Annotated in this window: 43 protein-coding genes, 2 tRNA genes and 16 pseudogenes (2 of these 61 running past the window's edge); 34 read left to right on the plus strand and 27 right to left on the minus strand. The window is 69.5% G+C overall.

Translation table 11 applies throughout. The features are described 5' to 3' along the window. The 10 genes and pseudogenes from C7T91_RS29480 to C7T91_RS29525 all read left to right on the plus strand — a co-directional run. Positions 1-243, plus strand: partial view of a RidA family protein gene (locus C7T91_RS29480; RefSeq protein ID WP_108263394.1) — the 3' portion only. Its footprint begins 90 nt before the window's first position; the window shows 243 of its 333 coding nt (coding positions 91-333); the start codon falls outside the window, past its left edge; it ends in the stop codon at positions 241-243. 112 nt (positions 244-355) lie between these two features. Next, positions 356-997 (plus strand): annotated as a pseudogene (locus tag C7T91_RS29485) (NAD(P)/FAD-dependent oxidoreductase); the annotation flags it as partial. A gap of 155 nt (positions 998-1,152) precedes the next feature. Then, positions 1,153-2,448 (plus strand): adenylosuccinate synthase, encoded by a 1,296-nt coding sequence (locus tag C7T91_RS29490; protein ID WP_108263395.1) that lies wholly within the window; start codon positions 1,153-1,155, stop codon positions 2,446-2,448. A 72-nt stretch (positions 2,449-2,520) separates the two neighbouring features. Then, a complete protein-coding gene (locus C7T91_RS29495; RefSeq protein WP_108263396.1) occupies positions 2,521-2,742 on the plus strand; it encodes a DUF2842 domain-containing protein in 222 nt (73 codons plus the stop codon). Beyond that, a complete protein-coding gene (locus tag C7T91_RS29500; protein WP_236638588.1) occupies positions 2,739-3,407 on the plus strand; it encodes a thiamine diphosphokinase in 669 nt (222 codons plus the stop codon). Before C7T91_RS29495 ends, C7T91_RS29500 begins: the two co-directional genes overlap by 4 nt. Positions 3,408-3,474: 67 nt before the next feature. After that, positions 3,475-4,251, plus strand: a complete 777-nt coding sequence (rpiA, locus tag C7T91_RS29505; RefSeq protein ID WP_108263397.1) for a ribose-5-phosphate isomerase RpiA — start codon at positions 3,475-3,477, stop codon at positions 4,249-4,251. Between the two features lie 16 nt (positions 4,252-4,267). Continuing rightward, positions 4,268-5,626 (plus strand): glutathione-disulfide reductase, encoded by a 1,359-nt coding sequence (gene gor, locus C7T91_RS29510; protein ID WP_108263398.1) that lies wholly within the window; start codon positions 4,268-4,270, stop codon positions 5,624-5,626. 61 nt (positions 5,627-5,687) lie between these two features. Next, complete coding sequence (gene hflK, locus C7T91_RS29515) at positions 5,688-6,842, plus strand: FtsH protease activity modulator HflK (protein WP_108263399.1); 1,155 nt, start codon at positions 5,688-5,690, stop codon at positions 6,840-6,842. A 13-nt stretch (positions 6,843-6,855) separates the two neighbouring features. Beyond that, entirely contained in the window at positions 6,856-7,731 is an 876-nt protein-coding gene (gene hflC / locus C7T91_RS29520) for a protease modulator HflC (protein ID WP_108263400.1), read from the plus strand. After that, on the plus strand, positions 7,731-7,922 hold the full coding sequence (locus C7T91_RS29525; RefSeq protein ID WP_108263401.1) for a DUF2065 domain-containing protein: 192 nt from the start codon (positions 7,731-7,733) through the stop codon (positions 7,920-7,922). Before hflC ends, C7T91_RS29525 begins: the two co-directional genes overlap by 1 nt. A gap of 77 nt (positions 7,923-7,999) precedes the next feature. On the opposite strand, the gene C7T91_RS29530 is transcribed toward C7T91_RS29525, so the two are convergent. Together C7T91_RS29530 and C7T91_RS40195 are read right to left on the minus strand one after the other, a co-directional pair. Continuing rightward, positions 8,000-8,377, minus strand: coding sequence for a c-type cytochrome (locus tag C7T91_RS29530; RefSeq protein ID WP_108263402.1), 378 nt, complete (start codon positions 8,375-8,377; stop codon positions 8,000-8,002). 273 nt (positions 8,378-8,650) lie between these two features. Continuing rightward, positions 8,651-8,855: pseudogene (locus C7T91_RS40195) on the minus strand (glyoxalase superfamily protein). A gap of 367 nt (positions 8,856-9,222) precedes the next feature. Here C7T91_RS40195 and rnr point away from each other — a divergent pair. Then, a complete protein-coding gene (rnr, locus tag C7T91_RS29540) occupies positions 9,223-11,718 on the plus strand; it encodes a ribonuclease R (protein ID WP_108263404.1) in 2,496 nt (831 codons plus the stop codon). After that, positions 11,643-13,301: an ABC transporter permease gene (locus C7T91_RS29545; protein WP_236638589.1), complete on the plus strand. Its 1,659-nt coding sequence runs from the start codon at positions 11,643-11,645 to the stop codon at positions 13,299-13,301. The genes rnr and C7T91_RS29545 overlap by 76 nt, the downstream gene beginning before the upstream one ends. Positions 13,302-13,357: 56 nt before the next feature. Here the strand turns inward: C7T91_RS29545 and trpB are convergent, their stop codons facing one another. Continuing rightward, a complete protein-coding gene (trpB, locus tag C7T91_RS29550) occupies positions 13,358-14,578 on the minus strand; it encodes a tryptophan synthase subunit beta (RefSeq protein ID WP_108263406.1) in 1,221 nt (406 codons plus the stop codon). A gap of 154 nt (positions 14,579-14,732) precedes the next feature. Between trpB and C7T91_RS29555 the strand changes: the two genes are divergently transcribed. Next, a complete protein-coding gene (locus C7T91_RS29555; RefSeq protein WP_108263407.1) occupies positions 14,733-15,341 on the plus strand; it encodes a hypothetical protein in 609 nt (202 codons plus the stop codon). Positions 15,342-16,237: 896 nt separating this feature from the next. On the opposite strand, the gene C7T91_RS29560 is transcribed toward C7T91_RS29555, so the two are convergent. From C7T91_RS29560 to C7T91_RS29570, 3 genes are all read right to left on the minus strand, one after another. Continuing rightward, positions 16,238-16,435 carry a hypothetical protein gene (locus C7T91_RS29560; protein ID WP_108263408.1) on the minus strand — a complete coding sequence of 66 codons (198 nt, stop codon included), beginning with the start codon at positions 16,433-16,435 and terminating at the stop codon, positions 16,238-16,240. Continuing rightward, on the minus strand, positions 16,432-17,076 hold the full coding sequence (locus C7T91_RS29565) for a hypothetical protein (protein WP_108263409.1): 645 nt from the start codon (positions 17,074-17,076) through the stop codon (positions 16,432-16,434). Before C7T91_RS29565 ends, C7T91_RS29560 begins: the two co-directional genes overlap by 4 nt. Positions 17,077-17,186: 110 nt before the next feature. Continuing rightward, the gene (locus C7T91_RS29570) at positions 17,187-17,462 is read right to left on the minus strand and encodes a DUF2312 domain-containing protein (RefSeq protein ID WP_236638609.1); all 276 of its coding nucleotides are present in this window, start codon (positions 17,460-17,462) and stop codon (positions 17,187-17,189) included. A gap of 392 nt (positions 17,463-17,854) precedes the next feature. Between C7T91_RS29570 and C7T91_RS29575 the strand changes: the two genes are divergently transcribed. The 3 genes from C7T91_RS29575 (at position 17,855) to C7T91_RS37445 (ending at position 20,259) form a co-directional block, all read left to right on the plus strand. Next, complete coding sequence (locus tag C7T91_RS29575) at positions 17,855-18,349, plus strand: class I adenylate-forming enzyme family protein (protein ID WP_330848908.1); 495 nt, start codon at positions 17,855-17,857, stop codon at positions 18,347-18,349. Next, complete coding sequence (locus C7T91_RS29580; protein WP_108263410.1) at positions 18,336-18,968, plus strand: DsbA family oxidoreductase; 633 nt, start codon at positions 18,336-18,338, stop codon at positions 18,966-18,968. Before C7T91_RS29575 ends, C7T91_RS29580 begins: the two co-directional genes overlap by 14 nt. Before the next feature lie 73 nt (positions 18,969-19,041). Next, a complete protein-coding gene (locus C7T91_RS37445) occupies positions 19,042-20,259 on the plus strand; it encodes a multidrug effflux MFS transporter (RefSeq protein ID WP_161556162.1) in 1,218 nt (405 codons plus the stop codon). A 99-nt stretch (positions 20,260-20,358) separates the two neighbouring features. On the opposite strand, the pseudogene C7T91_RS37450 reads toward C7T91_RS37445, so the two are convergent. The 3 pseudogenes from C7T91_RS37450 to hemB form a co-directional block, all read right to left on the minus strand. Continuing rightward, positions 20,359-20,855 (minus strand): annotated as a pseudogene (locus tag C7T91_RS37450) (penicillin acylase family protein); the annotation flags it as partial. 161 nt (positions 20,856-21,016) lie between these two features. Next, a pseudogene (locus C7T91_RS38815) lies at positions 21,017-21,370 on the minus strand (lipid-binding SYLF domain-containing protein); the annotation flags it as partial. Between the two features lie 264 nt (positions 21,371-21,634). Further along, positions 21,635-22,634 (minus strand): annotated as a pseudogene (hemB, locus tag C7T91_RS29600) (porphobilinogen synthase). 704 nt (positions 22,635-23,338) lie between these two features. On the opposite strand from hemB, the pseudogene mfd reads away from it, so the two are divergent. Beyond that, positions 23,339-26,762 (plus strand): annotated as a pseudogene (mfd, locus tag C7T91_RS29610) (transcription-repair coupling factor); the annotation flags it as partial. A gap of 197 nt (positions 26,763-26,959) precedes the next feature. Continuing rightward, on the plus strand, positions 26,960-27,355 hold the full coding sequence (locus C7T91_RS29615) for an NAD(P)/FAD-dependent oxidoreductase (RefSeq protein WP_145963066.1): 396 nt from the start codon (positions 26,960-26,962) through the stop codon (positions 27,353-27,355). Positions 27,356-27,907: 552 nt separating this feature from the next. Here the strand turns inward: C7T91_RS29615 and C7T91_RS29620 are convergent. Both C7T91_RS29620 and C7T91_RS29625 read right to left on the minus strand, forming a co-directional pair. Then, positions 27,908-28,336: a hypothetical protein gene (locus C7T91_RS29620; protein ID WP_108263414.1), complete on the minus strand. Its 429-nt coding sequence runs from the start codon at positions 28,334-28,336 to the stop codon at positions 27,908-27,910. A gap of 442 nt (positions 28,337-28,778) precedes the next feature. Next, positions 28,779-29,294 carry a hypothetical protein gene (locus tag C7T91_RS29625; protein WP_108263415.1) on the minus strand — a complete coding sequence of 172 codons (516 nt, stop codon included), beginning with the start codon at positions 29,292-29,294 and terminating at the stop codon, positions 28,779-28,781. Between the two features lie 606 nt (positions 29,295-29,900). Between C7T91_RS29625 and C7T91_RS29630 the strand changes: the two genes are divergently transcribed. Together C7T91_RS29630 and C7T91_RS29640 are read left to right on the plus strand one after the other, a co-directional pair. After that, positions 29,901-30,515 (plus strand): aldehyde dehydrogenase family protein, encoded by a 615-nt coding sequence (locus C7T91_RS29630; protein ID WP_108263416.1) that lies wholly within the window; start codon positions 29,901-29,903, stop codon positions 30,513-30,515. Between the two features lie 1,511 nt (positions 30,516-32,026). Further along, positions 32,027-32,305 (plus strand): hypothetical protein, encoded by a 279-nt coding sequence (locus C7T91_RS29640; RefSeq protein WP_108263418.1) that lies wholly within the window; start codon positions 32,027-32,029, stop codon positions 32,303-32,305. Between the two features lie 110 nt (positions 32,306-32,415). Here C7T91_RS29640 and C7T91_RS29645 read toward each other — a convergent pair whose 3' ends face one another. Together C7T91_RS29645 and C7T91_RS40200 are read right to left on the minus strand one after the other, a co-directional pair. Further along, on the minus strand, positions 32,416-33,069 hold the full coding sequence (locus tag C7T91_RS29645; protein WP_145963067.1) for a hypothetical protein: 654 nt from the start codon (positions 33,067-33,069) through the stop codon (positions 32,416-32,418). 1,267 nt (positions 33,070-34,336) lie between these two features. Further along, a complete protein-coding gene (locus tag C7T91_RS40200; RefSeq protein WP_145963068.1) occupies positions 34,337-35,527 on the minus strand; it encodes a D-alanyl-D-alanine carboxypeptidase in 1,191 nt (396 codons plus the stop codon). Between C7T91_RS40200 and C7T91_RS29665 the strand changes: the two are divergent. The 4 genes and pseudogenes from C7T91_RS29665 to C7T91_RS29680 all read left to right on the plus strand — a co-directional run. After that, a pseudogene (locus C7T91_RS29665) lies at positions 35,516-35,899 on the plus strand (FAD binding domain-containing protein); the annotation flags it as partial. The gene C7T91_RS40200 and the pseudogene C7T91_RS29665 overlap by 12 nt on opposite strands. 46 nt (positions 35,900-35,945) lie before the next feature. Further along, positions 35,946-36,116: a carbohydrate kinase family protein gene (locus C7T91_RS29670; RefSeq protein WP_236638610.1), complete on the plus strand. Its 171-nt coding sequence runs from the start codon at positions 35,946-35,948 to the stop codon at positions 36,114-36,116. Then, on the plus strand, positions 36,113-36,664 hold the full coding sequence (locus tag C7T91_RS29675; protein ID WP_108263479.1) for a thiamine phosphate synthase: 552 nt from the start codon (positions 36,113-36,115) through the stop codon (positions 36,662-36,664). Before C7T91_RS29670 ends, C7T91_RS29675 begins: the two co-directional genes overlap by 4 nt. Further along, on the plus strand, positions 36,582-37,004 hold the full coding sequence (locus C7T91_RS29680) for a molybdopterin cofactor-binding domain-containing protein (protein ID WP_108263422.1): 423 nt from the start codon (positions 36,582-36,584) through the stop codon (positions 37,002-37,004). The genes C7T91_RS29675 and C7T91_RS29680 overlap by 83 nt, the downstream gene beginning before the upstream one ends. A 143-nt stretch (positions 37,005-37,147) precedes the next feature. Here the strand turns inward: C7T91_RS29680 and C7T91_RS29685 are convergent, their stop codons facing one another. Next, positions 37,148-37,951, minus strand: coding sequence for a glycosyl transferase family 3 (locus C7T91_RS29685; protein WP_236638590.1), 804 nt, complete (start codon positions 37,949-37,951; stop codon positions 37,148-37,150). On the opposite strand from C7T91_RS29685, the gene C7T91_RS33060 reads away from it, so the two are divergent. After that, entirely contained in the window at positions 37,928-38,704 is a 777-nt protein-coding gene (locus C7T91_RS33060) for a hypothetical protein (RefSeq protein WP_161556164.1), read from the plus strand. The genes C7T91_RS29685 and C7T91_RS33060 overlap by 24 nt on opposite strands. Before the next feature lie 170 nt (positions 38,705-38,874). Next, positions 38,875-39,210 (plus strand): annotated as a pseudogene (locus C7T91_RS29695) (L-threonylcarbamoyladenylate synthase); the annotation flags it as partial. 295 nt (positions 39,211-39,505) lie between these two features. Here the strand turns inward: C7T91_RS29695 and C7T91_RS29700 are convergent. Both C7T91_RS29700 and C7T91_RS29705 read right to left on the minus strand, forming a co-directional pair. Next, positions 39,506-39,952, minus strand: coding sequence for a phosphoribosyltransferase (locus tag C7T91_RS29700; protein WP_108263424.1), 447 nt, complete (start codon positions 39,950-39,952; stop codon positions 39,506-39,508). Positions 39,953-40,013: 61 nt separating this feature from the next. Continuing rightward, complete coding sequence (locus tag C7T91_RS29705; RefSeq protein ID WP_145963069.1) at positions 40,014-40,538, minus strand: ATP-binding protein; 525 nt, start codon at positions 40,536-40,538, stop codon at positions 40,014-40,016. On the opposite strand from C7T91_RS29705, the pseudogene C7T91_RS29710 reads away from it, so the two are divergent. The 3 genes and pseudogenes from C7T91_RS29710 to C7T91_RS29720 form a co-directional block, all read left to right on the plus strand. Then, positions 40,500-41,294, plus strand: a pseudogene (locus tag C7T91_RS29710) (electron transfer flavoprotein subunit alpha/FixB family protein); the annotation flags it as partial. The gene C7T91_RS29705 and the pseudogene C7T91_RS29710 sit on opposite strands and share 39 nt — an antisense overlap. A 352-nt stretch (positions 41,295-41,646) precedes the next feature. Then, positions 41,647-42,267 carry a winged helix-turn-helix domain-containing protein gene (locus C7T91_RS29715; RefSeq protein ID WP_236638592.1) on the plus strand — a complete coding sequence of 207 codons (621 nt, stop codon included), beginning with the start codon at positions 41,647-41,649 and terminating at the stop codon, positions 42,265-42,267. Next, complete coding sequence (locus C7T91_RS29720) at positions 42,260-42,679, plus strand: sensor histidine kinase N-terminal domain-containing protein (RefSeq protein WP_108263426.1); 420 nt, start codon at positions 42,260-42,262, stop codon at positions 42,677-42,679. The genes C7T91_RS29715 and C7T91_RS29720 overlap by 8 nt, the downstream gene beginning before the upstream one ends. Here the strand turns inward: C7T91_RS29720 and C7T91_RS29725 are convergent. Further along, positions 42,676-42,807 (minus strand): annotated as a pseudogene (locus tag C7T91_RS29725) (formate dehydrogenase subunit delta); the annotation flags it as partial. The gene C7T91_RS29720 and the pseudogene C7T91_RS29725 overlap by 4 nt on opposite strands. Further along, the gene (locus C7T91_RS38820) at positions 42,797-43,111 is read right to left on the minus strand and encodes a formate dehydrogenase accessory sulfurtransferase FdhD (RefSeq protein WP_330848910.1); all 315 of its coding nucleotides are present in this window, start codon (positions 43,109-43,111) and stop codon (positions 42,797-42,799) included. The pseudogene C7T91_RS29725 and the gene C7T91_RS38820, both read right to left, overlap by 11 nt. Here C7T91_RS38820 and C7T91_RS29735 point away from each other — a divergent pair. After that, positions 43,030-43,281, plus strand: a pseudogene (locus C7T91_RS29735) (GTPase HflX); the annotation flags it as partial. The gene C7T91_RS38820 and the pseudogene C7T91_RS29735 sit on opposite strands and share 82 nt — an antisense overlap. Before the next feature lie 627 nt (positions 43,282-43,908). On the opposite strand, the pseudogene C7T91_RS37460 reads toward C7T91_RS29735, so the two are convergent. From C7T91_RS37460 to C7T91_RS34055, 4 genes and pseudogenes are all read right to left on the minus strand, one after another. Next, positions 43,909-44,280: pseudogene (locus C7T91_RS37460) on the minus strand (histidinol dehydrogenase); the annotation flags it as partial. 145 nt (positions 44,281-44,425) lie between these two features. Next, positions 44,426-44,902, minus strand: a complete 477-nt coding sequence (locus C7T91_RS29745) for a DUF2948 family protein (protein ID WP_108263429.1) — start codon at positions 44,900-44,902, stop codon at positions 44,426-44,428. Further along, the gene (gene murA / locus C7T91_RS29750) at positions 44,899-46,164 is read right to left on the minus strand and encodes a UDP-N-acetylglucosamine 1-carboxyvinyltransferase (RefSeq protein ID WP_108263430.1); all 1,266 of its coding nucleotides are present in this window, start codon (positions 46,162-46,164) and stop codon (positions 44,899-44,901) included. The genes C7T91_RS29745 and murA overlap by 4 nt, the downstream gene beginning before the upstream one ends. 3 nt (positions 46,165-46,167) lie before the next feature. Continuing rightward, positions 46,168-46,311 carry a hypothetical protein gene (locus C7T91_RS34055; protein ID WP_201742300.1) on the minus strand — a complete coding sequence of 48 codons (144 nt, stop codon included), beginning with the start codon at positions 46,309-46,311 and terminating at the stop codon, positions 46,168-46,170. A gap of 114 nt (positions 46,312-46,425) precedes the next feature. Between C7T91_RS34055 and C7T91_RS29755 the strand changes: the two genes are divergently transcribed. Next, positions 46,426-46,500: transfer RNA gene (locus C7T91_RS29755), tRNA-Thr, on the plus strand. Between the two features lie 627 nt (positions 46,501-47,127). Beyond that, a pseudogene (locus C7T91_RS29760) lies at positions 47,128-47,325 on the plus strand (NAD(P)H-dependent oxidoreductase subunit E); the annotation flags it as partial. On the opposite strand, the pseudogene fdhF reads toward C7T91_RS29760, so the two are convergent. The 3 genes and pseudogenes from fdhF to C7T91_RS40210 all read right to left on the minus strand — a co-directional run bounded on the left by fdhF (position 47,325) and on the right by C7T91_RS40210 (position 51,953). After that, positions 47,325-50,229 (minus strand): annotated as a pseudogene (fdhF, locus tag C7T91_RS29765) (formate dehydrogenase subunit alpha). The pseudogenes C7T91_RS29760 and fdhF overlap by 1 nt on opposite strands. Then, positions 50,226-51,750: pseudogene (locus C7T91_RS29770) on the minus strand (NADH-ubiquinone oxidoreductase-F iron-sulfur binding region domain-containing protein). The pseudogenes fdhF and C7T91_RS29770 overlap by 4 nt, the downstream one beginning before the upstream one ends. Then, positions 51,747-51,953, minus strand: coding sequence for an NAD(P)H-dependent oxidoreductase subunit E (locus C7T91_RS40210; protein WP_108263431.1), 207 nt, complete (start codon positions 51,951-51,953; stop codon positions 51,747-51,749). The pseudogene C7T91_RS29770 and the gene C7T91_RS40210 overlap by 4 nt, the downstream one beginning before the upstream one ends. 36 nt (positions 51,954-51,989) lie before the next feature. Between C7T91_RS40210 and C7T91_RS29780 the strand changes: the two are divergent. Next, positions 51,990-52,232, plus strand: a pseudogene (locus tag C7T91_RS29780) (SAM-dependent methyltransferase); the annotation flags it as partial. A 1,025-nt stretch (positions 52,233-53,257) separates the two neighbouring features. Here C7T91_RS29780 and C7T91_RS29785 read toward each other — a convergent pair. Beyond that, entirely contained in the window at positions 53,258-54,619 is a 1,362-nt protein-coding gene (locus C7T91_RS29785; protein WP_108263432.1) for a calcium-binding protein, read from the minus strand. A 202-nt stretch (positions 54,620-54,821) separates the two neighbouring features. On the opposite strand from C7T91_RS29785, the gene C7T91_RS29790 reads away from it, so the two are divergent. Continuing rightward, a complete protein-coding gene (locus C7T91_RS29790) occupies positions 54,822-55,607 on the plus strand; it encodes a DUF2189 domain-containing protein (RefSeq protein WP_236638593.1) in 786 nt (261 codons plus the stop codon). Positions 55,608-55,685: 78 nt separating this feature from the next. On the opposite strand, the gene C7T91_RS29795 is transcribed toward C7T91_RS29790, so the two are convergent. After that, positions 55,686-55,757: transfer RNA gene (locus tag C7T91_RS29795), tRNA-Ser, on the minus strand (it continues 20 nt past the right edge of the window).

The following is a 55,757-nucleotide window of genomic DNA, read 5'->3' on the forward strand; positions in this document are numbered from 1 at the left end:
GCGGGCATCGAGGCGCAAACGCGCAACATCTTCGAGCGCCTCAAGGCAACGCTGGCAACCGAGGGCCTGACGCTCGCCAACGTGGTCTCGGCAACCTGCTACCTGACCGACACCAGCGACTTTGCCGAATTCAACCGCGTCTATGCCGAGTACTTCGCCGACCCGCTGCCGGTGCGCACCACCGTGCAGAGCGGCCTGATGATCGACGCCAAGGTCGAGATCACCGTCATCGCCGAGGCGTGATCCCGGCAAGCGGCGCCCCGGCAAGGGGCGCCGCACCGCTCCGGTCGCCGGAGCCTCCGGCGTGGCCGCCCGCTGCGGCACCGCCGTTTCCCAGAAATTTGCGGAACCTCCCATGGCAGACTTTCTCGTTCTCGGTGCCGGCATGGTCGGCGTTTCCACCGCGCTTGCGCTGCAGGGGCAGGGCCATGCGGTCACCCTCGTCGACCGCAGCGCGCCGGGGCGCGAAACCTCCTTCGGCAATGCCGGCATCATCCAGGCCGAGGCGGCGGAGCCCTATGCCCTGCCGCGCGATCCGCTGGTGCTGCTGCGCTTCGCGCTCGGCCGGACCAATGACGTGACCTGGTCCCCCGGCGGGGTGGCCGAGATGCTGCCGGCGCTGTGGCGCTATTTCCGCAATTCCGCGCCCGCCCGCCATGCCGGGATCTCGCGGACCTATGTCAAGCTGACCGAACGCTCGACCCGCGACCATGCCCCGCTGATCGAAGCTGCGGGGCTCGAAAACCTGATCGTCCGCGACGGCATGGCCATCCTCTACCGCGACGGGGCCGGATACGAAGGCGCCCTGGCCGAGGCTGAGCGCATGGGCCGCAGCTACGGAACGCGCTTCCGCGCCGTTGACGGCGACACCTATGCCCGCGAGGATCCCGCGCTGCTCAAGGCGCCGGCCGGCGTCATCCACTGGCGCGACAGCTGGACCTGCGCGTCGCCCGGCACGCTGACGGCGGGCTATGCCGAGCTCTTCGCCCGTCGCGGCGGCCGGGTGCTGTCCCTCCCGGGCCGCATGCGGGCGGCCCGGCACGGCCGCCCCGGCGGCGCGGGTTGCGTGCCAAGCGGCGGATCTGTCCGATTTTGCGGTTTCACCCCGCGTTCGGTTTGGATATGCACGCCGCGGACTGAATGGAGAGAACCATGGCCAATGTCGTCGTCGTCGGCGCCCAGTGGGGCGATGAGGGTAAGGGAAAGCTCGTTGACTGGCTGTCCGAGCGGGCCGATGTCATCGCGCGCTTCCAGGGCGGCCACAATGCCGGCCACACGCTGGTCATCGGCGGCCAGGTCTACAAGCTGAACGCGCTGCCCTCGGGCGTGGTGCGCGGCGGCAAGCTGTCCGTCATCGGCAACGGCGTGGTGCTCGACCCGTGGCACCTGGTCAACGAGATCGCCAAGATCCGCGAGCAGGGCGTCGAGATCTCGCCCGAGACGCTGATGATCGCCGAGAACACGCCGCTGATCCTGCCGTTCCACGGCGAGCTGGACCGCGCCCGCGAGGAAGCGGCCTCGAAGGGCACCAAGATCGGCACCACCGGCCGCGGCATCGGCCCGGCCTACGAGGACAAGGTCGGCCGCCGCTGCGTGCGCGTCGCGGATCTGGCCGACGAGGCGACGCTGATCGCCCGCGTCGACCGGGCGCTGCAGCACCACGACCCGCTGCGCAAGGGCCTCGGCATCGAGCCGATCGACCGGACCGCGCTGATCGAGAAGCTGAAGGAAATCGCGCCGCAGATCCTGCCCTTCGCGGCGCCGGTCTGGAAGGTGCTGACCGAGAAGCGCAAGGCGGGCAAGCGCATCCTGTTCGAAGGCGCGCAGGGCGCCCTGCTGGACATCGATTTCGGCACCTATCCCTTCGTGACCTCCTCGAACGTGATCGCGGGCCAGGCGGCGACCGGCGTCGGCCTCGGCCCGAATGCGGTCGACTACGTGCTCGGCATCGTCAAGGCCTACACCACCCGCGTCGGCGAGGGCCCGTTCCCGACCGAGCTCGACGACGAGACCGGCAACCGGCTGGGCACGCGCGGCCATGAATTCGGCACCGTCACCGGGCGCAAGCGCCGCTGCGGCTGGTTCGATGCGGCGCTGGTGCGCCAGACCGCGGCGACCTCGGGCATGAAGGGCATCGCGCTGACCAAGCTCGACGTGCTCGACGGCTTCGAGACGCTGAAGATCTGCACCGGCTACGAGCTCGACGGCGAAGTGGTCGACTACCTGCCGACCGCCGCCGAGGCGCAGGCGCGCTGCACCCCCGTCTACGAAGAGCTGGAAGGCTGGAGCGAGAGCACCGAGGGCGCGCGCAGCTGGGCCGAGCTGCCCGCCGCCGCGATCAAGTACGTGCGCCGCATCGAAGAGCTGATCGACTGCCCGGTGGCGCTGCTGTCGACCTCGCCCGAGCGCGACGACACGATCCTGGTCACCGACCCCTTCGCCGACTGATCGGCGCTGGACTCTGCCGCGCGATGGCCTAGCCTTGCGCGGCAGGACAGTCCCGGACACGAGGAGGAACAGATGGCGCTTTCCTACAAGGCCCGGCGGCGCTGGTCGCTGGCGATCCTTCTCCTTGGGCTGCCGCTCTACATCGTTGCGGCCGTCACCATCGTGGCGCAGTTCGACCGGCCGCCGATCTGGCTGGAACTCGGCGTCTATGTCGGTCTCGGCATTGTCTGGGCGCTGCCCTTCCGCGCGGTGTTCCGCGGCATCGGCCAGGCCGAGCAGCGGGACGACGGGTGAACGCGCTGATCCGGACCGCCAGCGCCGTCACCCTGGTCGGCGGCGGGCCGGTGCAGAAATCCGAGATCGATGCCGCGCTGGCCCATGCGCCGGTTCTGGTCGCCGCCGATGGCGGGGCGGGACCGGCGGTCGAGGCCGGGCACATGCCGCTCGCCGTGATCGGCGATTTCGACTCGCTGGAGCCGGGCGTGCGCGCCGCCATCCCTGCCGACCGCCTGCACCGGGTGGAGGAGCAGGACAGCACCGATTTCCACAAATGCCTGGCGCGGATCGAGGCGCCGCTGATCCTCGCCGTAGGATTTGCCGCCGGGCGGATGGACCACCTGCTGGCCGTGTTCAACGTCATGGCGCGGCTGCCGAAGCGCCGCGCGCTGGTGATCGGCCCCGAGGATGTCTGCCTGCTCGCGCCGCCGCAGCTGGCGATCGACCTTGAGCCCGGCACCCCGGTCAGCCTGTTCCCGATGGGCGCGGTGACCGCCGAGAGCCGCGGGCTCGAATGGCCGCTCGACGGGCTGAGCTTCGCGCCCGACGGGCAGAGCGCGACCTCGAACCGCGCCGAGGGCCATGTCCTGCTGGCGCCGCATGCGCCGAAGCTCCTCCTGATGCTGCCGCACAGGGCTTTGCCGCGGCTCCTCGACGCGCTCGGCGACGCACCCGGCTGGTAACGGGCGATTGGGGGTCGCGGCAGCGCCCCTCATTCCCTATATCTCCTGTCAGGAAAGAGGATCGACGATGTCTGACACGCTGTCACCGGCAGAGGCCGGGAAATTCGCGGCCGCCATGGCCTCCGTTGCCGAGATCAGGGACGGGATGACCGTCGGGCTGGGAACCGGCTCCACCGCGGCCTGGATGGTCCGGGCGCTGGCCAAGCGGGCGAAGGACGAGGGGCTGGCCCTCACCTGCGTGCCCACCTCCGAGCGCACCGCCGGCCTAGCGCGCGCCCTCGGCCTGACGGTGGTCAGCCTCGACGATGTCGAGCGCATCGACGTCACCATCGACGGCGCGGACGAGTTCGACGGCCATCTGCGGCTGATCAAGGGCGGCGGCGCCGCCCATCTGCGCGAAAAGCTGGTCGCGGCGGCTTCGGACCGGATGATCGTGATCACCGACCCGTCGAAGGATGTCGAGACGCTGGGCGCCTTCCCGCTGCCGATCGAGGTGATCCCGTTCGGCTGGAAGGGCACAGAGGCGCGCATCAAGGACGTGCTGGCTGCCTCCGAGGTGGACGGGCGCGAGACCGCGCTGCGGCTGAAGGACGGCCAGCCGGTGCTGACCGACCAGGGCAACTATGTCATCGACGCGCATCTGGTGCGCATCGCCGATCCGGAATCGCTGTCCATGGCGCTGGCGGACATCCCCGGCGTGGTCGAGCACGGGCTCTTCATCGGGCTCTGCGACACGGTCATCATCGGCCATCCCGACGGCAAGCACGAAACCCGCATGCGTGACACGCCGACCGCCTGGGGCGATGTCATCATGGAACTGGCGGCGCTCCTGCCGACCGCCTGAGTAACGAGGAAATCCGATGAGTTTCGATTACGATCTGTTCGTCATTGGCGGCGGTTCCGGCGGCGTGCGCGCGGCGCGCGTGGCGGCGGCCGAAGGCGCGAAAGTGGGCCTCGCCGAGGAAAGCCGCATGGGCGGCACCTGCGTGATCCGCGGCTGCGTGCCGAAGAAGCTGATGGTCTTCGCCTCCTCCTATCCGGGCCACATGGCCGATGCGGCGGCCTATGGCTGGGACGTGACGGCGGGCGGCTTCGACTGGACCAAGTTCAAGGGCCAGCTGGAAACCGAGCTGGACCGTCTGGAAGGCGTCTATGAACGGCTCCTGAACAACTCGGGCGTCGAGTGGGTCAAGCACCGCGCCGTGGTCACCGGCCCGCATGAGGTGATGCTCGACAACGGCGAAGCGAAGACCGCCAAGACCATCTTGATCGCCACCGGCGGCTGGCCCTTCGTGCCGGAATTCCCGGGCCACGAACTGGCGGTGACCTCGAACGAGATGTTCCATCTCGACGCGCTGCCGAAGCGCCTGCTGATCGTCGGCGGCGGCTACATCGCCTGCGAATTCGCCGGCATCATGAACGGGCTCGGCGTCGAGGTGACCCAGTTCTTCCGCGGCGAGCAGATCCTGCGCGGCTTCGACCGCGAGACCGTCGACCTGGTGGCGGATCAGATGGGCAAGGCCGGGATCGAGCTCTGCGCCCATACCAACACCGTCTCGATGGAAAAGACCGATGACGGCATCCTGGTCCACGGCACCGACGGTTCGCAGCGCACCTTCGACCTGGTGATGTTCGCCACGGGGCGCAAGCCCAACACCGACAGCCTCGGGCTGGTGGAACTCGGCATCGAGATGGCGGCGAACGGCGCGATCAAGGTCGACGAGTTCTCCAAGACCAAGGTCGACTCGATCTACGCGATCGGCGACGCGACCGACCGGGTCAACCTGACCCCGGTGGCGATCCGCGAGGCGATGGCCTTCGTCGAGACCGTGTTCAAGGGCAATCCGACCTCGGTCGACCACGACCTGATCCCCTCGGCGATCTTCACCCAGCCGGAAATCGGCACCACCGGCATCTCGGAGGAAGAGGCGAAGGACCGGGGCATCGGCGTCGACATCTACACCACCTCGTTCAAGGCGATGCAGTCGGGCTTCGCCGGCCGCGAGGAGCGGGTCTTCATGAAGTTGATCGTGCGTCAGGACGACGATGTTGTCCTCGGCTGCCACATCGTGGCACCCTCGGCGGGCGAGATGATCCAGCTTGCGGGCATCGCCGTGAAGATGGGCGCCACCAAGGCCGATTTCGACCGGACCTGCGCGGTGCATCCCACCATGGCGGAGGAGCTGGTGACGATGAGGAACCCGACCCGAAGCGCTTGAAATCGCGGGCTGTGGTCCGCATCTTCTCAGAAACGTGATATCACACGGGGAAATAACACATATGGCTAATTCCGGAGGACCCTGGGGCGGCGGCGGCAACCGCGGCTCGGGCGGGGGGAACGACAACCGCGGCGGAGGCGGCAGGAAGCCGGGCGGCGAGGGGTCCCAGATCCCGGAGATCGACGAGATCATGAAGAAGGGCCAGGAGCAGCTGCGCGTCATCCTCGGCGGCGGCGGCGGCAAGGGCCCCGGCAAGAACGGCGGCGGCTTCGGCGGCGGCGGCGGGTTCAAGATGAACCGCGGCACGCTGGGGATCGCGGGCGTCGTGGTGCTGGGCATCTGGCTCTACAATTCGCTCTACACCGTGCGCCCCGAAGAGAACTCGGTCGAGCTCTTCCTCGGCGCCTACAGCCAGACCGGCACCGAGGGCCTGAACTTCGCGCCCTGGCCGCTGGTCACGCATGAGGTCATCCCGGTTTCCGTCGAACGCGTCGAGGAACTGGGCATCGGCCGCGGCAGCCGCTCCAGCGAGGATGCCGGGCTGATGCTGACCACCGACGAGGCGGTCGTGGACATCGACTACCAGGTGGTCTGGAACGTCACCGACGCGGCGGCCTTCCTGTTCAACCTGCGCGACCCGCAGATGACCGTGCGTGCCGTGTCTGAATCGGCCATGCGCGAAATCATCGCCCAGTCCGAGCTGGCGCCGATCCTGAACCGCGACCGCGGGCTGATCCAGGACATGGCGCACGAACTGATCCAGGGCACGCTCGACAGCTACGGCGCGGGCATCAACATCGTCCGCGTCAACCTCGACAAGGCCGACCCGCCGCAGGAGGTCATCGACAGCTTCCGCGAGGTCCAGGCGGCCGAGCAGGAACGCGACCGGCTGCAGCGCCAGGCCGATGCCTATGCAAACCGCGTCCTGGCAGGCGCGCGCGGCGAGTCCGCGCAGCTTCTCGAAGAGGCCGAGGGCTACCGTGCCCGGGTCATCAACGAGGCCGAGGGCGAGGCCAGCCGCTTCGTCGCGGTTCTCCAGGAATACCGCGCGGCGCCGGAAGTGACGCGCAAGCGCCTCTATCTGGAAACGATGGAGCGCGTGCTGGGCGATGTCGACAAGACGATCCTCGATCCGGCCCTGGCCGGCGGCGAGGGCGGTGGCGGGATCGTGCCCTATCTGCCGCTGAACGAGCTGCGCCGCAGCGAAGGCCAGTGAGGAGACGCGAGCCATGAAGAAACTGAACATCATCCTCATCGGCGGCGTCGTTGCCGTCGTGCTGCTGGCCTCCTCCGTCTTCATCGTCGACGAGCGCGAGAAGGCGCTGGTGCTGCGCTTCGGCCAGATCCAGTCGGTCAAGGAAACCCCCGGACTGGCCTTCAAATGGCCGTTCATCAACGAGGTCGTGCGCTATGACGACCGCATCCTGTCGCTCGACACCACCACGATCGAGGTGACGCCCTCGGATGACCGCCGCCTGGTGGTCGACGCCTTCGCGCGCTACCGGATCGCAGATCCGCGCCAGTTCCGCGAAGCAATCGGCACCGGCAGCCTGGCCACGGCCGAGAGCCGCCTGGAAGGCATCATCAACCCGCAGATCCGCGCCGTTCTCGGCCAGGACGGGGTGACCTCGAACACGATCCTCTCCGAGGACCGCTCGGGTCTGATGCAGCAGATCACCGATGCGTCGCGCGCCCGCGCGCAGTCGCTGGGGCTCGAAGTGCTCGACGTGCGGCTGAAGCAGACCAACCTGCCGGAGCAGAACCTCGAGGCGACCTTCGCGCGGATGCGCGCCGAGCGGGAACGCGAGGCGGCCGACGAGATCGCCCGCGGCGAGGAAGCCGCCCAGCGGGTCCGCGCCCAGGCCGACCGTACGGTGGTGGAGATCACCTCCGAGGCACAGCGCGAGGCGGAGATCACCCGAGGCGAGGCCGATGCCGAGCGCAACCGGGTGTTTGCCGAGGCCTACGGACAGGACGAGGGCTTCTTCGAGTTCTACCGTTCGCTGACCGCCTATGAGCGGGCGCTGAAATCGGGCAATTCGTCGCTGGTGATCACGCCGGACAGCGAGTTCTTCGACTATCTCGGCGGCTCGGCGGGCCGCTGATGGCGACCGTGCTGACGGCGCTCGGCTTCGTGCTGGTCTTCGAGGGGCTGGTCTTCGCGCTGCTGCCCTCGCGGCTGGAGGACCTGATCGAGACCCTGTCGCGCTTCTCGCTGGAAGCGCGGCGGATGATCGGCCTCGGCGCGGTGGCGGCCGGCGTTGCCGTCCTGTGGCTGGTGCGCGGCCTCTCCTGAGGGCGCCGGAAGCGGAGATGCGGGCCGGACGGCCGGGAACGGGCGCCCCTCGGGGCGCCCGTTCCACGTTCGGGGACTCACTCCGCCAGCGTGGCGAGATAGGCGAGGATGAAATCCTGCACGGTGCGGTCCTCGATGCCGACATGGCGCATCTTGGTGCCGGGCATGAAGCCGTCATTGTCCTCCATCCAGGCGCGCAGCGCGGCCGGGGTCCAGACGATGCCGGACCCGGCCAGCGCGTCGGAATACCCGTAGCCCTCGAAGCTGCCGGCGGGACGGCCGACGATGCCGGTCAGCAGCGGCCCGTAGCTGGCGCGGTCGGCCTCGACCGAGTGGCAGCGCTTGCAGGCGGTTTCGAAAAGCGCGGCCCCGGCATCGATCTTGACCTGCTCGAAGGTGTCGGCGGCCGCGGCGGTGGCGAGGAGCGCAAAGGCGGGGAGGAGGATGCGGATCATGGCCTGTCCTTTCGTGTTCAGACGGGGCCATGTTGCGCAGGGGAGGGACGGCGGGCTTGAGGCAGGTCAAGCCGGGCTGCCCGGGAGCTGCGACCTTGGTCGCAAATTGCGACCTTTGTCGGGGGCAGCCGGGGCCGGACTCTGCGGCCCTCCGCGCCCGGAAGGTCCGGCGCCGCGCTGTCCGGCCCGTTCGAACCGGCGCGGCAGGCGCCCGGCGGCACGATCCTCCCTGCCTGCCCCCGGTCGGCAGGGGGCACGCCCCCTGCCCCATGCTCAGGGGTCCAGCACCAGATGCGGCGTCCCGTCGGAGCGGCGCGCGGGCGAGAGGCCGTCGGCCCCGACAAGCGCCGAGACCTGGCGGCGGAAATCGCAGCGAGATCTTCCAGTGGCTGCCCTGCTTCTCGATCCCCAGCACCTCGCCCGCGAAGGGCTGGCCGAGGAACCGGCCGCGCACGCGCTGGCCGACCATTGCGGGCATCTCGGGGGCGTTGCGCCGCGCCAGCGCGGCCCTTCCGCGACATCCCGCGGGTCTGCGGCCTGCTGGAAAAGGCGGGCTTCGCCGATCCGCTGGGCCGCGAGGCGCAGACCGTGCTGACGCATCCCGGCGGGCTCGGCGCGGTGCGGGCGATGACGCCCTGGATCGGTCCGGTCGGCGGCCTCATGNAGGACCTCGAGATCATTCTCGACAGCGTCGCCGCCGCCTTCGCGCAATGGGACGGACCCGGCGGCCTGCGGGTGCCCGCGGTGGTGAACCTCTTTTCCGCCCGCGCCGCCTGAGCCCTTCGCGGCAGGGCGGCGCTGCGCTTCCCCGTGACGCCGCCCCGGGCGCGTGCTATGCGCGAATCATGACCCGTATTCCGACCAAGGAAGAGGTCCTTGCCTGGATCTCCGACAACCCCGCGCTCAGTTCCAAACGTGACATCGCCAAGGCCTTCGGCCTGAAGGGCGCTGAACGGATCGGGCTGAAATCGATACTGAAGGACCTCGAAGCCGAGGGCCATCTCGAGAAGCGCCGCAAGAGCTACCGCGACCCCGAGCGCCTGCCGCCGGTCTCCATCCTGCTGGTGGAAGAGCCCGACATCGACGGCGACCTGTTCGGCCGTCCGCTGGAATGGCAGGGCGAGGGCCCCGAGCCGCGCGTGCTGATCCGGCCGCGCCTCAACGATCCGGCGCTGGCGCCGGGCGAGCGCATCCTGGCGCGGGTCCAGAAGGTCGAGGGCGAGGAGGACTACGCCTATACCGCGCGTCTGGTGCGCCGGATCGGCCACAACCCGCACCGCATCCTCGGGCTCTACCGCAAGACCGCCGAGGGCGGCCGCATCGTGCCGGTCGACAAGAAATCCGACCGCGAATGGCGCGTGCCCCCGGGGGCCAGCCACGGCGCGAAGGATGGCGAGCTGGTCGAGGCGGAACAGTCCGGGCCGCGCGTCCGCATGGGCCTGCCGCAGGCACGGGTGATCACCCGTCTCGGCGATCCCTCGCAGCCCAAGGCGGTGTCGCTGATCGCCATCCACCAGCACGGCATCCCCGACGATTTCCCCGATGCGGTGATCGAGGAGGCCGACAAGACGAAGCCGGTCGGGATGTCGGGCCGCGAGGATCTGCGCGACCTGCCGCTGGTCACCATCGACCCGGCGGATGCGCGCGACCATGACGATGCGGTCTATGCCGAGCCCGACAGCGATCCCGGCAACAAGGGCGGCCACATCGTCTGGGTCGCCATCGCCGATGTCGCCGCCTATGTCCGCCCGGGCACCCAGCTCGACCGCGAGGCCCGCAAGCGCGGCAACTCCACCTATTTCCCCGACCGGGTGGTGCCGATGCTGCCCGACCGGCTGTCGGGCGACCTCTGCTCGCTGCACGAGGGCGTGGCGCGTCCGGTCATCGCGCTCCGGATGGTGTTCGATGCCGAGGGCAGCAAGCGCGGCCATTCCTTCCACCGGGCGCTGATGCGCTCGGCCGCCTCGCTGACCTATGAAGAAGCCCAGGCCGTCGCCAATGGCGAGCCGTCCTCGGAGCAGGCCGAGATGCTGGCCGACACGGTGCTCAAGCCGCTCTTCGAAGCCTATGCCGCCTGCGCGCGCGCGCGGGACCGGCGCCAGCCGCTGGAGCTGGAGCTGCCCGAGCGGCGCATCCAGCTGTCCGAAGAGGGCACGGTGACCTCGGTGGCCTTCCGCGACCGGCTGGACGCGCACCGGCTGATCGAGGAATTCATGGTCATGGCCAATGTCTGTGCGGCCGAGACCCTGATCGCCAAGCGGCGGCCGCTTCTGTTCCGCATCCACGAGGAACCTGATCCCGACAAGCTGGAGGCGCTGCGCGAGACCGCGACCGCCTCCGGCCTCGTGCTGGCCAAGGGGCAGGTGCTGAAGACCGCGCATCTCAACCGGCTGCTGAAGCAGGCGGCCGGGACCGACCAGGCCGAGCTGATCAACCTCACGACGCTGCGTTCGATGACCCAGGCCTATTACAGCCCGGTCAACCTGGGCCATTTCGGCCTGGCGCTGCGGGCCTATGCGCATTTCACCTCGCCGATCCGCCGTTATGCCGACCTGATCGTGCACCGCGCGCTGATCGCGGCGCATGGCTGGGGGGCGGACGGGCTGACGCCCGAGGAAGAGGAGCTGCTCGAGAAGACCGCGCAGCACATCTCGGATACCGAGCGCCGCTCGATGGCGGCCGAGCGCGACACCACCGACCGCTATCTCGCGGCCTTCCTGTCGGAGCGCCTGGGCGCCGAGATGACCGGGCGGATCGCCGGCGTGGCGAAGTTCGGGCTTTTCGTGAAGCTCGACGAGAGCGGGGCCGACGGTCTGGTGCCGGTGCGGACGCTGGGCCACGAGTTCTTCCATCACGACCCGGCGACGCAGTCGCTGATGGGCGCGGAGAGCGGCCGGGTCTTCACCACCGGCCAGCGCGCGCTGGTCAAGCTGCAGGAGACCGAGCCGGTCACCGGCGGCGTGCTGCTCGAGCTCCTTGAGGTCGAGGGCGAGGAGGTCACCCGCACCGGGGCCCGCCGCGCGCCGCCCTATGGCCGCAAGGCGCCGAAGGGCAAGGGGCCGAAGCGCAAGCCCGGTTTCCGCAAGGCCCGCCGGAACGACGCGGCGGAGAGCCCGGGAGGTACGGGCGCCCCGGAACCGGGCAGCCGTTCCCGCGCCCGTCCAGCCGGCAGCCATGGCAGGCCGGACAAGCTGCGCGCAGAGGACGCTTTGCATGCCGGCCCGCAACAGGATAGGAAACCCCGTCCTGCAGTCCCGGTGCCGAGATGTCAGACCCCATGCCCGCCTCGCCTCCTCCGATCCCGAGCTTCCGGCTCGGCCAGCTGCCCTGGCTGGCGCTGACCGCGCTGATCGCCCTCGTCGTCCTGCTGCCTCTCGGCACGGTGATCTGGCTGGCGGTCGGCAATTCCGGCGGAGTCTGGGGGCATCTCGCCTCCACCACGCTGCCGCGCTACCTCGGCAACACGCTCGTCATGATGGCCTCGGTAGGTTTCTTCGCCGGGCTTGCCGGCACGGTCACGGCCTGGCTGGTGACGATGTACAGCTTCCCGGGCGTGCGCTGGCTCCGCTGGGCGCTGCTGCTGCCGATGGCGATTCCGGCCTATATCGGCGCCTATGCGCTGACCGACCTGCTGGAATATGCCGGGCCGGTGCAGACCGGGCTGCGCGGCCTCTTCGGCTGGGAAAGCGCGCGCGACTACTGGTTCCCGGAGATCCGCTCCCGCTGGGCGGCGATCCTAGTGCTGTCGGCGGCGCTCTTCCCCTATGTCTACCTGCTGAGCCGCAGCGCGCTGCGCGAGCATTCAGCCTCGAGCTTCGATGTCGCCCGGGCGCTCGGCGCGGGCCATGTCGCGCGCTTCCTGCGGGTCGGCCTGCCGCTGATCCGCCCGGCCGCGGCCGCAGGCATCGCCATCGTGATGATGGAGACCGGCGCGGATTTCGGCGTCGTCGATTTCTTCGCCGTGCAGACGCTGACCACCGGCATCTTCACCACCTGGCTCGAGGGCGGCTCGGCGGCGGGCGCGGCGCAGATCGCGCTGGTGAGCCTCGGGCTGGTGCTGGTGCTGGCCTCGGCCGAGCGGATCAGCCGCCGCCGCGCGCAGGTCTATGCCCATACCAAGCGGCTGTCGAAGCCGAACCCGATCCCGCTGCGCGGCCCGGCCGGCTGGATCGCGACCGTCGCCTGCCTGCTGCCCTTCTTCATCGGCTTCCTGCTGCCCGGCGGGATCATCCTGCATCTGGCCATCCAGAATGCCGATGAATGGCTCGATCCGCGGCTGATCCGGGCCGCGACCAACACGCTGGTCACGGCCGGCACCGCCTCCGTGCTGACCGTCTGCCTCAGCCTGCTCCTTGTCTATGGCGTGCGGCTGACCGGATCGAAGGCGATGCGCGGGCTGCTGCCGGTCACGGCGCTCGGCTATGCGGCGCCCGGCGCGGTGCTGGGGCTCGGGCTGCTGCTCCCGGTCGCGGCGCTCGACCACCGGATCGCGGATGTCTTCGACCTCTTCGGCATCAATGCCGGGATGGTGCTGACCGGCTCCTCGGCGGCGGTGATCCTGGCCTACATGGTGCGGTTCTTCGCCATCGGACAGGGCGCCGCCGACAGCGCCATGGGGCGGATCGCGCCGAGCCTGCCGATGGCGGCGCGCTCGCTGGGGCGGACGCCGGCGGGCACGCTCCGGACCGTGCACCTGCCGATGATCAAGGGATCGATCGGCACGGCGCTCCTCCTCGTCTTCGTCGACGGGGTCAAGGAACTGCCCGCGACGCTGCTCCTGCGGCCGTTCAATTTCGACACGCTGGCGACGCGGGTCTACGACCAGGCCTCGCTGGAGAAGATCGGCGATGCCGCCCCGCCTTCGATGCTGATCATCCTCGTCGGGCTCTCGGCGGTGATCCTGCTGGCGCGCACCAACCGCTGAAACGGAAAAGGCCGGGCGCATGGCCCGGCCTCCGCCTGTACCGAATGGCCGGAGCCTTACATCTCGACGCCGAGATGCTGGGCCACCGCGAAGATGTCCTTGTCGCCGCGGCCGCACATGTTCATGACGATGATGTGGTCCTTCGGCAGCTCGGGCGCGATCTTCAGCACATGGCCGAGCGCGTGGCTCGGCTCCAGCGCCGGGATGATGCCTTCCTGCGCGCAGCAGACCTGGAAGGCGGCGAGCGCCTCCTTGTCGGTGATCGAGACGTATTCGGCGCGGCCGGTGTCATGCAGCCAGGAATGCTCCGGCCCGATGCCCGGATAGTCGAGACCGGCCGAGATCGAGTAGCCTTCGAGGATCTGGCCGTCATCGTCCTGCAGCAGGTAGGTGCGGTTGCCGTGCAGCACGCCCGGACGGCCGCCGGTCAGCGAGGCGCAGTGCTCCATCTTCTCGTCGACGCCCTTGCCGCCGGCTTCGACGCCGATGATCTTGACGTCCTTGTCGTCGAGGAACGGGTAGAACAGGCCCATCGCGTTCGATCCGCCGCCGATCGCGGCGATGATCGTGTCGGGCAGGCGGCCCTCCTGCTCGAGGATCTGCTCCTTGGCTTCCTTGCCGATGATCGCCTGGAAGTCGCGGACCATCGCCGGATAGGGATGCGGGCCCGCCACGGTGCCGATGCAGTAGAAGGTATCGCGGACGTTCGTGACCCAGTCGCGCAGCGCGTCGTTCATCGCGTCCTTCAGCGTGCCGCGGCCGGAGGTCACCGGAACCACCTCGGCGCCCAAGAGCTTCATGCGGAACACGTTCGGCTTCTGCCGCTCGACGTCATGCGCGCCCATGTAGACGACGCATTTCAGGCCGAACTTGGCGCAGACGGTGGCGGTGGCCACGCCGTGCTGGCCCGCGCCGGTCTCGGCGATGATCCGGGTCTTGCCCATGCGGCGCGCCAGGATGATCTGGCCCAGCACGTTGTTGATCTTGTGCGCGCCGGTATGGTTCAGCTCGTCGCGCTTGAGGTAGATCTTGGCGCCGCCGCAGTGTTCCGTCAGCCGCTCGGCGAAATAGAGCGGGCTGGGACGGCCGACGTAATGCTTCCAGAGATAGTCCATCTCCGCCCAGAATTCGGGGTCGGTCTTGGCGAAGTCGTATTGCTTCTCAAGCTCCAGGATCAGCGGCATCAGCGTCTCCGAGACGAAGCGGCCGCCGAAATCGCCGAAGCGGCCATTCTCGTCGGGGCCGGTCATGAAGCTGTTGATCAGGTCATCGGGCATGGGACATCTCCTCTCGCACTGCGTGCTTGAACAGCGAACGGGCCGCGGGGTCAATGGGCATGGGCCGGTTTCCGCGCTGCGGCGAAGGCGCCGACTTCCGCAGGGGCGGCTTTCGTCCTAGGGTCGCGGCATTGGACTACCTAGGAGACCTCCGATGAAGACCAAATTCACGGCCGCCATCCTGGCCGGCGCGCTTGCGCTTTCCGCTTGCGAGAACATGACCCAGCAGCAGGGCGAGCAGGCGATGGGCGCCACCGCCGGCGCCATCGGCGGCGCGGTCCTGGCCCAGCTTCTGGGGGCCAACGCTGGCTGGACCGCGGCAGGCGCGCTGGCATGCCCGCCGCCGCGGCCGCGCGCCGCCGATCCGATGAGCTACGCGATGGACCGGATGGCGCCGGTCTGCCGGGCCGCGGGCGTGGCCTTCTCGGCAGCGGAGGGGTTCATCGACCGGGCGGATATCGACGGCGACGGCGCGCCGGATGCGGTGGTCGACTGGGGCAAGGCCGGCTGCAGCTCCGCCGGGACCTTCTGCACCGGCGAGTTCTGCGACCTGACCTTCCTCTACAATATCGGGGAGGGCGGCTTCGTGCCCGGGCTGACGATCCGGGCGAAGGGCTACCAGGTGGCGCCGATCCTCGACATCATGACCGACTTGGAGATCATCGTCCCGTCCAGTGCCTGCGGCTACGAGGAAACCGGTGAATGCGCGGCGATCTACCATTCCCGCCCGGGCGGGGATGTCGAGCTGGTCGGCTATTTCTGACGGCCGGGCCTGCGGGGCCGGAGGGAGAGATCCGCGCAGCGGAGCGCCCGGCGGCTTGCCAACTTGTCCTCGCGGGGCATCGATCCGGCAACGCCCGCTGCGGGCTGGAAGTTCGGGCGGTGGCCGTCTTCGGAGGCTGTCCGGCCAGGGCGCGGGATGCTGCGCCTTGTGCGGCCGCACAGGCAACGGAGGGCTCCTGGGGCGGCCTTGCGGCTTGCGGCCCTCGCGGTCCCGCTGGCAGCGCAGGTGTCCTGAGCGGCCCTGATGCTGCCCGGCCGCTGCGGAGGCTTTCTGGTGATTGCGGGCCATCTAGATCCCGCTATCGGTTCCGTGCTCCGTGCTCCGTGCTCCGTGCTCGGTGCTCCGTGCACCGTGCTCCGTGCTCCGCGCGCCGCGCTGCCGCGGGGCCTTCCGCTCCCGGCCTGATGCCGCCTCTGCGGTTCCCCTGGGGGACATGCTGCGCCAACAGGCGGAAATTCCCGGGGCCGGAGGACCGCGTGGCCGGACCGTTCGCCGGTCCCCGGTCCAGCAGCATGCCGGGGCGGGATCGGACGGGCGCGGTTCGGAGAAGCGCGGCGGCTGGCGGAGACGGGATGCGGCGGGGACGGAACGTCCCTCCGAATGCCGGACGGGCGCCGACACCAGGGGCTGTCCGGCGCATGACCGGCAGCTGTCCGGAGGGGAGGCGGAAGGCTGCCGCACCGGATGTCCGCACGTCCCTGGTCGGCGCGCTTGCCGGCACCCGGCCGCAGCGCCGGCCGTGCTCCTCGATCAGGCGGCGCTGTGTTTGCGTCGGCGACCGGTCGACCGGCGGGGTCTCCGGCTCCGGCGGGCGGTGGTGGATGAGGGTCTCCTCGAGCTGGTCGGGAACTCCCGGATCGGCTGCCTGTTTTCCATCACACCAGCCCTTTCGCGATCGCCATGTCCTCGCCGATCGTCAGAATGGCCAAGCTGCCGCCGGTCTTCTCGATGCGTACCGAGCTGCGCGGCAGCTGGACGGCGTCGCGGAGGTCTCCGGTGGTGCTGACCCAGATCGCTCCCTCCGCGCGCTGGTGGATCTGGACCTCGATCTCGATCATGTCGGTGGTGGTCATGCGGCTTTCCTTTCAAGGTAGGCGCCCCACTGGTCGGCCATCGCCTCGGCGATGCCGTCGAAGGTGCGGCTGCGGAATTTCCAGCGGTCCGGTCCCGGCGGGGCGCGGTGAATGGCGGACCAGCGCTTGTGTGCCTCGGTGCCGGGTTTCGGCGGCGTGAGCCTGTTGCTCGCCGACAGCGGCGGCAGGTCGCGCAGGTAGAGGCCGGTCGCCTTGAAGGCCGGATCGCCGAACCACCAGGGCTGGACGATCTGCGGGCGGGGCAGGCCGGGTGGCATCCGCTCGCGGGCATGGCGGTGCATCACCGGGTTCTCGACGCAGATCCGCGGCACCGGCGCGTGCCAGAGATCGGCGAAGAGCTGGACGCCGTTCTCGAGTTCGGCCCACATCTCGGCATGCGTGCGGCCGCGCGGCGGGCGGTGCAGCCAGCGGACGCCGCTGTTGCAGAGCCGGGTGCAGGGCGGATGCGCGACCATCAGCAAATCCCAGTTCAGGTGCAGCACCTCGCGGGCGTCGCAGCGGAAATGGGTGTTCGCTCCGTCCTCGGCCGGGAGCAGGTCGCAGGACCAGGCGTCGTGCCCGCGGCGGGCGAAGGCGCGGCGGACCACGCCGGAGGTCTCGCAGGCGACGAGCACGCGCATCAGGCGGTCCCCCAGGCGGCGGCGAGCCAGAGCAGCAGGACGAGCAGGATCGGCCCGCGGAAAGCGAGGTCGGAACGGGTCATGGGGATGTCCTGGAAAAAGGGCGGGCGTCAGCCCATGCCGAGGGCGTCGCAGTAGAGCTCGAGGACGGCCTGTTCTTCGGCGATGTCCTCCTTGTCGCGCTTTCTCAGCGCGATCACTTTGCGCATCACCTTGGGGACGTAGCCGCGCCCCTTGGCCTCGGCGAAGACCTCTTTCACCTGCCCGGCGATGTCCTTCTTCTCGGCCTCGAGGCGCTCGACGCGCTCGATGAACTGGCGCAGCTCGTCGGCGGTGACGCGGAACACCCGGTCCTTCTCGGCGGCGTCCTCGGCGGTTTCCTTCAGGCGCGCCTCGATGCGGTTGAGGCCGTCGCAGGTGAAGGGCCCGACGGTCACGTCTCCGACCGTCATCGTCAAGCTGTGTCCGTCGCTCATGGCGGTCTCCTTTTGGATGCGGATCGCTCTGGTTGGGGCCTGCCGGGTTGCGGGATACGGGTGAACTTGGGCGGCAGGCCCCTGCCGGAGCGGTCATCTCGGCCCGGGCCGGGGTGCGGCTGGCGGCGGCCGGGTGTCTGGCGCGCATGCGGCGGGTTCAACGTCGTCAGCCTCTTGGCCGCATGCGCTCCGGGCTTGTCGTCGCCCGGTATCCTGTCGCGCGCCCCGGGGCAGGGAGGAGGAGACCGGGCTTTCCGCAGGCCGGCCGCTGCATCGCGCTTCTGGGCGAGGACGGCCGCCCTGTGCCGCGCGGCACCCCCGGCACCATCGCCGTGGCGGCGGGCGATCCCGGGCTGATGCTGGGCTATCTCCATGCGCCAGAGGAGACCCGCGCCCGCTACGCGCCGGACGGCAAGTGGTTCCTGACCGGCGATCTCGGCGAGATGGACGGCAGCGGCGCCATCGCCTATCTGGGCCGCGACGACGACATGATGAATGCCGGCGGCTTCCGGGTCTCGCCGATCGAGGTGGAAACCGCGCTGGCCGCCCATCCGCAGGTGGCCGAAGCCGCCGCAGTGGAAATCGCCGTGAAGGAAGGCGCCAGCATCATCGCCGCCTTCTATGCCGGCGAGGAAATCCCCGAAGCGGAGCTGGCCGCCCATGCCGCCGGCCGGCTCGCCCACTACAAGTGCCCGCGGCTCTTCGTGCATTGCGAAGCGCTGCCGAAAAGCCCCAACGGCAAGCTGATGCGCCGCAAGATACGACAGGATTACGAGACTTCCCATGATCAAGCTTGACGTCATTTCCGACCCGATCTGCCCCTGGTGCTATATCGGCAAGACGCGGCTGGACCAGGCACTGGCCCAGCGGCCGAAGCACCCTTTCGTCATCGAATGGCACCCGTTCCAGCTGAACCCCGACATGCCGCGCGAGGGCATCGACCGGAAGGGCTATTACGAGACGAAATTCGGCAGCAAGGAGGCCGCGGCCGAGACCGTGACCTCGATCATGGCCGCCGCGAAGGAGACCGGGCTCGAGTTCGACCTCTCGGCGATCCCGCGCGTGCCGAACACGCTCGATGCGCACCGGCTGATCCTCTGGGCCGAGGTCGAGGGCTGCCAGGGGCCGGTGGTGGACGCGCTGTTCCACGCCTATTTCCAGGAAGGCCGCGACATCGGCGACCGCGACGTGCTGTGCGACATCGCCGACGCGGCGGGCATGGATGCGGCGATGATGCACCGGCTGCTCGACAGCGACGCCGACCTGAAGCTGATCGTCGAGCGCGACGCCGCCTTCCGCGGCATGGGCGTAACCGGCGTGCCGACCTTCCTCGTCGACCGCAAGCAGGCCGTGCCCGGCGCGCAGCCCGCCGATCTGTGGGTGCAGGTAATCGATGAAATTGCGGGAATGGCCTGACAGGTCTGCGCGCGGGCGCACAGATTAACAAGGTGACAGGGCGGGATTGCACACCTAAACCCGCAGCATGTCAGTGAAATCTCCCGAGTCGCAGCCCTCCAAGGGCGAGTTCGTCGCGCTCATGGCCATGATGATGGCCACCAACGCGTTTTCCGTGGATGCCATGCTGCCCGCGCTCTCCGAGATGGGCCAGACCCTGTCCCCGGAGAACCCGGTGCGCTCGCAGCTCGTCGTGATCATCTTCATGATCGGCATGGGCATCGGCACCTTCTTCACCGGGCCGCTGTCGGATGCCTATGGCCGCCGCCCGCTGGTGATCGCCTCGGGCGCCGTCTACATGGCCGGCGCCGTGCTGGCCTGGCTCGCCCCCTCGCTGGAGCTGATCCTCGCCGCACGGCTGATCCAAGGCCTCGGCGCCTCGGGCGCGCGGGTCGTCGCCATGGCGATGGTGCGCGACCGCTTCGCCGGGCGGGCGATGGCGCAGATCACCTCGCTGATCATCACCGTCTTCATGGTCTTCCCGGCGATCGCGCCCTCGATCGGCCAGGCGATCATCTGGATCGGCGGCTGGCGCTCGGTCTTCCTGTCCTTCGTGATCTTCTCGGGCATCGTGCTGACCTGGTTCATGCTGCGCCAGCCCGAGACGCTGGCCCCGGAGAACCGCCGCCCGATCCGCCTGCCGCTGATCCGCGCCGCGCTGATCGAGATCGTGTCGATCCCGATGGTGCGCCGCACCGTGCTGGCGATGAGCTGCTGCTTCGCAATGATGCTGACCAACATCGCCTCGATCGAGCTGGTCTTCGAGGAGGTTCTGCACCGCGGCGCAGAATTCCCGCTGTGGTTCGGGGCGGCGGCGATTTCCTCGCTGGCCGCGCCGATGCTGAATTCGCGGATCGTCATGCGCTTCGGCATGCACCGGATCTCGACCATCGCGATGACCTCGCAGGCGGCGCTCTCGGGGCTCTACCTGATCGCGCTGCAGACCGGGCTTGTGCCGAAGGAGATGCTGCTGCCCTATTTCCTGTGGCTGGTATCGATCTTCATGACGATGGGCCTCTCGATGGGCAATCTCAACGCCATGGTGATGGAGCCCCTGGGCCATGTCGCGGGCATCGCCTCATCGCTGATCGCCTCGATCTCGACGATTCTCGGCGCGCTGGTGGCGATCCCGGCGGCAGCCAGCTTCAACGGCACCCAGATGCCGGTGGTGCTGTGCATCTTCGGCTTCATGGTCTTCGGGCGGCTGATGCTCGCGGGCCGCGCCTATGACCGGATGGGCAGCCCCGCCTGAACCGGGGCGCCGCTGGACAGCGAAGGGCCGGAGCGGGCGACGCTCCGGCCTTTTTTCATGCCTTCTTCTTCGCGGGCTCGGTCCGGGCCCGCTGCGCCAGAACAGGAACAGCTCGGGCGCGCCGCGGCCGAGCGCGCGGGCATTCACCTGGTCGATCCAGGCATTGACCCCGGCGGCATAGGCCTCGAGCGCGCGCCGCGCCTCCGGGCTCTGCACCGCAAGAGAGGTTTCGGCGGCCTTGTANGAGACCGAAGCGCAGCAGCAGGTCATCGACCCCCGCGGTGCGTTCGCCGAAAAGCTCGGACAGCCGTCCCTGGGCGGTGCGGCGGAACATGGTCATCTGCCACAGCCGGTCCTGGGCATGGGCGAAGCCGAGGCCGAAATAGACATCCCCGTCGGTCGTGCCCACGATATGCGGCACCGCATAGGTGTCGCGGACGATCTCCACCGGGGCGGAGATACCCTCCAGCGTGAAGCTGTCGTCGTAGTCGGGCAGGGATCGGGTAACGAGGNTACCAGCACAGCGCCAGCGCCGCCGCCCCGAGCAGCGACAGCCCGAGGAAGAGGCGCAGGCCCCAAGTGAAGACGAACCGCATGCGCCGGGCTCCCTAGATGCGGGGCGCAACCGGCCCCGNGTCCGGGCGCGCCGAGGGCCCGGTTGCAGATTNGAAACCGCCCTGCTCAGCGCAGNGATGCGGGTGTATTTCGTGCCCGCCAGAGTCGCGGCGGCGCGCAGCCCGGTCTGGGCGAAGAGGATGGCGATCACCGGCTTGCCGCTGACATCGGTCGAGGCGGAGAGGTTGCCGCCCTGCTTGTCGAGCGCGTATTCGGCATCGGCGCCGCCGGCCCAGCCGGGCGAGGTGCGGAACTCGCGCAGCGCCTCGGGGGTCAGGAAGAACATCACCGAGGCATATTGCTGCGCGCCGATCTGGAAGCCGAAGCTCGCCTGGGTCGCGGAGTAGTAGTCCACCGTCGCGTCGCCGATCACCAGCGCGCCTTCGCCATAGCCGCCGCCGACGATGAAGCCGGCCTTGCCGATCAGCGGCATCACCAGCATNACCCGAGGACTTCGCCTTGAGCNTCGCGGGTTTCGGGAAANGTTCGCGTACATNGTAGCTGAGCGTCTGCTGCACGCGGCGGTCGATCNACCGCAGCGCCATTGGTGCCNCACGGANATTGTCGCAGGCCGCNCAGCANGCGCGGCGCCNCCCCGCTNAGAACNGGCGCGTCGGGTNCGGATTGGNTCATGCTCGCCTCGTCTGTCCTGGCTCCGCGGAGCCCACCTGCAAAAATGCGCCCTTCCGGCGTCTTTCGCGGCGGACTCTATGCGAATGCGCGGACCTTGTCATTGCCAATGNCGGTTGCTCGGGGCCGGTCAGGCCGAAAGCAGCCGGGCGACGCGCGGCGCGAAATAGGTCAGGACGCCGTCGCAGCCCGCGCGCTTGAAGGCCAGGAGGCTCTCCATCATGATTTTCTCGCCGTCGATCCAGCCGTTCTGCGCGGCGGCCTCGATCATCGCGTATTCGCCCGAGACCTGGTAGGCGAAGGTCGGCACGCCGAACTCGCTTTTCACCCGGTGGCAGATGTCCAGATAGGCCTGTCCCGGCTTGACCATCACCATGTCGGCGCCTTCCTCGAGGTCGCGCGCGATCATCCGCAGCGCCTCGTCGGAATTGCCCGGATCCATCTGATAGGTCTTCTTGTCGCCCTTGAGCGCCCCGGTCGCGCCCACCGCATCGCGGAACGGCCCGTAATAGGCCGAGGCGTATTTCGCCGAATAGCTCATGATCGTGACATTCTGGTGGCCCGCCGCCTCCAGCGCGTCGCGCATCGCGGCGATCCGGCCGTCCATCATGTCCGACGGCCCGAGGATGTCGGCCCCGGCCTCGGCCTGCGCCAGCGCCATCCTGACCAGCGCCACGACGGTCTCGTCATTGACGATCTCGCCGTCGCGGACGATGCCGTCATGGCCGTTGCTGTTATAGGGGTCGAGCGCGATGTCGGTCATCACCGCGAGCTGCGGCACGGCCGCCTTGATCGCGCGGATCGCCCGGTTCGAGATGTTCTCGGGGTTCCAGGCCTCTTCGCAGCCCGGGGTCTTCAGCGACGGGTCGGTATAGGGGAAAATGCAGATCGCCGGGATGCCCAGATCGGCCGCGCCCTGGGCAGCCGCGACCGCGCGGTCGACGGAGTAGCGCATGACGCCCGGCATCGACGCGACCGGTTCCTCGATGTTTTCGCCTTCGCGCACGAAGATCGGCCAGATCAGNGTCCGACACCGACAGCGAGCTTTCGCAGACCAGCCGCCGGATGGCGTCGGATTGGCGGGTGCGGCGGGGGCGCTGGCGCATCTGGAAGGCGTGGGGGCTGGTCATCTCGGACTCCGGCTTGAACGGTGGCCCCGAGTGCCNACGGAATGGCGCGCATCTCAAGGCTGGCCCTCGCCGTCACTTGGCGTTAGCACCGTCACACCCTCGTGACGATCCGGNAGCCTGCCGCCCGTGCCCCTGAGCCCTTTCGACCTGATCTCCGCTTCGGCGTTTTCCAGCCTCTGGTACTGGATCGTTGCCGCCCTGGTCTGGACCCGCATCGCGCATGCGCCGATGGGCATCCCGATGGAGCATTACGACCGCGCCCGCGCGGTGGGCGGCGACCGGGATNGCCTTCGCGCNTCCTGCGCGCCGGGGNTGGCGCGGCAGCTCGGCTACAGCGAACGCGCGCGGGTCTGGTTCACCGGCGTCTGGGCCTTTGCGCTCAGCTCCCTGCTGGGCCTGTCGCTGCTCGGCGCTGAACTGGCGCAGGCGCTGCTGCTCCTGGCGCTGCCGCTCGCGGCCAGCCAGGGAATGGTCTGGCGCGCGGCGCGGCGCATGTCGCAGATGGAGACCGAGGTCGATCCGCTGATGGCGGAACTGAAGCGCCTGCGGCTGCATCTGCAGCTGCTTTCCTTCGCGGCGATCTTCGTCTCGGNCCGTGTTCNGGCATGAACCAGGTGCTGTCCCNGCGCCTATCTCTGAGCGGCTGGGCGGTTGACAGCACGGCCCCCGGCGCTACCCCCTTCGGGGCGAAGGAGTTTCTGACCATGACCGATCCCAATCACCTGACCGTCGGCGGCGCGCCCGAAGGCTATGATGCCCGGCTGCTCTTGCGCGAGGTCGAGNCGGTCGGCGGGCCCGGTCCTGCATGTGGCGCGCGACGACAAGCGGCTGGAGGCGATGCGCGCGGCGCTGGCTTTCTTCGCGCCCGAGATGCCGGTCTTTTCCTTTCCGGCTTGGGATTGCCTGCCCTTCGACCGGGTTTCGCCCAACCCGGACATCTCGGCGGCGCGGATGGCGACGCTGGCGGCGCTGGTCCATGGCATGCCGGCGCGCTTCGCGATCCTGACCACGCTGAACGCCGCCACGCAGAAGATCCCGGCGCGCGAGCTCCTGCGCGAGGCAGCCTTCCGCGCGCAGGTCGGCCATCGGATCGACGAGCCGGGGCTGAAGAAATTCCTGGTGCGGATGGGCTTCACCCAGTCGCCCACGGTGATGGAGCCGGGCGACTACGCGGTGCGCGGCGGCATCATCGACATCTATCCGCCGGGCGAAGGCGGGCCGGTGCGGCTCGACCTCTTCGGCGATACGCTGGACAGCGCCCGGCGCTTCGATCCGGTGACGCAGCGCACCACCGAGACGCTGAAGGAGGTCGAGCTGGCCCCAGTCTCGGAGATCGTTCTCGACGAGGCGGCTGTGACGCGGTTCCGGCAGAATTACCGGATCGAATTCGGCGCGGCGGGCACCGACGATCCGCTCTACGAAGCGATCTCGGCGGGGCGCAAGCATCAGGGGGCGGAGCACTGGCTGCCGTTCTTCCACGAGCGGCTGGAGACGCTGTTCGACTACCTTCCCGGCGCGTCGGTCATGCTGGACGATCAATTCGATGCGGCGCGAAGCTCGCGCTGGGAGACGATCGCCGACCAGTATGACGCGCGGCGCGAGGCGATGGCCGACCGCAAGCGGCTGGCTTCGGTCTACAAGCCCTGTCCGCCGCAGCTGCTCTATCTCGACGACGCGGCCTTCGAGGCGGCGGTCGCGGGCCGCCGGGTTATGCGGCTGAACCCGCTGCAGCAGGCGACCGGGCCCGGCGTGATCGATGCCGGGGGGCGCATCGGCCGCAATTTCTCGCCCGAGCGGCAATTGGAGAACGTCAACGTTTTCAGTGCACTCGCGGACCATCTTAAGGCAAAGCTGAAATCCGGTCCGGTGATCGTCGCCAGCTATTCCGAAGGTGCGCGCGAGCGGCTGAAGGGCCTGCTGGAAGACGAAGACCTGCTGGGCGCCAAGGAAATCAAGGATTTCCGGGACGTTTCTCAGAAAGAGAAATCGGNTCAACCTGGCGGTGTGGGCGCTGGAGCACGGGTTCGAAGCCGAGGGCATGACCGTCGTCTCGGAACAGGACGTGCTCGGCGACCGGCTGATCCGCGCGCCGAAAAAACGCAAGCGGGCCGAGAACTTCCTGACCGAACTTCAGACGCTTTCGCCCGGCGATCTGGTCGTGCATGTCGAGCATGGCGTCGGCCGCTACCAGGGGCTCGAGGTCATCAACACGCTTGGCGCAGCGCATGAGATGATCCACATCGAGTATGCCGAGGCTGCGCGGCTCTATCTGCCGGTGGAGAATATCGAGCTGCTCAGCCGCTACGGCCACGAGGACGGGCTGCTCGACAAGCTCGGCGGCGGCGCCTGGCAGGCCAAGAAGGCGCGGCTGAAGGAGCGCATCAAGGAGATCGCCGACCGGCTGATCCGGATCGCTGCCGAACGCGAGCTGCGCAAGGCGCCGATCCTCGCCGCGCCCGAGNGGCATGTGGGACGCGTTCTGCGCGCGTTTCCCCTACACCGAGACCGACGACCAGCTGCGCGCCATCGAGGACACGCTGGATGACCTGGAACGCGGCCGCCCGATGGACCGGCTGGTCTGCGGCGATGTCGGCTTCGGCAAGACCGAGGTGGCGATGCGCGCCGCCTTTGTCGCCGCCATGGCGGGCCAGCAGGTCGCCGTCATTGCGCCGACGACGCTTCTGGCGCGGCAGCANTGCCAAGGCCTTCGAGGAGCGCTTCCGCGGCTTCCCGCTGGAGGTCCGCCAGCTTTCCCGCTTCGTCTCCGCGAAAGAGGCAACCGCGACCCGCAAGGGGCTGGCAGACGGCACGATCGACATCGTGGTCGGCACCCATGCGGTGCTGGCCAAGCAGGTGAAGTTCCAGAATCTCGGCATGCTGGTCATCGACGAGGAACAGCGTTTCGGCGTCACCCACAAGGAGCGGCTGAAGCAGATGCGGTCGAACATCCATGTTCTGACCCTGACCGCGACGCCGATCCCGCGGACGCTGCAGATGAGCCTGTCGGGGGTGCGCGACCTGTCGATCATCGGCACGCCCCCCGTGGACCGGCTGGCGATCCGCACCTATGTCAGCGAATTCGACCCGGTGACCGTGCGCGAGGCGCTGCTGCGCGAACACTACCGCGGCGGGCAGAGCTTCTTCGTCGTGCCGCGCGTCGCCGACATCCCGGAGATCGAGGAATTCCTGCGCGAGCAGGTGCCGGAGGTGACCTTTGTCGTCGCTCATGGCCAGCTGGCGGCGGGCGATCTGGATGACCGGATGAACGCCTTCTATGACGGCAAGTTCGACGTCCTGCTGGCCACGACCATCGTGGAATCCGGCCTCGACATCCCGACCGCGAACACCATGGTGGTGCACCGCGCCGACATGTTCGGCCTGGCGCAGCTCTACCAGATCCGCGGGCGCGTCGGCCGCTCGAAGACCCGGGCCTATGCCTACATGACGACGAAGCCGCGGATGAAGCTGACGCCTGCCGCCGAGAAGCGGCTGCGCGTTCTGGGCTCGCTCGACAGCCTCGGCGCGGGCTTCACCTTGGCCTCGCAAGACCTTGATATCCGGGGCGCCGGCAACCTGATCGGCGAGGAGCAATCCGGCCAGATGAAGGAGGTCGGCTACGAGCTCTACCAGCACATGCTGGAAGAGGCGGTGCTGAAGATCCGCTCGGGCGAGGCCGAGGGCGTGCTCGAGGATGACGGCCAGTGGGCGCCGCAGATCAACCTCGGCGTCCCGGTGCTGATCCCGGAGGAGTACGTGCCCGATCTGGACGTGCGGCTGGGGCTCTACCGCCGCCTTTCGGGGCTGACCACCAAGGTGGAGCTCGAAGGCTTCGCCGCCGAGCTGATCGACCGCTTCGGCAAGCTGCCGCGCGAGGTCAACACGCTGCTTCTGGTCGTGCGGATCAAGGCCGAGTGCAAACGGGCGGCAATTGCCAAGCTCGATGGCGGGCCGAAGGGCGTCACCATCCAGTTCCACAACGACAAGTACCCGAACCCGGCCGGGCTGGTGGAATACGTGCAGTCGGAAAAGGGGCTGGCGAAGATCAAGGACAACAAGATCGTGGTGCGGCGCGACTGGGACAAGGCCAGCGAGCGGATCAAGGGCGCCTTCGCCATCGCCCGCGATCTCGGGTGCTGTCCGGCGATGCGTCGAGCCTGCGGCAGGACGGCACCGGCTGGCAGGTCGACACCGCCGAGGGCGCCGCCGCAGCGGAGCATGCCGTCATCGCCCTCGGCCCCTGGTCGCCGCGCATTCTGGCACGGTTCGGCTACCGCATTCCGATGGTCTACAAGCGCGGCTATCACGGCCATTTCGCAGCGCCGCGCATGCCCGTGCGGCCCTTCCTCGACGTGGATAACGGCATCGTTGCCACGCCGATGACGGACGGGCTGCGGCTTGCGACCGGCGCGGCGCTGGTGACCCGTGCCAGCGCCCCCGACACGCGCCAGCTGGAGCGCGGCCATGCAGGGATTTCCGACCTGATCGAGACCGGAGAACGCATCGGCGAGCCCCAGTGGTCCGGCACGCGGCCCTGCCTGCCGGACATGCTGCCGCTGGTCGGCGCCGCGCCGGGACATGCCGGGCTGTGGATGAATTTCGGCCATGGGCACCAGGGCTTCACCTTGGGCCCGACCACCGGCGCGCTGCTGGCGCAGATGGCCTCGGGGCAGGCGGCCGACGGGTTCGACGCGCTCTTGCCGAAGAACCGGGTGCACGCATGAGCTTCCGTGCCGAGACCCTGGCCGCGGACCTCGCCCTGGCAGAACGAATCAACGCAAACCGCGGAATCCCTCGGGCGGCAGGTCCCCGGCGCCCTTCCTGCCCGTTCGGCTGGTGCGATCCGGCACCCCGCTTGGACCTGCGGCGCCTCCATGGCCCGCTCTGGCGGAGCGACAGGCCCGGCAGCCCCAGGAGGGCGAGGCAGGCCCGGATCGCAGCCTCGCCACGGGACAGCTGGCGGCCGCGCCGTCCCATGGCCTCGAAGGATCGAGGGCTCCGACCGGATGGTCAGGGAGCCTCGCTGCCTCGACGCCTGATTGCAGCTGCGCCAGTTGGCGGCCTTTTGCACCGTCTTCGGAGGCCTGCGCATGCCGCCCAGCTAGCATGCCGGACACATGAGATGACTCCGCCTGGCTTTGTCCGCCAACGCCCGTGCCCCCCGGAAGCTTTCAGGCTTGGTCCGGCCCGGTCGCCTCCGCCTTGGTCTGCCGGCCTCTCCTGCATGACGCAACCCCGCAAAGCCTCGGGGGCGCGGGGGAGGGCCGTCCGCCGCATCATCCCGCAGTGGTCCGGACCGTCAGGACCCGACCGACAGGACCGGTCACCCCCTCCCCGTCCCGCAGTCCCTCGCCGACGGCAGCCCGGACGTGGGCGAAGCCGCCGGCGACGGCGGTGCCCCCTCGTCGGCCGCGTGCCGCCCCGGCTTCTGCAGGCGCCGCCCAGAAGGCCGGAAGGCCGCTGCCGAGCGCCTGCTCCGCCAGCGGATCGCCGCCCCCTCCGTCCAGCCGCGCGCCCTCCCAGGACGCATCGCCGGCCCAGTACAGGCGCCCAGGCAACGGCTCCTCCGGATCCCGGAACAGATCGACCGTCTGGTATTGCAGCCAAACGGCCCCCTGCGCGCGGAAATAGCCGCAGAGCACATCCCAGACGCCAGCGGGATCGGTCGTTGCGGCCATCGCCGCATGCAAGCTGTCGAGCGTCATGCCTGACTCCGATTGTCCGGCTCGTTCGCTCCGCGGCGGCTCCCGGCCTCCGCGACAGCAGTTCTTTCCGCAGGTTGGACCAGCTCGGCCCGCAGTGCAACCCGCGGACAGGCAGGCGCGCCGCTTGGGACCGGCGGCCGCGGACGGAACGCGGACCAGACTTGGCGGGCGCCGTTGCGCAAATCAGCTTGCGACCGCAGGTCCCCTTTCCCCGGACAGACTTATCCCTTTGCCACGGTGACCGGGATACCGAGGGCAGCGAAGCGGTTGAGGAATGAGCGGGCCGCGCCACCGGACCGAGCGGCACCGCGAACACGCCGCTTCGAGCCGCCATGCTTGCGCCTGTGCCGCGGCTTCGCGGCGGCGGTCGCGGAAGCGGAAGCCGCCGGGGAGATCGGCGCGGAGCGGGCGGAGACCCTGAACCGCCGCGCCGGTGCCGAGCTCAGTCCCGCGGGAAGCTGACGAAGCCGTTGACGTCGAGGGCCTGCAGCGCCTCCGGCGGCGCATGGACCGAGGCCGACAGCGCCGCGTTCTGGTCGATCCACCACAGATCCGGCGAGCCGGGCACGCTGAACTGCATCTCGAGGAACAGCCGCATATGCGCCGCGAAGGCCTGCGCCTCGGCGGTGTAGGGCAGATAGAGGCTGTTCACCGTGATCCGCTGCCACGGATAGCAGTAGCGCGGCGAGACCCGGAGCCCGATGCGGTCGCGCGCCAGCCGGCTCCGCGCGAAGAACGCCGCCAGGCTTTCGCGGAACAGGATGTCGATGTCGAAGACGAAGACCGGCCGGGCATGGGCGCGCATCAGCTCCGGCGCGATCATGTAGCGCAGGCTGGCATACCAGGCGCGCTCCGCCGGAACATCCTGCATCAGCCGGAGCTCGATCCCGCCGAGCTCTTCCGCCAGCGCGCCGAACCGCGCCGCGAGCTCCGCGCCGGGATTGGCGACGGCCAGCACGATCTCGTCGTCTCCGGCGGCGCGGCAGCTGCGCAGCGCCCTCGGCCATCGAGCCCGGGATCGGCCACGGCGCGGCGCCGAACGCCACCGGTCCGAGTCAGCGGGCCGAACGGCGGACAGCTGGCGCGCTGCCGCTGAACGGGACCGACGGCGGCGCCATATTTGCCGCTCCCTGCGGCTGCGGCCACGACATCCGCAAGGTCCCCACCCGCCTCCGGTCCATTCGGGACTGGCTCATGGCCTTGGTTCTGGCGCTCATGAACGGATACCGAGACCTGGATCAGGCCTTTGCCGAGGCCTGATCGCATTGTTCAGGATCGGCTCCGGAGGAAACGGCCGGGCGCCGCGCTGCCCGGAAGCGCTGAACAGACCCCGTCTGCACTGCCGCAAGACCGCCCGCCACCGGGCTGGCGGTTCCGCCGCATTGCGGAGCCGCGTCCGGCTGAACCGGACGGCTGCCGCCTCCGCCCGAGCTCTTTCCCGCTCGAAGAAGCCGCCTTCACCGGATCGACGCCGGAGAGACCGGGCCGGGACTCCGGCCAGCCGGGCTTCTCCGGCCCGCCGCGGACCGGCCGCCCCAGGCTTGCCGAATATCCGCAGGCCTCCATGGCCGAAAGACCGCCCGGCATGGAACTCCGCCCGAAACCGCCTCGGCAGCCCGGCGGCGCGCGGGACGGCAAGACAGCGCAGGAGGTCGAGGCCTCGCTGGAGCGGCTCTTCGCCTGGGCGGCCTGGGCGGACAAGCAGGACGGCGCGGTCAAGCCTGTGCCGGGCAAGGCGATGGCGGTGGCACTGAACCAGCCCGCGGGCGTGATCGGCATGGCGCTGCCGGATGCGCCGGCGCTCCTGGGGCTGGTCTCCTGCATCGCCCCGGCGCTGGCCACGGGCAATGCCTGCGTCGCGGTGGCTTCCCATGCCTATCCGCTGATCGCGACGGAGTTCTGCCAGATCCTCGACACCTCGGACGTGCCGGGCGGGACGGTCAACATGATCACCGGCGAGACGGCCGCGCTGATGCCGGTGCTCGCCCAGCATGCAGATGTCGAGGCGGTCTGGAGCTTTGCCGGTGCGGACCTCTCCGCCGCGATCGAAACCGGCGCGGCGGGGAACCTCAAGCGGACATGGCTGCCGCGGCGGCTTGACTGGACCAAATCCAACGCAGCGGAGTTCCTGGCCGCCGCGACGCAGGTGAAGACCGTCTGGCTGCCCTACGGCGCCTGAGCGGTCACTTGAACCTGTCGGCCAGCCGCTGCAGCGGGGAGCGCGCGTCTTCGGGCGCCGCTTCCGGCTCCGGCTTGGCCGGGGCCTCGGTCTTCGGCGCCTTCTTTCCGGGCTTGCCGCCGCGCCGGAGCGGGCCGCGCGCCAGTCCGCGCCGCCGCGCGTCGCGTCGAAGACCGCCTGCGGGAACCAGGCATGCGAGAAGCCCGGCAGTTCCCCGGCGGCCTCGAAGACCGCGACGGCCAGATTGCGGTACTGGTGGACCCGCGGAATGGTGCCGCAGCCGCCCCAATAGGACGGGCGGCCGAAGCCGCAATGGATGACCTCGCTGGGATGGTTCACCCAGATCTGGGCATCCGGGTCGCTGCCGATCCGCATCTGCAGCACGGTTTCCTGATAGCCCCATTCGCCCCAGCGGTAGCGCGCGAGCGAGCCCATCGCGGTGGCGGCGGTCTTGTAGTGGTAGAGCTTGGCGAAGCGGTTCTCGCCCTGGGCGAAGGTCCATTCCCGCGCCTCGCCCGGTGCCAGCAGCGCGAGATCGCGCAGCTCCTCCGGGACGGCGAGCCCGTGGTCGCGCAGGCACAAGAGGAAGCCCGGCAGCATCTGGAAGGTGCGCCCGTAATTGCCGCGCCCCCAGAGCACCCGCGCCATCGCCGACAGTTCGCTCGTGCGTGCCGCCATCAGCGTGTGCTCGTAGGACCGGCCCTGCGCCGCGGTCAGCGTGCCCTGATGCGCCGACGCGGCGACGATGCGGACCAGCCGCAGGACGGCGCGTTCGTCCCCGAAAGCCGGACCGGCATCCGGGCCGCTCGGCCACAGTGAGTGCGGCATGCGCTCGCGAACCGCCATGGAGCGCCAGCGCAGCCGCACGGGTCCCGGCGCTGCCGCCAGGTCCGCCCGGGGATGCGCACCCGGAGTTTTCTCCGGCGGCGGCATGACGGAAGAATGCGGATGCGCTCCAGCCGGACTGCTGGCAACGAACGGAGCCTCGCCGCTTCGCAGCCGACGGTCCGGCCGAAGCGCACAACGCCGCCGCGTCATGGACAAGGCCAAAGGAGCACATCGGCACTCGCTCCATCGCGCCCGCACCCGGAAGATGCCCGCCCCGTTGCCGTTCCCATCTGCGCTCGGCGACCCGCAAGGCCCGGCCCGCCGCCATCCCCGCGCCCCGCACATGGCATCGGCGCTTCCCCGGCGGGCATGCGGCCCGGAAAGGACGCGGAGAGCCATCGCGGGAATGTCCCGACCGCCCGAGGCTGTCTTGCCATTTCACGGGGCCCTTCGCAGCGCCTCTCGACGCGGCGAGGCGAGCGGAAGCGTGGCTTCCCGCCCTTTGCACCGCCAAAGCCACAGACGCCGCATGGCCCGCCCGGGAGAGCTCCGGGCGGCCTCGCCTGCCTTCTGCGGCGCCGCGTCGAGATTGCGCGGCCCCGCAGCGTCAAGTCGATCTGCGACCGGGCCAGCGCGTCGTGCAAAAGCGGCGCAATGCCGGAAGCGGCGTTCAAGCTGCGCCAATGGTCTCTGCTGTCTTCCGGAAACGCGCTGACGGCTACGGCGAGCGCACGGTCCGGCTGGCCCTCGCCGAGTTGTTTGCGCGCCATTCGAGCCGCCAGCCGGGACCAGCTGGTCTGGCGTCGGCGAAGCTCCGCCTCTGCGGTCGCCAGTGCCGCGTCCGCCCGGTTCACCTCCTGAGCCAGCCGATCGGCCGCAAGTTGCGCCGCCGCGGTTGCGGCTTCGGCGGTCCTCCGGGCATCTTCTTCGGCCACAAGCGCTTCGTCCAGCTGCCGGTTTGATTTCTCAAGATTCCCGACTGCAGAAGTCAGTTCCGCATTCGCTGTAAGAGCGCTCTTCGAACTCCGGAAAGCCACCGCTCCCAACGCTGAAGCAACCAGGAACGCGGCGGTCAGGACCTGCAGCAAAAGCTTGCGCCGCCGATCTGCCCGTCGGCGCGCATCTTCCAGTTCCGCCTTGCGCGCAGCCGCTTCCCCCTGACGCCGCTTCGCAGCGTCGAGGCTGGCATCGACGAAGCAACGGTCCGCCTCCGACAGGTCATCGCCCCGGGTGCTTCGCCACTGGCCCGCTGTCTCAGCGCCGACGGCCAGCAGATCGTGGCCATGCTGCCCTCGGGCGCCGCCGCCCTGCCCGCCCCCGGCCCGCTCACCTGCGCGCTCCGCCCTTCCGACATCGGCTTCCTGCCTGCGAGACATCCATGAAAGACATCCCCGCCAAACCCGGCCTCCGGCCCGTCGCCCTGCCGCAGATCCCGCTGGCCGACGCGCAGCCGCAGATCCCGGCCGAAGTCTATGCCGCGCGCTGCGATGCGCTGCACGCCCGCGCGGGCTGTACCTGGACCGCCGTCTATGCCGACCGCGAACATGCCGCCAACATCGCCTTCCTCACCGGCTTCGACCCGCGCTTCGAAGAGGCGCTGCTGCTGCTCGGCCCGCAGGGCCAGCGGCTGATCGTGACCGGCAACGAGAACGTGTCGCATGTCGCGCTGAGCCGCCTGCCCGGAGTGGAGCCGGTGCTCTGCCAGTCGCTGAGCCTGATGGCCCAATGGCGCGACACCGCCCCGAACCTCGCCGCCGTGCTGCGCGATTGCGGGATGCGGCCCGGCGACACGGTGGGGCTGGCCGGCTGGAAATATCTCGCCCCGCCGGAATGGGACGGCCCGGCGCCCAGCCATTTCGTGCCGGCCTATGTGGTCGACAGCCTCGCGCAGGCCGCGGGCGGTCCGCAGGCGGTCCGACCTCCTCCGGCGGCCGGGCCAGGTCGCGGGCCACTTCCTCCGGCGGCTGCCCGTCCTGCAGGCGCGAAAGCAGCACATGAGCGAGCTCCGGCGTCAGCGGGTCCTCTGCAGCGGCGCTTGCCGGAGCACCGCGCTCCGGCTCCTCGCCCGCCCCGATCCAGCGGGAGTCGAGGTCCTCGAGGACCAGAGGCCGCAGGTCCTCGAGCCGGACCATGCCATCGGCATCCGCCAGCGGCCGCACCCTTGCGGCATTCATCCGCAGCATCCGCGCGGCGACTTCGGCCCGTAGGCGCTCCTGCGCCCCGCGGATCAGGATGCCGAGCCCGAGATCGCTCAGATGGCAGTAGGTCGGGATCGTCGTCTGTTCCGCCGCTGCATGTCCGGCGAGTGCCGCGAAGCGGGAATCGAGCCGTACCGGGTCCCCAGCGGGCCCGGCAATCCGGCGGCGGATGCGTTCCTGCTCCTCTGCCGGCCAGCCGGTGAGCGCCGTGATCTCCCGTTCAGCCGTTGCGCCGACATAAAGGAGGAGATGCAGCACCGACAGGAATCCGTGGCGCAGGTCATGCGGCAGGACGGGCAGGCCCAGCATCGCGCCGAACGTGGCGCGCAGCGCGCGGCGGACCAGGGCGGCGTCGATGCCGCCTGCCGCACCCCCGCCCCCCGAGGAACGCGCCGAGCGCGCCCGCGACCGCAAGGATGCCGACAGCTACCGCAGCGCCGCCGCCGAGGGCCGCGTGCTGCTCAACCTGGCCACGCGCGACATCATTGCCGACGAGCTGACCCGCGACCGGATGCAGCTCGATCCCGAGGAGATGGCCGAGCTGAAATCCTCGATCCGTGCCAGCGGCCTGCGCCTGCCGGTGGAGGTGTTCGAGCTGTCCGAGACCGACGCCTCCGGGGCGCGCTTCGGGCTCCTGTCGGGGTTCCGCCGCCTGGCCGCGATCCGCGCCCTGGAGGCCGAGACCGGCGATCCGGCTTTCGCGCAGATCAAGGCGATCGTGCGCGAGCCCGGCACCGCCGCGCGGGCCTATCTGGCGATGGTCGAGGAGAACGAGATCCGCGCCGATCTCTCGCCCTATGAACGCGGCCGGGTCGCCGTTCTGGCGGTCAGCCACGGCGCCTTCGAGCGGGTCGAGGATGCGGTGGACGGACTGTTCCACGCCGCCTCCAAGGCCAAGCGCTCGAAGATCCGCTCCTTCGCGCTGGTCCATGAGGAACTCGGCGACCTTCTGGTCTGGCCCGAGGCGCTGACCGAACGCGCCGGGCTCAGGCTCGCCAACGCGCTGCGCGCCGGGCTCGGTCCGCAGCTGCGCCAGGCGGCCGCCCCGCCGAGCGCCGGCCGCGCCACGGTCCAGGCTTCGGTCCCGGGCGGCGCGTCCTCGACCTCGAAGATCGGGCCGCTGCGGTTCGAGGTGCTCATCGTCACCATCCGCACCGGCGGCACCACGTGGTTGGCACGCGCATCCATGTCGATCCGGTAGCCGCTGCCCTGCTGCTGCCACTGGAAATGGACCCGGTTGAAATTCAGGTTCAGCCCGGAGACCGAAGGATTGTAGCCCAGATGGTCGGGCTGGCCCGGGTCGATTTCGGCCACATAGGGCAGCGCGTCGTCCCAGACCTTGAAGCCGCCCGCGACCTCGCGCAGGCCGAGCGCGGCAAGCTGGTCGAGCAGCGCGTCGATATCGTCGGAGCTGAGCGTCGGATCGCCGCCGCCCGCGAGAATCAGGTCGCCCTCCAGCCGGCCCTCGCGCAGCGGCCCGGTCGCCAGGAGCCGGGTGCGGAACCGGTAGGCCGGGCCGAGATGGTCGAGCGCATAGGCGGTGGTGATCGCCTTGCAGGTGCTCGCGGGCATCATCCCCTCATCGGCCCGGTGACCGGCCAGGACCTCGCCGCTGACCGCGTCGCGCAGCTGGTAGGCCACCTCGCCGCCCAGCCGGAAGCTGGAGACCAGCGCATCGGATTCGGGGCTGAGATCGCGGTGCAGCCAAGCGCGGCGCCTCGGGACCTCAGGGCCAAATGCAATTCCCCTGCCTCGGCGGGGGCGGTCGCAGGGGAATGGGCGCGCCGCCGGTGGAGTTGGCTTGCGCCGGGGCGGAGGGCGGGGCAAGGTTCGCGCATGACGGGCTGGGTGCCGGGGCTTGCATGCGTCGGCAGCGGGGCATCCGCATGGTGCGGATGACCGGGAGGCGGCCCGAAGGGAAGCGAATGGCGGCGGGCCGGAAGGCCCCTCCGACGGAGCCACCAGGGGACGTAGATGAACTACCATACACCATCCACATTCGAGGACGCCGCCAGGCTGGCCGGCGCGGCAGGCGGGGTGACGCGCTTCCTCGCCGGGGGCACCGATGTCCTGGTGCAGATGCGCGCGGGCATGGTGCTTCCCGACGACCTGATCGACCTCAAGAAGATTCCCGGCGTGCATGACATCGCCCGCACTGCCGATGGCGGCTGGCGGATCGGCATCGCCGTCTCCGGCGCGAAGCTCGGCGCGCATGCGGAGCTGTGTGCTGACTGGCCGGGCGTCGTCGAGGGGATGGAACTTGTCGGCTCGACCCAGGTGCAGGGCCGCGCCACGCTGGCCGGCAACCTGTGCAACGGCTCGCCGGCGGCGGATTCCGTGCCCGGGCTGATCGCCGCGGCGGCGACGGCGCGCGCTCACCGCGCTGATGGGCGGCTATGCTGCCGTGGCCGAGCCTTTCGAGGCGGCGCTGGCCGCGCTGATGCATTTCGCCGTCGCGGGCGAGCGCGCCGCGCTGCACAGCGCCGGTCCGGGCAGCTTCGTCCCCGCCTTCGTCGATGCGCTGGCCCTGGTGCAGCCCGAAGACATGGATCTGGCGCGGGTGCGCAGGGCATGAGGACGATCGACCTCTCCGTCTATCTGGTGCTCGACCCGGAGCTCTGCGAGGCCATCGGCATGGCCGAGACCGCCGCCCGCGCCGTGACCGGCGGGGTGACTGCCGTGCAGCTCCGGGACAAGACCTGCGGCCAAGCGCAATTCGTGGCCGCCGGCCGCGCGCTGAAGGCGGCGCTGGCCGGGACCGGCGTGCCGCTGATCGTCAACGACAATGTCGCCGCCGCCGTCGAGATCGGCGCCGAGGGGCTACATCTGGGCCAGGGCGACATGCCCGCGCACGAGGCGCGGATGCGGATCGGCCCCGACATGATCCTCGGCATCTCGGTGGAGACGCCGGAGCATGCCGCCGCCATCGACCCGCGGCTGGTCGACTATGTCGGCGCCGGTCCGGTCTTCGCCACCGAGACGAAGCCCGGCCATGCCGCGCCGACCGGCTTCGAAGGGCTGGCGGCGATCATCGCCGGGCGTGGCCACCGCCGCGCCCTTCGGCAGCCTCGCCGCCGCCATCGCCGAGGTCTCGGTCGAGGCCGGTCAGGTCGTCGTGCATGACATCTGGCAGGCGGTCGATCCGGGCATGGTCGTGAACCCGCGCCTCGTCGCGGCGCAGGTGCAGTCGGCCACGGCGCTCGGCCTCAGCCAGGTTCTGGTCGAACATGCCGAATACGAGAACGGCGAGCCTGTGGCGCGCAACTACGACCTCTATCCGATCCTGCCCGCAGAGCGGATGCCGCGCGTGCATGTGAAGGTGATCGAGAGCGGCGCGCCGATCGGCGGCGTCGGCGAGATCGGCGTTCCCGCCGTGCCGCCCGCCGTGGTCAACGCGCTCTCCGCGCTCAGGGGGCAGCGCTACCGCAACATGCCGCTGTCGCAATACAGCTTCGGCACCTGAGCCGCCCGTCCAGAGACCGCGCCGGGACAGATGGCTCCGGCGCGCCATTCCATCCGCCGGCGCCAGGGCTCCTTGCGGGCCGCGCCACTGCCGAGACCGGATTGCCGTGAAACGTCTATTTTCCTTCCTTGTCCTCGCCGCCGTCATCCTCGGCGGCGGGCTGGCGTGGTTCGCCACCCGCCTGCCGTCCTCTCCCTTCGACGGGGCCGCCGCGCCCGCAGCCGTGCCGGAGCTGCTGGCCCCAGCGCCAGCGCCGCGGTGCCGGTCACCGTCGCCTCGGCAAAGGCATCGGCGCGCGCGCCCGACCAGAGCCGTCCCAGGTCGCCCGGCACCGGGTCCTCGTCGGCCAGGCGGCGGGTTTCCCCGATCAGCGGCTCCACCGTCTGCTCGTGGATCGCCCCGGCTTCCAGCCCGTAGACCAGGATCGCCTTGGCGGGATGGCGCTCGAATTCGCCGCCGCCGCCCTTGATCACCATCAGGTCCTTCTCGCCGAGAAGCGCCGCCGCATCCTGCTGCAGCCCGCGATAGGGCGGATGGAACACGCCCTGCACGCAGGCCGGCGCGCCGCCCGGGTTCATCGCCCTGAGCGCCGTGTTGACCGGCGAGCGCAGCCCCAGCTCGTCGCGCAGCCGCACCACCCGCAAGAGCTCCGCATCCATCGCCTCGAGCGGCACATAGACGATGCCGTTCGCCTCCAGCGCCATGCGCGCGCCCTCGGGCGTCGTCGCCGCCGCGATCCCGGCCTCGCCGAGATGCGCGCGGACATCGGCATTGGGGTTCTGGTGGCTGTTCCAGCCATGGATCAGCACCTTCTGCCCGGCCATCGCCACCAGCCGCGCCGACAGCAGGAACAGCGGCAGCCCGCGCGACCGCCCCGAGGCATAGCTTGGCCAGTCGAGCGTCGCGGGCAGATGCGCCGGTCGGTGGAGCGGGTCCTGGCGGCCCATGGCGGGGACCATCCCGGGCGCGGCTATGCGATGGGCTGCCACGCCTTCGCGCTGGAGGAAACCGGCGCCTATGCCAAAGCCGAGGCGGCCGGGCTGGCGGCGATCTCGGCGGCCCCCGACGATGCCTGGGGGCTGCACGCGGTGGCGCATGTCCATGACATGACCGGGCGCAGCGCCGAGGGCATCGCGCTGATCGAGGGCAACCGGGCGGTCTGGGAGGGCGCGAACAATTTCCGCTACCATGTCTGGTGGCACAAGGCGCTGCTGCATCTCGACCGCGGCGAGGCCGCCGAGGCGCTGGCGCTCTACGATGCGAAGATCCGCGCCGAGAAGACCGACGACTACCGCGACATCGCCAATGCCACCTCGCTGCTGATGCGGCTGGAACTGGAGGGCCATGCCGTGGGGCCCCGCTGGGAGGAGCTGGCCGGCCTGGCCGAGAGCCGCGTCGATGACGGCAGCCTGGTCTTCGCCGACCTGCACTACCTGCTGGCGCTGATCGGCGGCGACCGCGGCGTGGCGCAGGAGCAGCTGATCACCAGGCTGGCAGCACAGGCACGGCAGACCGACGCGCTGGCCACGGTCTGCAACGATCCCGGCCTGTCGGCCGTCTCGGGCCTCGCCGCCTTCGGGGCCGCCCGCTGCAGCGGCGACAGCACCCCGTCGCAGAGCTTTCCGGCCTCGCCGAGGATCGCCGCCGCGGTGTCCGGCCCGGCCTCGGCAAAGCGCGCCGTGGCCGCCACCCGGCCATAGCCCAGCACCTTGCCGAGCAGGAACAGGTGGTCGGAGACGGGGGCGCGATAGGACATGCGGGTCCTCCTCTGGCTTGCCATGCGGCGCATCCGGCGCTAGGGCCGCTCGCAACCACCCTCGCGGTCCCGTTCCGGCCGCACAACCGGAACGCCACGTTACGGATCACGCCCATGACGCAACGGCTCCTTCCCGATGAAACCGGCATCGCCGCGGCCGCGCGGCTGCTGCAGGACGGCGCCTGCGTCGCCTTCCCGACGGAAACCGTCTACGGGCTCGGCGCCAATGCGCTGGACGACACGGCTGTCGCGGGCATCTACGCCGCCAAGGGCCGGCCCAGCTTCAACCCGCTGATCACCCATCTCGCCGAGGCCCCCGAGGCCGCGCGCTATGCCGAAATTCCCGATGCCGCGGCGAAGCTGGAGCAGTTCTGGCCCGGCCCGCTGACCTTGGTGCTGCCGCTGCGCGCCGATGCCGGGATCGCGCCGCGGGTGCTGGCCGGACATCGCAGCATTGCGCTCAGGGTGCCCGCCCATCCGCTGGCGCGCCGGCTCCTGAAGCGGGGCGGCGGGGAAGCGGGCGGCGCCGGAACTGCGCGGCGGGCGCGGGACCGGGAGCGGCCCGAAAGGACCGCCGCACGCGAACTGCGGGGAAATCCTCCGGTCTTCCTACGCCGGCACCAACCGGGTCAGGTTCGAAGGGTCGCCTCGCCCGGGATGCGCGCATCCCGATATCGGCCTCTCAGTCCCCTGCGGCGGGACTCCCCTGACATCTGCGGCAATCATAGGGGAGTGCGCGGCAGCGTCAATCCGGCAGCGGCCAGAGTCCGCCGCCGCGGCGTTCGAGGAGCGGCGAGCGGAACACGCCGCAGACCGGGATCGCGGGATCGAGCGCCCCGCGCCAGCGTCCGGTCTGCAGCATCGCCGCGCCGATCGCCACCGGGCGGAGGTTGCGCAGCGCGAGCAGCTCCAGCGCCGCCTTCATCGAGCTTCCCGTCGAGAGCGCATCGTCGATCACCGCGATGCGGCGGCCTTCGAGCAGCGGCAGCATCCGGGGGTCGAGATAGAGCCGCTTGCCGCCGCCGGGGCTGGTCACCGAGGCCAGCGGCACCGACAGCGCCTCGTCGTACCAGAACTTGCGCGAGGTGCCGAGCGGGACATAGCGGGCATGGCCGAGGCGGCGCGCCACCGCCGCAGCCAAGCCCAGCCCCAGCGTCGGCAGCCCGACCAGCAGAACATCACGGTGAGGAATGTCGCGGGGGGCAGGTCAATTCAGGGACTTGCCCCCGGCATGCCTCAAATCCAGCGCCCGGTCAGGCCGGGCGGGCAGGGTCGAGCTCATGCACGCGCACCGCATCGCCGCAGGTCTCGCGCGCGATCTCCACGACATGGCGGTGATGGGTGAGGTAGATCGCCTGGCCCGAACGCCCGATCCGCGCCATCAGCCGGCAGGCGGCGCGGGTGCGGTCCTCGTCGAAGGTCTCGAAGATGTCGTCGCAGAAGAACGGCAGGCAGGTGCCCTGGCCCGCGAGCTGGGCATAGGCCGCCGCCCGCAGCGCCAGGTAGAGCTGGAACCGCGTGCCCTTCGACATGTCCTGCGCCTGGCGCGCCACCCCGGCGCTGTCCAATGCGAACAGCGTTTCGGTCTGGCCCTCGCGCCGGGTCTCCAGCCGCGGATAGCCGCCATTGGTCAGCTCGGCAAAGGCCGCCTCGGTCGCTTCCATCATGCCGCTGCGGTGGCGGTCGCGGTAGCGGCGGATCGCCTCCCCGGCCAGCCGGTGGCCGAAATCGAGCTGCAGGTGGCGCAGCGCCGCCTGTTCCAGCTCCAGTTCCAGCACCGCGCGCTCCTCGGCCAGAAGCGCCACCTCGGCATCGCCGGTCACCGCCTTCAGTTCGCCGGCCGCGCGGGTCCGCCCGCGGCCGCAGGCGAGGCCGCCGCGGCGATCGCGGGCGCCTCGAAGGTGCTGGTGGCCGAGGACGCGTCGCTGGGCCACCGGCTGGCGGAGAACACCGCGCAGCTGATCGCGAGCCTCGCCGGGGACTATGAACATATCGTTGCCCCGGCCACGACGGATGCGAAAAACGTGCTGCCGCGGGTCGCGGCGCTTCTCGACGTGATGGTGATCACCGATGTTTCGGCGGTGGTCGGCGGCGACACCTTCGAGCGTCCGGTCTATGCCGGGAACGCGATCCAGACGGTGAAATCGGGCGATTCCAAGAAGGTGGTCAGCATCCGCACCTCCACCTTCGAGGCCGCGGGCACCCAGGGCGCCTGCCCGGTCGGGACGGTTCCGGTGCCGGGCGCGACGGATCTGGCGGAATGGGTCGAGGACAAGCTGGCCGAGAGCGACCGTCCCGAGCTGACCTCGGCGAAGATCGTCGTCTCGGGCGGCCGCGGCGTCGGCTCCGAGGAGAGCTTCGCGATCATCGGCGCGCTGGCGGACAAGCTGGGCGCGGCGGTGGGCGCGTCGCGGGCGGCGGTCGACAGCGGCTTCGCGCCGAATGACTGGCAGGTCGGCCAGACCGGCAAGGTTGTGGCGCCCGAGCTCTACATCGCGGCCGGGATTTCCGGGGCAATCCAGCACCTTGCGGGGTCTGCCTTTCCGTTCCCGGCACGGTCCAGGTCGCAGGCGGAATACCGATATCGAGCAGCAAACGACCGGAACCTGGAAAGTGCGACTGGCCTCCGCCCCGCGGGGGCCTTTTTTCCGTCCGGCTCCGCGCCGGACGGTCTGCCGCGGGTGTTCGTGCTTCGTCCCGGTGGCGGGCCCCGCGCCTGCCCGAGAATGCGGCAGCGCAGCAATGAATCGGGCCCGGATCCATCGGCGCGCTTGGCAACGGGAACTGTCATGATTTAGTCATATGACAGTCAAGTTGTGGTAACTCTCGACTCATGGGGCGGCGATGCGGCACGAGACATGGGCTCATGATCGTCAGGGACACCGGGTGCATATCTTCGGCCCGGCCGGGTCGGGAACGTCGACGCTGGGCCGCGCCCTGGCTGGCGCGCTGGCCTCGCAGCATTTCGACACCGATGATTTCTACTGGCTGCCCACCGATCCGCCCTTCACCCGCAAGCGTCCCGTCGACGAGCGCCTCGCGCTGATGGAGGCGGTGTTCCTGCCGCGCCGCGACTGGGTGCTGTCGGGCTCGGTCGAAAGCTGGGGCATGCCGATCGCGCCGCGGGTGACCATGGCGATCCACCTGTCGCTGGAGCCCGAGCTGCGCCGCTCGCGGCTGGAGCGGCGCGAGGCGCTGCGCTGCAATTGCGGCCTGGTGCTCGGCCCGCTGCGCTATTCGCCGGCCACGCTCGGCGCCGAGCTCGACGGCCAGCGGCTCCAGCTGACCCGGCGCGAGGCGGTGCTGCTGGGCGCGCTGATGCGCCACCCCGGCCAGGTCCAGAGCAAGGAACGGCTCTATGGCCAGCTCTTCAGCTTCGACGATGCCGATGTCGGGCTGAATGCGATCGAGCTCTATGTCGCGCGGCTCAGGAAGCGGCTGGCGGGCTCGCCGGTGGCGATCACCACCCAGCGGGGCCTGGGCTACCGGATCGGGCTCGATGGCTGAGCCGCAGAGCCTGCTGACGCGGGTGACGGGCGCGGTGCTTTCGCTGCTGCTCGTCGGAGGGATCATCGTGGCGCTGGTTTCCTGGGCGAACGGCCGCGCGGCGGCACGGGCGGCCTATGACCGGATTCTGGTCGGCGCAGCCAACGACATCGCGGAATCGATTGCCATCCAGGACGGGGTGCCGGTCACCGCGCTTCCGGTTTCGGCCTTCCAGCTGCTGGCGCAGGCACCCGACGACCGGATTTCCTACGCGGTGCGCGGACCCGGCCGCGAGCTGCTGACCGGCCACGAAGATGCGCCGAGGCCGCGCGCCCGGTCGCGCGGCGCCGATCCGGTGTTCTTCGATGCCGACATGCAGGGCGAACCCGCCCGCTTCGTCGAGGTCACCCGCCCTCGGGCGCGGTGGTGCTGACCAGGCATGCGCGGTTCCCAGAAATCGTTCAGGTGATCGGCCACCCGCTCGGCCCGGTCGCTGCCCGGCTGGGTGTTGAAGAACGTGGCGATCTGGTTGGCCATCATGACCATTTTGTCAGGCGACATGGGGATCCTCGGGGTGGATGCGCTCGGGGCGGCTGTAAAGGTCGAACCCGTCGCCGCGGGCGAAGGCGGCGACGGTCAGCCCGGCTTCGCGGGCGAGGCGGAGCGCGGTGGCGGTGGGGGCGGAGACGGCGATCAGCACCGGGCTGCCGGCCATGACGGTCTTCTGCACCATCTCGACCGAGACGCGGGGAGCCGGAGCGCGAGGAGACCGCGAACCGGGCCGCCCGCAGCGAGGGGATCTTCGCGATCTCTGCGCTGACCGGGCAGGGGATCGACACGCTGCTGTCGGCCGTGGCCGAGCAATTCCAGGACCATCGCCACGAAGAGCTGCTCCATCTCGGCTTCGGCGACGGCCGCAAGCGGGCCTGGCTCTTCGAGCAGAACGTGATCCAGTCCGAGATCCAGACAGACGAGGGCTTCGATGTCACCGTCTTCTGGACCACGCGCCAAGCCGACCGCTTCCGCCGTCTCTGACGGCGGTTGCAATTTGCAACCACCTTGCTTGCGCCGGGGGTGCTGCGATCGTCACGCGGCTCCCCCGGTTTCTCCTGCCCGGGGTGCGGCCCGCAATGTCTTGCGCCGCAGGGCATCCGTCGACCGTGCCGGCAAGTGATGTCGTTGCCTCCGAAGGGCCGGAAACGTGGCCCCGGGTCCCATGGGCACGCATGGCGGGGTCCATGGCTCCGAAGGGCCCGATTTGTTCAGCTGATGTTGCGGAGGGTGCGGTGTCCGGGACGGGCGGCGTGCTGCCGGGACCGAACGGGCTGGTCGAGTGCGGTGCGCGGCGAATGGCATGCCGCGTCATCCGCCTCCGCATGAGGCGGAACGGGACCGGCGGTTTGCGGTTGAGCCGGTCTGCCCAAGGCAGAGAGTGATTATTGGGGAGCATTGGGGGCGACGAACCGGAACAGCCGCCGGATCGGCGCTTGCGCGCGCATGCGCTCGGGTCGCCCATGTCGGACGGGGGGAATATGCGTTCAATTCTGACCCGTTTAAAGTCTGCCCCCCTTCGGGTGGCCCAGACGGACCGGTTGAAACGACCTCCCGCGGGCATGCCCTGGGCGTTGTTGGACAAATCAGCTGGCGACCGCAGTCCGCCTCGACCGGCGTCCAGCGCCAGCCCAGCTCGGCCCCCGAGGCATCGGTCCAGCGGGCATCTTCGGGCAGCTGCCGTTCGTGATAGGCGCGGATCCGGGCGGCGGCGAGTTCCAGCGCCTCGCGCTCGGCGGGCGGCACGGTCGCGCAGGCGGCGTCGATCTCTTCGGCGGAGAAGGCCAGCGTCTCCGGCGTCAGCTCCAGCTTGTCGAATTTCGCGGTCAGCTCGATCAGCGCGGCATCGCCGCGGGCGCGGACATCGGCGATGATCCCGGCCACCACCGCATCGACATCCGGGCTGTCCTCGCGCTTCGCAGAAAGAAGCGCCGAGAATGCGGCCTCGAACTCGCTGTTATCCGTCGACAGGAACTGTACCATGGCGCCCTCGCTTGGCGTTTGTGTCTATCCGCCCCGGTTAACGGCCACAAGTCCGGGGCGCCTCATCCATTCGGACTAGGGCGTTTCGCGCCCGCGGGCCATCCCCGACGCCTGTTTCCGCAGCGTCGCCGCAAGCGGCCGGGCCTCAGCCGGGATGGTGCGGAACCTTGCCCGACGGCGCGGCATAGGGCCGGGTGACGTCGCTGAGCAGCACGTCGAGGCATTCGACCTCGAGCCTCAGCGCGCCGTCCCCGGCAAAGGTCAGCACCAGCGCGCCCTGCCCGTCTTCGCCCGGCTCGAAGCCGAGCGACAGCAGCGACAGCACCAGATCCGCGTCCTTGCGGTCGACGCCCTGGCTGGACACCTTGCGGACATCGCCCACGGTCAGCACGCTCTGCACCCGCTCCACCGGACGCCCGGCGCGCTCGGCGGCGGTGCGGTCCTCCCAGCGGAACCGGTTGAGCAGCAGCGAGAACCGCCGCGCCTTCGGTTCCCAGGTCATCTCCGCAGCGGGCAGGACCGCATCCTGCACCAGCGCCGAGACGACCTTCAGGTCGTCTTCATCCGCCGCGAGCAGGCGCAGCGGCTGTTCGCCGCCGTCCTCGAACCGTGCATCGGTCATGCCGCCACCCGCTCGATCAGCGCGCCGCAGCCGCCCAGCTTCTCCTCGACCCGCTCGTAGCCGCGGTCGAGATGGTAGACCCGGCTGACCAGCGTCTCGCCCTCGGCAGCCAGGGCCGCGAGGATCAGCGAGACCGAAGCCCGCAGGTCGGTCGCCATCACCGGCGCGCCCTTGAGCCGCTCGACCCCGGTGACCGTGGCGGTGTTGCCGTGCACGTCGATCTTGGCGCCCATGCGGATCAGCTCGGGCGCATGCATGAAGCGGTTCTCGAAGATCGTCTCTTCCAGGCGGCACGAGCCCTCGGCCGTGCACATCAGCGCCATCATCTGCGCCTGCAGGTCGGTCGGGAAGCCGGGGAAGACCTCGGTGCGGACATCGACCGCGCGGATCCGCTCGGCGGCGCGCTTGACCCGGATGCCCTCGTTGGTCGGCGTCACCTCGACACCGGCCTCGTGCAGCTTCTCGACGAAGGAGCCCAGAAGCTCGATCGAGCCGCCGACCAGTTCCACCTCGCCATGGGTGATGACCGGGGCCAGCATGTAGCTGCCCATCTCGATCCGGTCGGCAACGACGCGGTGGGTCGTGCCGTGCAGCCGGTCGACGCCCTCGATGGTCAGGGTTTCCGTCCCCTCGCCCTCGATCTGCGCGCCCATCGCCCGGAGGCATTTCACCAAGTCGACGATCTCGGGCTCGCGCGCGGCGTTTTCCAGCACCGTGGTGCCGCGGGCCAGCGTGGCTGCCATCAGGATGTTCTCGGTCGCCCCCACCGAGGCGAAGGGCAGCCGGTGGCGCGCGCCTTTCAGCCCTTTCGGCGCCGACGCGTGGACATAGCCGTCGCGCAGCTCCATCTCGGCGCCGAGCGCCTCGAGGCCCTCCAGATGGAAATTGACCGGGCGCGCGCCGATCGCGCAGCCGCCGGGCAGCGAGACGACGGCATGGCCGTGGCGCGCCAGCAGCGGACCCAGCACATGGAACGAGGCGCGCATCTTGCGCACGATGTCGTAATCGGCGCGGTCATTGGAAATCTCGTGCGAGGAGGTGACGATCACCCGGCCCTCGTTCAGCGCCTGCACCTCGGTGCCCAGCGATTCGAGCAGATGCGACATGGTCGCGATGTCCGACAGCCGCGGCACGTTCGTCAGGGTCAGCGGCTCTTCGCTGAGCAGCGTCGCGGGCATCAGCCCCAGACAGGCATTTTTCGCGCCGGCAATCGGGATGCGGCCGCGCAGCGGGCCGTTGCCCTTGACCAGAATGGCATCCATTGCTCAGTCCTCGTTCTTTTCCGACGCCTTGCGCGCCTTGGCCTGGGCCTTGCGGCGCTGGAGATTCGCCTTCAGCGCAGCCTTGAGCCGGTCTTCCCTGGTCGGGGCCTCCGGCTTCTCGGTTTCGGGGTCGGTTTTCCTTGTCATGAAGGCGCTCATAAAGGAGTTGAAAAAAACCGTCCAGATTGCGCTTGCATCCCCCCGCAGTTCTGCTTAGAAGCCGCCCCACGCCAGCCGGGCAGCCCCGGCAGACACGACGGCGCCGCAGTAGCTCAGTGGTAGAGCGCACCCTTGGTAAGGGTGAGGTCGGGAGTTCAATCCTCCCCTGCGGCACCAGAAACCTTCTTAAAACCATCCGATATCAGACGTTTGGCGCTGCGATCCGCACGTTCGGCACGTCGGCCTGGACAGCTGCTCCCGCCTTCCGCCCGCGGCCTTTCCCGCCGTGTCCGCCAGCCGGGCGCCCGGCGCCGCAGCCGCGCCAGCACGATCCATCCCTGCATGCCGCGGTTACATCCTGTCGCAGCACGGACGCGCTCCGGGAGAGGCCGGACGAACCGGTCACGGCGCCGCCCCCGGAAGACAGGCGACGGCACGCGAAGCAGCCGCGCCCGCCAAGCCGAATCGTTGCCGCCCGGCATTTCCAGAAGAATATGGGCGCGCAGCCTCCGGTGACCGCAGAGCCGCCGGGTCCCGCCGCGCTACATTCCGTCCGGACCGGCCGCGTGCCGGGACTCGCGCGGAAAGCCGGGCACAGCTGCCCGGACCGGCCCCTCCTCCGGGCATGGGAAAGATCGGCCACCCGCTGCGGCGCCCCTCCCGCTTCCGGCCGGACTGCCCCGGAAGCAGGCAAGGCACCAGGCCCGCTGATAGGATTATCCGATCAATCGACGGAAAGCCGATATTGATTTTTCAATCAACATGCCTGCAGGATGCCGTCCAAAACCCCATCCGGAGGAGCGCATGCCACGGGATTTCCCGCAGCCGACGGCAGACGAGATTGAAACGCTGATCCACGCCCAGCTTCACCTGGAGGGTCCGCTGCTGCCGATCTTCCATGCGCTGCAGGAGACCTACGGCCACGTGCCGGAGGCCGCGATCCAGCCGATTGCCGATGCGCTGAACATCACCCGCGCCGAAGTGCACGGGGTCATGTCCTTCTACCATGACTTCCGCAAGGTCCCCGCGGGCCGGGCGTTGTACTCCTCCTGCCAGTCGGTGGGACCGTTGGAGGGCAGCACCTGCACCGCGGTGACCTTGTATTCCGGACAGTTGGTCGCCCAGTCCGAGAAGTCCGTGGTGATCACGTTGGCCTGGGTGTCCGGGTGGTGGAAGGTCGTGTAGACCACGCCCGGCATCATCCGGTCGCTGATCTTGGCGCGCAGCGTCGTCTCGCCCGAGCGCGAGGCCAGCTTGATCCAGTCGCCGTCCTTCACGCCGCGGTTCTCGGCGTCGGAGGCGTGGAGTTCCAGCACGTCCTCGGGATGCCAGGCGGTGTTCTGGGTCCGCCGGGTCTGGGCCCCCACGTTGTAGTGGCTGAGGATCCGCCCGGTGGTCAGCAGCAGCGGGAAGCGCGGGCCGGTGCGTTCCTCGGTCGCCACGTATTCGGTGACGATGAAGCGGCCCTTGCCGCGGACGAAGCCGTCGACATGCATCAGGGGCGTGCCGTCCGGGTTCTCGTCGTTGCAGGGCCACTGGACCGAGCCCTTCTCGTCCAGCATCTCGTAGGTCACGTTGGCGAAGCTCGGCGTGGTCGCCGCGATTTCCGCCATGATCTCCGAAGGGTGCGAGTAGTTCCAGTCGGCGCCCATTGCCTGCGCGAGCTTCTGGGTGACCTCCCAGTCCTCGTAGCCGTTCTTCGGAGCCATCACCTTGCGCACCATGTTGATGCGGCGCTCGGCATTGGTGAAGGTGCCGTTCTTCTCGAGGAAGGACGAGCCGGGCAGGAAGACATGCGCGTAATTCGCGGTCTCGTTCAGGAACAGGTCATGGACGATGACGCAGTCCATCGCCGCGAGGCCCGCCGCCACGTGCTTGGTGTCGGGGTCGGATTGCAGGATGTCCTCGCCCTGGCAATAGAGCCCCTTGAACGTGCCGTTGACGGCCGCGTCCAGCATGTTGGGGATGCGCAGGCCGGGTTCCGGGTCGATCTCGACGCCCCAGGCGTCCTCGAAGATCTTGCGGACCTCGGGCATCTTCACGTGGCGGTAGCCCGGCAGTTCGTGCGGGAACGAGCCCATGTCGCAGGAGCCCTGGACGTTGTTCTGGCCCCGCAGCGGGTTCACGCCGACGCCGGTGCGGCCGATATTGCCGGTCAGCATGGCGAGGTTGGCGATGCCCATCACGGTGGTCGAACCCTGGCTGTGCTCGGTCACGCCCAGGCCGTAATAGATCGCGCCGTTGCCGCCGGTCGCGAACAGACGCGCGGCGTCGCGCATCTCGACCGCCGGAACGCCGGTCATCGCCTCGATCGCCTCGGGGCTGTGGCGCGGGTCCGAGATGAATTCCGCGTATTCCTGGAATTCGTCCCAGTCGCAGCGCTCGCGGATGAAGGCCTCGTCATAGAGCTTCTCGGTGACGATGACATGGGCGAGGCCGGAGACCACGGCGACGTTGGTGCCCGGGCGCAGCGGCAGGTGATGCGCGGCGCTGACATGGGCGGATTTCACCAGGTCGATGCGGCGCGGGTCGATGACGATCAGCTTGGCGCCCTGGCGCAGCCGCTTCTTCAGCCGCGAGGCGAAGACCGGGTGGCCGTCCGTCGGGTTTGCGCCGATCACCACGACCACGTCGGTATGCTCGATCGAGTCGAAATCCTGCGTGCCGGCCGAGGTGCCGAAGGTTTGGCCGAGACCGTAGCCGGTCGGCGAATGGCAGACGCGGGCGCAGGTGTCGGTGTTGTTGTTCATGAAGACGCCGCGGGCGAGCTTCTGCACGAGGTAGGTTTCCTCGTTGGTGCAGCGGCTCGAGGTGATCACCCCGATCGAACGGCGGCCGTGCTTTTCCTGGATGCCCTTCATGCGGTCCGCGGCGAAACTCAGCGCTTCTTCCCAGGAAACCTCGCGCCACGGCTCGTCGATCGTGTCGCGGATCATCGGGTTCAGGATGCGGTCCTGGTGAGAGGCATAGCCATAGGCGAAGCGGCCCTTGACGCAGCTATGGCCGCGGTTCGCCTTGCCGTGCTTCCACGGCACCATGCGGACGAGGTCGTCGCCGTTCAGTTCCGCCTTGAAGGAGCAGCCGACGCCGCAATAGGCGCAGGTGGTCACGACCGAGCGTTCCGGCGTGCCCAGTTCCCAGATGGATTTCTCCTGCAGGGTCGCGGTCGGGCAGGCCTGCACGCAGGCGCCGCAGCTGACGCAGTCCGAGGAGAGGAAGTTGTCGAAGGAGGCGCCCGCCGAGACCCGGCTGTCGAAGCCGCGGCCCTCGATGGTCAGCGCGAAGGTGCCCTGGACCTCTTCGCAGGCCCGCACGCAGCGCGAGCAGACGATGCATTTCGACGGGTCGTAAGTGAAGTAGGGGTTCGACTCGTCCTTGGCGATGTAGCGGAAATTGCCCGGGCCGTCGCGGCGGTCGGCATCGGCCTTCGACAGCGCGCCGGTGCCGGTCGGGTCGAAATGGTTGTCGCCGCTTTCGNTAGCGCACGTCGCGCAGCCCGACCATGCCGGCCATGTCCTGCAGCTCGCAATCGCCGTTGGCCGCGCAGGTGAGGCAGTCGAGCGGGTGGTCGGAGATGTAGAGCTCCATCACCCCCTTGCGGATCTTCTTCACCTTCTGGCTCTGGGTATGGACCGTCATGCCCGGCGCGACCGGCGTGGTGCAGGAGGCGGGCGTGCCGCGGCGGCCCTCGATCTCGACCACGCAGAGGCGGCAGGAGCCGAAGGCGTCCAGGCTGTCGGTGGCGCAGAGCTTCGGGATCTTGAGGCCGGCAATCATGGCGGCGCGCATCACCGAGGTATGCTCGGGCACGGTGACCTCGACGCCGTCGATGCTCAGCGTGACCGGCTTGCCTTCGCGGGCGGGGGTGCCGAGATCGGCATCCCACGGAATGATGAAGTCTTTCATTCGGCTGCCTCCTTGGCGGTGGTGGCGAAATCTTCCGGGAATTGCTTCAGCGCGGACATGACGGGGTAGGGGGTGAAGCCGCCGAGCGCGCAGAGCGAGCCGTCCTTCATGGTCTCGCAGAGGTCGGTCAGCAGCGGGATCGCCGAGGCGTCGCCGCGCGCGATCCTGTCGATGGTCTCGACCCCGCGCACCGCGCCGATCCGGCAGGGGGTGCATTTCCCGCAGCTTTCGACCGCGCAGAATTCCATGGCGAAGCGGGCCATGCCCAGCATGTCGGCGGTCTCGTCGAAGACCACCACGCCGGCATGGCCGATCAGCGCCTCGTTGCCGTCGAATTCCTCGTAGCCGAAGGGCGTGTCGAATTTCGCGGGTGCCAGATAGGCGCCGAGCGGGCCGCCGACCTGCACGGCCTTGACCGGGCGGCCAGAGGCGGTGCCGCCGCCGATTTCGTTGACCAGCGTGCCGAGCGGCATGCCGAAGGCGGTTTCGAACAGCCCGCCGTATTTGACGTTGCCCGCGATCTGGATCGGCATCGTGCCCTTGGAACGGCCGAGGCCGAAATCGGCGTAGAACTGCGCGCCCTTCTCGAAGATCACCGGCACGGTGGCCAGCGACAGCACGTTGTTCACGACGGTCGGACGGCCCATGAAACCCTCGAGCGCCGGAAGCGGCGGCTTGGCGCGGACGACGCCGCGCTTGCCCTCGAGCGAGTTCAGGAGCGACGTTTCCTCGCCGCAGACATAGGCGCCGGCGCCGACGCGCAGCTCCATGTCGAAGGCCGGGCCGGTGCCCAGCACCTTGGCGCCGAGGATGCCGGCCTTCTGTGCGGCGGCGATGGCCGCGCGCATGATCGTGTTGGCCTGTGGGTATTCGGACCGCGAATAGATGTAGCCCTTGGTCGCCCCGGTCGCGAGGCCGGCGATGATCATGCCCTCGATCAGGGTGAAGGGGTCGCCTTCCATGATCATCCGGTCGGCGAAGGTGCCGCTGTCGCCCTCGTCGGCGTTGCAGACGATGTATTTCTGGTCGGCCTTCGCCAGCCGCACCGTGTCCCATTTGATGCCGGTCGGGAAGCCTGCGCCGCCGCGGCCGCGCAGGCCGGACGTCTTGACCTCGTCGACCAGCTCCTCGGATTTCATCCCCAGCGCGCGGCGCAGGCCGGCGAGGCCGCCATGGGCCTCGTAATCGGCAAGGCTCAGCGGATCGGTGATGCCGCAGCGGGCGAAGGTCAGGCGGGTCTGCTTCGCCATCCAGGGCAGCTCTTCGACCAGCCCCAGCGATTTCCGGCCATCGCCGTCGAAGACCTGGCCTGNCCTCGGAGGGCAGTAGCGGCCCGAAGCCCTTGCGGCCCTCGGGTGTCTCGATTTCGACCAGCGGTTCGAGCCAGACCATGCCGCGGGTGCCGTTGCGGACGATCTCGGCCTCGATGCCGCGCTTGGCGGCTTCGGCGGCGACGGCCTCGGCCACCGCATCTGCGCCGAGCGCGCGGGCGGCGCTGTCGAGCGGAACGTAGATCTTCATGCCCCGGCCTCCTTCAGGATCGCGTCCATCTTCTCGCCGTCGACGCGGCCATGCAGCGTTTCGCCGACCATGACGGCGGGCGCGCAGGCGCAGAGGCCGAGACAGTAGACCGGCTCGATCGTGACATTGCCGTTCGGCGTGGTGCCGTGCCAGGCGAGGCCCAGCTTGGCGAGGGTCGCGTCGGCCAGCGCGTTGGCGCCCATCGACTGGCAGGCCTCGGCCCGGCAGATCTTGACGACATGGTCGCGCTGGTCGAGGCTGCGGCGGAGCTGGCCTTCGACGTGCTGACGCCGGGCGGCACCTTCGTCGCCAAGGTGTTGGCGGGCGGCGCGGAGCAGGGGCTGCAGACCATCCTGAAGCAGCGCTTCGACAAGGTCGTCCATGTCAAGCCGTCGGCCAGCCGGTCCGACAGTTCCGAGAAATTCGTGGTCGCCACGGGCTTCCGCGGAGGCCGGACCGGGGAAGACGGCGAAGAGGACTGAGCCGCCGGGCCCCGCGCCTCGAAGGTGATGGCCTCGGCCGGAGCATCTGCGGCTGCCCCGTCGCTTGAAGGTGGAGGGGCGCATCTGAGCGTCCTTCCGCGGGCCGGATGCCGCCGCGCCTGGCATTTGCGGGCAGGCGCGTCTCCGTCGCGATCCTGTCCGGGGTCCGGGGGGCGGGGTCTTTGCAGCCGATTCCTTGCTCTGGAGGCGGAGCAGCGTGCCAATGCGGCAGCCGCTGAGGCATTGATCGCGGATCTGGGTCCGCCGGGGCATGTTGCAGCCGTGGCCGACATGGGGCCGCTGTCGGTGCCCCGGTCCGGTTGCAGCGGGAGATCGCAGCTTGGCCTCAGGCACGGTTTGCGCGCTTCCCTTGGCGGAGCCGCCGCCCGCAATGGCGCATCGCAGGGTCCGGCCGGCCGGATGGCATTGGGTCCGGCAGGCGGTGCCGACGCCATCGGGAGTGTCTGCCGCCCAGCGGCTGACGGTCTGCGATGCCCTTGGTTGTTCTGTTCCCCGGCCTTGGTCGGCTCGCCGCCGCGCTGGGGCGGAACGGCGTCCCGCCCTCGGGATGCATAAAAGTGCGGTGCCGGTTCGCCCGACTGGTCTGCTCCGCCGGGGAGGAGGGGGCGGCGCTGAACCGCGGCTCCGCTGCGCTGACTGCGCTCGTTCTGCCTTGCCGGGGCTGACACATCGCCGTTGCCGTCCCAGCCGGTCCTCTGGCCGCAGAACTTTTCGTGGCGCAGCGTGTCACCGCACCGGGCGCGGGCGGCGCATCGCAGACGGGCCGGAGCGCCTGGGAGCGCTGTCCGTCCCGGTCAAGCCGTTGCCGTCTTTGCCGAGTTCCGGACTGCCTGTCTTGCCGGGATCCAGCATGCCATGGCGCCGGTCGGTCCGGAACTCTGCCGCCTGCCCGGCGGTGCTGCCGTTGCCGGCCGCGCTGTCTCCGGATGGCCGCGGAACGCATCGCAGGAATGCCGACCCCGGCCTGCCGTCCAACGGGCGGCAGGCGGGGCCGGGCAGGGGCTTCAGTAGGCGGCGAGGACGAAGTCGCTGGCATCCATGTCCGCGGCCGAGAGCCCGGACCACCAATCGGTGACCAGCAGCCGGTCGGCCGTGTCGCCGGCACGGTAGATCGCCACCATCCCGGTCTCGGCGTCGTCCTCGATGGTCAGCTGTCCGAAATCCGTCACGCCCCAGGCCAGCAGGTCGATCAGGTCGGTGCCGGACTGGAAGTCGCGGATCTCGTCGGTCTCGCTGTCCTCGGCGAAGATGAACAGGTCCGCGCCCGATCCGCCGATCACGGTGTCGAAGCCGCCGCCGACATGGAACATGTCATTGCCGTCGCCGCCATCGACATGGTCGCTGCCGATCGCGCCGCGCTGGCTGCCGTCATGCCAGGTGTCGCTGCCGTCGCCGAGATGGACCTCGTCGCGGCCGCCGCCGGACCCGACCGTGTCGTCGCCGTCTCCGCCGTCGATCCAGTCGCCGTTCAGCCCGCCGCGGATCTCGTCACCGCCCTGGCCGCCGAACAGGCTGTCGGACCCGGTGCCGCCGAAGATCAGGTCGTCGCCGCCATCGGTGTCGATGTAGTCGTCGCCGGCCTGGCCGTAGACCGTGTCGCGCCCGTTGGCGCCGTCCTGCCAGGTGTCGTGGTAATAGTCGTCGCCGCCGCCCAGATAGGCGAGGTCCGAGCCGAAGCCGCCGTAAACGTCGTCGTCGCCGTAGCCTGCGAAGATCACGTCCCATTGGGCGCCGCCGTCGATATAGTCGCGGCCCAGCCCGCCATGGATCACGTCCGCGCCCCTGCCGCCGAAAATCTGGTCGGCCCCCTGGTAGCCGAAGATCGTGTCGTCGCCGCCGAGCCCGTCGATCAGGTCGGGCGTGAAGCTGCCCTCGATGAGATCGCTGTTTTCCGTCGGGGCGCGCACCGGGGCGTCCGCAGATAGCATGTAGCCGCCGGTATAGTCGGCAAAGGAGCCTGCGGAGACATAGATGACGGAATCGGCAGTAGCGGCGTAGTCGAGCAGCGAATTGAGGCTGCCCCAGTCGTCATTCTCGTCGAGATAGCCGCCTGCGGCATCGTAGAGTTCGAGATAGGGATCGGGAAGCGGGTCCGGGCTGTCGCCGTCGCCGGTCAGGCGGAACCGGTAGAGATAGCCCGCCTCGACCTCGACCTTGTACCAGTCCCAGTCATCGCCGGGGTCGACGGTGCCGAAGACCGCGCTGTCGGGGTGCAGGATGCCGGTGGTGCCGGTACCGGCGGGCAGGTCATCGCCCTCGACGAAGGGCGGGACCGGTTCGATGACCGTGAAAGAGGGGATCGCCGGAAAAGTGACCGCCACTGACGCGGGGTCGAACATGGTCAGGGTAGACGTGTAAACGCCCATGGGCCTGCCTCCTGGAAATATGCGTCACCTGAAATATGGTGCGCCCGCAGGATACACACGTTTCCGTGAGGCTGACATGGCATCCGGGCAGGGCATTCCGCCATTTGCGGCGGACAGGATGCCGCAGATCATTTGACAAACTGCCCGATTCCAGGAAACGCTGTGGCAAAACCGCACAGACGGGATCAACGGGAGGAAAGTCATGACGCATGTGGAGATGCCGCGCGGAGGCCTGCCGCACGGGGCGCCGGAGCTGCGGCCGGTCAGCTGGCCGGTTGTGCGCCAGTGCCTGGGCCGCGGCTGGGACGATTTCAAGGCGGCGCCCGCCTTCGGCCTGTTCTTCGGCCTGGTCTACGCGCTCGGCGGCATTGCCATGTATGCAATCACCGAGATCACCGGGCAGAGCTACTGGCTGATCCTCGCCGCTTTCGGCTTCCCGTTGATCGGGCCCTTCGCGGCGGTCGGGCTCTACGAGGTCAGCCGCCGCCTGGAGCGCGGCGAGCCGCTCGACTGGGCGGAGGTGCTGGGCGTGATGCGGCGCGAGACGGGGCGGCAGATCCCGTCGCTGGCCGTGCTGGTGATGGGCATCTTCATCATCTGGATCTTCATGGCGCACATGCTTTTCGCGCTGTTTCTCGGCAAGATGACCATGGTCAATGTCTTCACCTCCTGGGAGGTGTTCCTGTCGGTGAACGGCCTGATGCTGATCGCAATGGAGCTGGCGCTCGGCGGCGCGCTGGCGGCGCTGCTCTTTGCGGTCACGGTGTTCGGCATGCCGATGCTGGTCGACCGCGAGGTCGATTACGTCACCGCGATTCTCACCAGCCTGGAGGCGGTGAAGCAGAACCCCCGGACGATGTTTGCCTGGGCGGCGATCGTGGCGGGCGCGCTTCTGGTCGCGATGCTGCCGATGTTCCTGGGGCTGGTCGTGGTGCTGCCCGTCCTGGGCCATGCCACCTGGCATCTCTACCGCGCTGCCGTGGCCTGAAAACGCATGCGGCGACCGAACCGAAGTTCGATCGCCGCATCTGCTGTGCCAGCCAACGCCCTGATAACAGGGACTGACTGGCGGAGAGACAGGGATTCGAACCCTGGGNACCCCCAGAGGGGGTCAACGGATTTCGAATCCGCCCCGTTC

The sequence above is a fragment of the Mangrovicoccus ximenensis genome, assembly GCF_003056725.1.
In the GTDB taxonomy this organism is placed as follows: Bacteria; Pseudomonadota; Alphaproteobacteria; order Rhodobacterales; family Rhodobacteraceae; genus Mangrovicoccus; species Mangrovicoccus ximenensis.

Excerpts from the sequence above, each read along its gene's own strand:
- C7T91_RS29685 (WP_236638590.1), bottom strand. The coding sequence starts at position 37,951 with ATGGGCCGCCAGGACCCGCTCCACCGACCGGCGCATCTGCCCGCGACG.
- C7T91_RS29790 (WP_236638593.1), top strand. The coding sequence starts at position 54,822 with ATGACGCATGTGGAGATGCCGCGCGGAGGCCTGCCGCACGGGGCGCCG.
- murA (WP_108263430.1), bottom strand. The coding sequence starts at position 46,164 with ATGGATGCCATTCTGGTCAAGGGCAACGGCCCGCTGCGCGGCCGCATC.
- rpiA (WP_108263397.1), top strand. The coding sequence starts at position 3,475 with ATGTCTGACACGCTGTCACCGGCAGAGGCCGGGAAATTCGCGGCCGCC.
- C7T91_RS40200 (WP_145963068.1), bottom strand. The coding sequence starts at position 35,527 with ATGGTAGTTCATCTACGTCCCCTGGTGGCTCCGTCGGAGGGGCCTTCC.
- C7T91_RS29565 (WP_108263409.1), bottom strand. The coding sequence starts at position 17,076 with ATGCGCGTGCTCGTCGCCTGCGAGACCTCCGGCGTGGTCCGCCGCGCC.
- C7T91_RS29495 (WP_108263396.1), top strand. The coding sequence starts at position 2,521 with ATGGCGCTTTCCTACAAGGCCCGGCGGCGCTGGTCGCTGGCGATCCTT.
- C7T91_RS29745 (WP_108263429.1), bottom strand. The coding sequence starts at position 44,902 with ATGACCGATGCACGGTTCGAGGACGGCGGCGAACAGCCGCTGCGCCTG.
- C7T91_RS34055 (WP_201742300.1), bottom strand. The coding sequence starts at position 46,311 with ATGACAAGGAAAACCGACCCCGAAACCGAGAAGCCGGAGGCCCCGACC.
- C7T91_RS40210 (WP_108263431.1), bottom strand. The coding sequence starts at position 51,953 with ATGGGCGCCAACGCGCTGGCCGACGCGACCCTCGCCAAGCTGGGCCTC.
- C7T91_RS29490 (WP_108263395.1), top strand. The coding sequence starts at position 1,153 with ATGGCCAATGTCGTCGTCGTCGGCGCCCAGTGGGGCGATGAGGGTAAG.
- C7T91_RS29630 (WP_108263416.1), top strand. The coding sequence starts at position 29,901 with ATGGCCGAAAGACCGCCCGGCATGGAACTCCGCCCGAAACCGCCTCGG.
- C7T91_RS29560 (WP_108263408.1), bottom strand. The coding sequence starts at position 16,435 with ATGACCACCACCGACATGATCGAGATCGAGGTCCAGATCCACCAGCGC.
- C7T91_RS29545 (WP_236638589.1), top strand. The coding sequence starts at position 11,643 with ATGTCAGACCCCATGCCCGCCTCGCCTCCTCCGATCCCGAGCTTCCGG.
- C7T91_RS29525 (WP_108263401.1), top strand. The coding sequence starts at position 7,731 with ATGGCGACCGTGCTGACGGCGCTCGGCTTCGTGCTGGTCTTCGAGGGG.
- C7T91_RS29720 (WP_108263426.1), top strand. The coding sequence starts at position 42,260 with ATGGCTGAGCCGCAGAGCCTGCTGACGCGGGTGACGGGCGCGGTGCTT.
- C7T91_RS29620 (WP_108263414.1), bottom strand. The coding sequence starts at position 28,336 with ATGACGCTCGACAGCTTGCATGCGGCGATGGCCGCAACGACCGATCCC.
- rnr (WP_108263404.1), top strand. The coding sequence starts at position 9,223 with ATGACCCGTATTCCGACCAAGGAAGAGGTCCTTGCCTGGATCTCCGAC.
- C7T91_RS29580 (WP_108263410.1), top strand. The coding sequence starts at position 18,336 with ATGATCAAGCTTGACGTCATTTCCGACCCGATCTGCCCCTGGTGCTAT.
- C7T91_RS29530 (WP_108263402.1), bottom strand. The coding sequence starts at position 8,377 with ATGATCCGCATCCTCCTCCCCGCCTTTGCGCTCCTCGCCACCGCCGCG.
- C7T91_RS29640 (WP_108263418.1), top strand. The coding sequence starts at position 32,027 with ATGGTCTCTGCTGTCTTCCGGAAACGCGCTGACGGCTACGGCGAGCGC.
- hflC (WP_108263400.1), top strand. The coding sequence starts at position 6,856 with ATGAAGAAACTGAACATCATCCTCATCGGCGGCGTCGTTGCCGTCGTG.
- trpB (WP_108263406.1), bottom strand. The coding sequence starts at position 14,578 with ATGCCCGATGACCTGATCAACAGCTTCATGACCGGCCCCGACGAGAAT.
- gor (WP_108263398.1), top strand. The coding sequence starts at position 4,268 with ATGAGTTTCGATTACGATCTGTTCGTCATTGGCGGCGGTTCCGGCGGC.
- C7T91_RS29675 (WP_108263479.1), top strand. The coding sequence starts at position 36,113 with ATGAGGACGATCGACCTCTCCGTCTATCTGGTGCTCGACCCGGAGCTC.
- C7T91_RS29615 (WP_145963066.1), top strand. The coding sequence starts at position 26,960 with ATGCCCGTGCGGCCCTTCCTCGACGTGGATAACGGCATCGTTGCCACG.
- C7T91_RS29785 (WP_108263432.1), bottom strand. The coding sequence starts at position 54,619 with ATGGGCGTTTACACGTCTACCCTGACCATGTTCGACCCCGCGTCAGTG.
- hflK (WP_108263399.1), top strand. The coding sequence starts at position 5,688 with ATGGCTAATTCCGGAGGACCCTGGGGCGGCGGCGGCAACCGCGGCTCG.
- C7T91_RS29555 (WP_108263407.1), top strand. The coding sequence starts at position 14,733 with ATGAAGACCAAATTCACGGCCGCCATCCTGGCCGGCGCGCTTGCGCTT.